The 42,419-nt window shown below is 72.8% G+C and carries 39 protein-coding genes; 16 read left to right on the top strand and 23 right to left on the bottom strand.

Translation table 11 applies throughout. The features are described from left to right. Positions 1-105: 105 nt before the first annotated feature. The 7 genes from ACWD12_RS33445 to ACWD12_RS33415 form a co-directional block, all read right to left on the bottom strand. Positions 106-1,179, bottom strand: a complete 1,074-nt coding sequence (locus ACWD12_RS33445; RefSeq protein ID WP_450102702.1) for a porin PorA family protein — start codon at positions 1,177-1,179, stop codon at positions 106-108. Positions 1,180-1,319: 140 nt separating this feature from the next. Continuing rightward, positions 1,320-1,910 (bottom strand): ankyrin repeat domain-containing protein, encoded by a 591-nt coding sequence (locus tag ACWD12_RS33440; RefSeq protein ID WP_450102781.1) that lies wholly within the window; start codon positions 1,908-1,910, stop codon positions 1,320-1,322. 491 nt (positions 1,911-2,401) lie between these two features. Next, the gene (locus tag ACWD12_RS33435) at positions 2,402-3,460 is read right to left on the bottom strand and encodes a serine hydrolase domain-containing protein (protein WP_450102701.1); all 1,059 of its coding nucleotides are present in this window, start codon (positions 3,458-3,460) and stop codon (positions 2,402-2,404) included. Between the two features lie 179 nt (positions 3,461-3,639). Then, positions 3,640-3,960, bottom strand: coding sequence for a nuclear transport factor 2 family protein (locus ACWD12_RS33430; protein WP_358354451.1), 321 nt, complete (start codon positions 3,958-3,960; stop codon positions 3,640-3,642). 171 nt (positions 3,961-4,131) lie between these two features. Continuing rightward, on the bottom strand, positions 4,132-4,665 hold the full coding sequence (locus tag ACWD12_RS33425) for a GNAT family N-acetyltransferase (RefSeq protein ID WP_450102700.1): 534 nt from the start codon (positions 4,663-4,665) through the stop codon (positions 4,132-4,134). Between the two features lie 67 nt (positions 4,666-4,732). Further along, complete coding sequence (locus tag ACWD12_RS33420; RefSeq protein WP_450102699.1) at positions 4,733-5,239, bottom strand: nucleoside deaminase; 507 nt, start codon at positions 5,237-5,239, stop codon at positions 4,733-4,735. A gap of 59 nt (positions 5,240-5,298) precedes the next feature. Next, positions 5,299-5,931: an AAA family ATPase gene (locus ACWD12_RS33415; RefSeq protein WP_450102698.1), complete on the bottom strand. Its 633-nt coding sequence runs from the start codon at positions 5,929-5,931 to the stop codon at positions 5,299-5,301. Positions 5,932-6,229: 298 nt separating this feature from the next. Between ACWD12_RS33415 and ACWD12_RS33410 the strand changes: the two genes are divergently transcribed. From ACWD12_RS33410 to ACWD12_RS33395, 4 genes are all read left to right on the top strand, one after another. After that, positions 6,230-7,219, top strand: a complete 990-nt coding sequence (locus ACWD12_RS33410; protein WP_450102697.1) for a quinone oxidoreductase family protein — start codon at positions 6,230-6,232, stop codon at positions 7,217-7,219. A 299-nt stretch (positions 7,220-7,518) separates the two neighbouring features. Beyond that, positions 7,519-7,800: a WhiB family transcriptional regulator gene (locus tag ACWD12_RS33405; protein ID WP_450102696.1), complete on the top strand. Its 282-nt coding sequence runs from the start codon at positions 7,519-7,521 to the stop codon at positions 7,798-7,800. 88 nt (positions 7,801-7,888) lie between these two features. Continuing rightward, the gene (locus tag ACWD12_RS33400) at positions 7,889-8,215 is read left to right on the top strand and encodes a plasmid stabilization protein (RefSeq protein ID WP_450102695.1); all 327 of its coding nucleotides are present in this window, start codon (positions 7,889-7,891) and stop codon (positions 8,213-8,215) included. Positions 8,216-8,600: 385 nt separating this feature from the next. Next, positions 8,601-9,104: a winged helix-turn-helix domain-containing protein gene (locus ACWD12_RS33395; protein WP_450102694.1), complete on the top strand. Its 504-nt coding sequence runs from the start codon at positions 8,601-8,603 to the stop codon at positions 9,102-9,104. 32 nt (positions 9,105-9,136) lie between these two features. Here the strand turns inward: ACWD12_RS33395 and ACWD12_RS33390 are convergent, their stop codons facing one another. Next, on the bottom strand, positions 9,137-10,741 hold the full coding sequence (locus ACWD12_RS33390) for a PucR family transcriptional regulator (RefSeq protein ID WP_450102693.1): 1,605 nt from the start codon (positions 10,739-10,741) through the stop codon (positions 9,137-9,139). Between the two features lie 111 nt (positions 10,742-10,852). Between ACWD12_RS33390 and ACWD12_RS33385 the strand changes: the two genes are divergently transcribed. The 4 genes from ACWD12_RS33385 (at position 10,853) to ACWD12_RS33370 (ending at position 16,021) form a co-directional block, all read left to right on the top strand. Further along, positions 10,853-12,343, top strand: a complete 1,491-nt coding sequence (locus ACWD12_RS33385; protein WP_450102692.1) for a purine-cytosine permease family protein — start codon at positions 10,853-10,855, stop codon at positions 12,341-12,343. After that, on the top strand, positions 12,340-13,272 hold the full coding sequence (locus tag ACWD12_RS33380) for a nitrilase-related carbon-nitrogen hydrolase (RefSeq protein ID WP_450102691.1): 933 nt from the start codon (positions 12,340-12,342) through the stop codon (positions 13,270-13,272). The genes ACWD12_RS33385 and ACWD12_RS33380 overlap by 4 nt, the downstream gene beginning before the upstream one ends. 129 nt (positions 13,273-13,401) lie before the next feature. After that, positions 13,402-14,361, top strand: a complete 960-nt coding sequence (gene speB, locus ACWD12_RS33375) for an agmatinase (protein ID WP_450102690.1) — start codon at positions 13,402-13,404, stop codon at positions 14,359-14,361. 259 nt (positions 14,362-14,620) lie between these two features. Beyond that, on the top strand, positions 14,621-16,021 hold the full coding sequence (locus tag ACWD12_RS33370; protein ID WP_450102780.1) for an MFS transporter: 1,401 nt from the start codon (positions 14,621-14,623) through the stop codon (positions 16,019-16,021). 398 nt (positions 16,022-16,419) lie between these two features. Here the strand turns inward: ACWD12_RS33370 and ACWD12_RS33365 are convergent, their stop codons facing one another. Next, positions 16,420-17,661 (bottom strand): IS110 family transposase, encoded by a 1,242-nt coding sequence (locus ACWD12_RS33365; RefSeq protein WP_450102689.1) that lies wholly within the window; start codon positions 17,659-17,661, stop codon positions 16,420-16,422. Positions 17,662-17,949: 288 nt separating this feature from the next. On the opposite strand from ACWD12_RS33365, the gene ACWD12_RS33360 reads away from it, so the two are divergent. The 3 genes from ACWD12_RS33360 to ACWD12_RS33350 all read left to right on the top strand — a co-directional run bounded on the left by ACWD12_RS33360 (position 17,950) and on the right by ACWD12_RS33350 (position 20,653). Next, positions 17,950-18,792 (top strand): alpha/beta fold hydrolase, encoded by an 843-nt coding sequence (locus ACWD12_RS33360; protein ID WP_450102688.1) that lies wholly within the window; start codon positions 17,950-17,952, stop codon positions 18,790-18,792. A 452-nt stretch (positions 18,793-19,244) separates the two neighbouring features. Next, a complete protein-coding gene (locus ACWD12_RS33355) occupies positions 19,245-19,823 on the top strand; it encodes a sigma-70 family RNA polymerase sigma factor (protein WP_450102779.1) in 579 nt (192 codons plus the stop codon). Further along, positions 19,820-20,653 carry an anti-sigma factor family protein gene (locus tag ACWD12_RS33350; RefSeq protein WP_450102687.1) on the top strand — a complete coding sequence of 278 codons (834 nt, stop codon included), beginning with the start codon at positions 19,820-19,822 and terminating at the stop codon, positions 20,651-20,653. The genes ACWD12_RS33355 and ACWD12_RS33350 overlap by 4 nt, the downstream gene beginning before the upstream one ends. A gap of 82 nt (positions 20,654-20,735) precedes the next feature. On the opposite strand, the gene ACWD12_RS33345 is transcribed toward ACWD12_RS33350, so the two are convergent. Further along, the gene (locus ACWD12_RS33345; protein WP_450102686.1) at positions 20,736-21,671 is read right to left on the bottom strand and encodes an MBL fold metallo-hydrolase; all 936 of its coding nucleotides are present in this window, start codon (positions 21,669-21,671) and stop codon (positions 20,736-20,738) included. Between the two features lie 225 nt (positions 21,672-21,896). Here ACWD12_RS33345 and ACWD12_RS33340 point away from each other — a divergent pair, with 225 nt between their 5' ends. Continuing rightward, the gene (locus ACWD12_RS33340) at positions 21,897-23,510 is read left to right on the top strand and encodes a carboxylesterase/lipase family protein (RefSeq protein ID WP_450102685.1); all 1,614 of its coding nucleotides are present in this window, start codon (positions 21,897-21,899) and stop codon (positions 23,508-23,510) included. A 43-nt stretch (positions 23,511-23,553) separates the two neighbouring features. Here the strand turns inward: ACWD12_RS33340 and ACWD12_RS33335 are convergent, their stop codons facing one another. The 9 genes from ACWD12_RS33335 to ACWD12_RS33295 all read right to left on the bottom strand — a co-directional run bounded on the left by ACWD12_RS33335 (position 23,554) and on the right by ACWD12_RS33295 (position 33,352). Further along, a complete protein-coding gene (locus ACWD12_RS33335; protein ID WP_450102684.1) occupies positions 23,554-24,768 on the bottom strand; it encodes an ROK family protein in 1,215 nt (404 codons plus the stop codon). 147 nt (positions 24,769-24,915) lie between these two features. Continuing rightward, entirely contained in the window at positions 24,916-26,142 is a 1,227-nt protein-coding gene (locus ACWD12_RS33330; protein ID WP_450102778.1) for a 4-hydroxybenzoate 3-monooxygenase, read from the bottom strand. Then, a complete protein-coding gene (gene pcaDC, locus ACWD12_RS33325; RefSeq protein ID WP_450102683.1) occupies positions 26,142-27,329 on the bottom strand; it encodes a bifunctional 3-oxoadipate enol-lactonase/4-carboxymuconolactone decarboxylase PcaDC in 1,188 nt (395 codons plus the stop codon). Before pcaDC ends, ACWD12_RS33330 begins: the two co-directional genes overlap by 1 nt. Continuing rightward, positions 27,326-28,864: a 3-carboxy-cis,cis-muconate cycloisomerase gene (pcaB, locus tag ACWD12_RS33320; RefSeq protein ID WP_450102682.1), complete on the bottom strand. Its 1,539-nt coding sequence runs from the start codon at positions 28,862-28,864 to the stop codon at positions 27,326-27,328. Before pcaB ends, pcaDC begins: the two co-directional genes overlap by 4 nt. 55 nt (positions 28,865-28,919) lie before the next feature. Then, positions 28,920-29,522 carry a protocatechuate 3,4-dioxygenase subunit alpha gene (pcaG, locus tag ACWD12_RS33315; RefSeq protein WP_450102777.1) on the bottom strand — a complete coding sequence of 201 codons (603 nt, stop codon included), beginning with the start codon at positions 29,520-29,522 and terminating at the stop codon, positions 28,920-28,922. A 77-nt stretch (positions 29,523-29,599) separates the two neighbouring features. Beyond that, positions 29,600-30,367 (bottom strand): protocatechuate 3,4-dioxygenase subunit beta, encoded by a 768-nt coding sequence (pcaH, locus tag ACWD12_RS33310; protein WP_450102681.1) that lies wholly within the window; start codon positions 30,365-30,367, stop codon positions 29,600-29,602. Between the two features lie 11 nt (positions 30,368-30,378). Next, complete coding sequence (locus tag ACWD12_RS33305; protein WP_450102776.1) at positions 30,379-31,557, bottom strand: thiolase family protein; 1,179 nt, start codon at positions 31,555-31,557, stop codon at positions 30,379-30,381. A gap of 89 nt (positions 31,558-31,646) precedes the next feature. Then, complete coding sequence (locus ACWD12_RS33300; protein ID WP_450102775.1) at positions 31,647-32,387, bottom strand: CoA-transferase subunit beta; 741 nt, start codon at positions 32,385-32,387, stop codon at positions 31,647-31,649. A gap of 149 nt (positions 32,388-32,536) precedes the next feature. After that, positions 32,537-33,352 carry a CoA transferase subunit A gene (locus tag ACWD12_RS33295; protein ID WP_450102680.1) on the bottom strand — a complete coding sequence of 272 codons (816 nt, stop codon included), beginning with the start codon at positions 33,350-33,352 and terminating at the stop codon, positions 32,537-32,539. Between the two features lie 174 nt (positions 33,353-33,526). Here ACWD12_RS33295 and ACWD12_RS33290 point away from each other — a divergent pair, with 174 nt between their 5' ends. After that, positions 33,527-35,254, top strand: a complete 1,728-nt coding sequence (locus tag ACWD12_RS33290) for an IclR family transcriptional regulator domain-containing protein (RefSeq protein ID WP_450102679.1) — start codon at positions 33,527-33,529, stop codon at positions 35,252-35,254. 130 nt (positions 35,255-35,384) lie between these two features. Beyond that, the gene (locus ACWD12_RS33285; protein ID WP_450102678.1) at positions 35,385-36,275 is read left to right on the top strand and encodes an alpha/beta fold hydrolase; all 891 of its coding nucleotides are present in this window, start codon (positions 35,385-35,387) and stop codon (positions 36,273-36,275) included. 32 nt (positions 36,276-36,307) lie between these two features. Here ACWD12_RS33285 and ACWD12_RS33280 read toward each other — a convergent pair whose 3' ends face one another. Both ACWD12_RS33280 and ACWD12_RS33275 read right to left on the bottom strand, forming a co-directional pair. Next, positions 36,308-36,661, bottom strand: a complete 354-nt coding sequence (locus tag ACWD12_RS33280) for a hypothetical protein (RefSeq protein ID WP_450102677.1) — start codon at positions 36,659-36,661, stop codon at positions 36,308-36,310. Between the two features lie 82 nt (positions 36,662-36,743). After that, on the bottom strand, positions 36,744-37,319 hold the full coding sequence (locus ACWD12_RS33275; RefSeq protein WP_450102676.1) for a TetR/AcrR family transcriptional regulator: 576 nt from the start codon (positions 37,317-37,319) through the stop codon (positions 36,744-36,746). A 130-nt stretch (positions 37,320-37,449) separates the two neighbouring features. Between ACWD12_RS33275 and ACWD12_RS33270 the strand changes: the two genes are divergently transcribed. Beyond that, the gene (locus tag ACWD12_RS33270; protein ID WP_358353846.1) at positions 37,450-37,947 is read left to right on the top strand and encodes an FBP domain-containing protein; all 498 of its coding nucleotides are present in this window, start codon (positions 37,450-37,452) and stop codon (positions 37,945-37,947) included. An 82-nt stretch (positions 37,948-38,029) separates the two neighbouring features. Here the strand turns inward: ACWD12_RS33270 and ACWD12_RS33265 are convergent, their stop codons facing one another. Together ACWD12_RS33265 and ACWD12_RS33260 are read right to left on the bottom strand one after the other, a co-directional pair. Continuing rightward, positions 38,030-38,746, bottom strand: a complete 717-nt coding sequence (locus ACWD12_RS33265) for a response regulator (protein WP_358353845.1) — start codon at positions 38,744-38,746, stop codon at positions 38,030-38,032. Beyond that, positions 38,743-40,566, bottom strand: a complete 1,824-nt coding sequence (locus tag ACWD12_RS33260; RefSeq protein WP_450102675.1) for a sensor histidine kinase — start codon at positions 40,564-40,566, stop codon at positions 38,743-38,745. The genes ACWD12_RS33265 and ACWD12_RS33260 overlap by 4 nt, the downstream gene beginning before the upstream one ends. Before the next feature lie 202 nt (positions 40,567-40,768). Here ACWD12_RS33260 and dctA point away from each other — a divergent pair, with 202 nt between their 5' ends. Then, the gene (gene dctA, locus ACWD12_RS33255) at positions 40,769-42,214 is read left to right on the top strand and encodes a C4-dicarboxylate transporter DctA (RefSeq protein ID WP_450102674.1); all 1,446 of its coding nucleotides are present in this window, start codon (positions 40,769-40,771) and stop codon (positions 42,212-42,214) included. Positions 42,215-42,419: the final 205 nt, after the last annotated feature.

The following is a 42,419-nucleotide window of genomic DNA, read 5'->3' as shown; positions in this document are numbered from 1 at the left end:
CGCCTCCCCCCCCCTGTGGGGCACCCCATGGGGGGGCAACGGATAAAGGCCCGGTGGGCCCGGGGCGGGTCGCCCCGGCGCCCACGGCGCATGCACACGCGTCGGTTAAGGGCGTTGCTCCCGGCCGGGCTCCATCGCGTCGACCTCGTGCAACTGCGGCGGCTCGGTGCCCTCCGCCTCGGACTCGCGCTGTTGGGGTACGCCACCGCCCTCGTCGGCCAACGCCAGGCGGCGGCGGTGTCGCATCTCCAGCCAGACCGCGAGCAGCAGAAGAACCAGCGCCAGCGCCCACATTCCGTACGGGCCGGCATCGGACAGGATCCAGAACACGAGCGCGCCGGTGGCCGCCGTGTCGGCAAGGTCGCGTTCCGACGCCTTGGTCGTCGTCAGGGACGCCTTCGCCACCGGGAACACCTCGGCGCTTTGCACGGTCGCCGTGATGCCCTTGCTCGACTCGAGCGCGATCGTCACCCCGGTCTCGGCGTCGACATATCCGGTCATGTTGGTCGTGGACACGTACTCGAGCGGCACGACGTCCGGTTGCGAGCCGAGCGGCGCGGCCGGATTCAGGGCCAGTAGCGCGGTCTTGGGGAGTGCGGGCGGAAGTGCGTCCTTGACCGTCTTGTCGGCGAGCGGCCCCGCGGCGACGATCCGGTAGATGTAGACCTTGCGGCCCTGCCGGTCGGTACTGCCGTCGTACTTGGCGGGGACTGTCGTCTGCGTCTCGGAGTCCCAGAACGGATAGTCGCGCTTCTCCGGCGTGAGCGGGAAGCCCGCGCTGAGCCCGACATGCGGTTCGGCCCGCTCGCCCTTCGGCGTTGGGCGTTCGAGCAGGTTCTCGCGGTGTACGGCGTACCGGTGCTCGCTGACGGACACCACTTGCCCTGTGGGCCCGAACACGTCGGTGCGGTCGTTCAGGACAATCGTGGAACCCGATGTGTGCACGGCCTCGACCTTGCGGTCGGCGGTCACCGGGAGATCGCGGATGACCGCGTTGGCGAAGTCACCCCTCTGCATGGCTTGCGGGTCGAGTGCGGTGATCGTGCCCTGGAACTGCATCTTGCCTTCGGCATCCTCGGGCATCTGGTGGAGTGCCGGGTACACGGCGAACTTGCTTACCGCTCCTGCCGCGACAAGCAGGACCGATACCGAGCTGAGGATCCATGATGCGCGTCGCACGGTGGCCTCCCGTGGTTCTCGTCGGCTGATCGAGATGATCCAGGGGAAGTTCGCGCGTGTACCCGGAATGACGGTTTCCCTACAGACAGCGACATTTCGTGGTAGAGGGATTTTCACGCCACATGGCTGCAAACCAACCTTCAGGAAGCTGCCCGCAACGCGTCGGCGATCACCCGGTATCCACTCCGCTCGGCGTGCCTCAGCGCGGTGACGCCGTCCTTGTCCGCGATGCCGGGGTCGGCGCCCGCGGCGAGCAGCAGGCGCACCACCTCCTGGTGGTCGGCGCCGCCGTCGCCGAGGATGACCGCCTCCAGCAGCGCGGTCCAGCCGAGGTTGTTCACGTGGTTGACGTCGACGCCCGTGTTGGTGGTCACGAAGCGCACGTAGTCGACGTGGCCGTGCTCGCCGGCCGGGATCAGCGAGGTCCCGCCGTACCGGTTCAGCGCGGTGAAGTCCGGGCCGGCGGGCAGCAGCGCGCGGGCCATCTCGACGCTTCCGGTGACGCCGGTCACCAGCCACGCGGTGTCGTTGCGGTAGTCCTTCGCGTCCGGATCGGCTCCTGCCTCGACCAGGACGCGTGCGGCGTCGACACGGTCGTCGATGGCGGCGAGCAGTAGGGGCGTACGCCGGTCTCCGTCGCGCGCCTCGATGTTCGCGCCCCTCGCGAGAGCGGCGCGCACGGCGTCCGCGTCGCCGCGTCGCGCTGCGTCGAGCAGCGCCTTGTCGTCCACGGCCGTACCGCGTGGCGGGGACGTGGCCACGTTGCCTCCGGGCGCCGGGGGTACCCCCGGCGCCGCGGGGGCGGGGCTTGCAGCCTCGGGGGCGGTGCTCGCGCTCGGCGGGGCGGCCGGGCCGGACGGGGTCGCGGGGCCCGGTACCGCACCCGCCGATGCCGAAGCGGCGGCCGACGAGTCGGCGCGCGGCTCGCCGTCGTCCGAGGCGCAGCCGCTGATCAGCACGGCCGCTGCCGCTCCGAGCACCAGCACGGTCGCGGCCGACCGCCACCGGGGCGAACGCGTTCCGTCGCGCTTGGCGACATGGTTGATGCCGCGGCTCGCGATCTGGTCCGCGCCGCAGGCCGGGGCCGGGTTCCTGACGGGCTTGGGGTTCATGGCAGCCGGTCCTTTCTGTCGCGCCGACTGCCTCCATCGTCGCTGCGCGCGGCCCGCCTCCAGGTCCGCGAAGCGGCTGCCGCCGCACGCCCGACCGGTCGACCCGGGGATCAACCGATCGGATGATGCGTGCTGCTGGCCTCCCGGGCATCCTCCAGCTGCCCGAGCAGGCCGAGCACCGTGCGGTCCAGCGAGCGCGCCGTGTTGCTCAGCGCGACGACCGCCACGCCCTTGGCGGGGGTGAATCCGATGAACGAGGCGAACCCGCCGGTTCGGCCGTTGTGGAAGAACTGCCGGTAGTTCTTGCCGCGCGGGCCGACGCTCATCCAGCCCAGGTGGGTCCGCATGAACGGATTGCTGACGTAGTCCACCGCGTGCGAGAGGCGGACCGCGTCGCCGAACGGCCCGCTGCCCGGGTTCAGTTGGGCGCGTACGAAGGTCACCAGGTCGGCGGCCGTGGAGCGCAGGCCGCCCGCGCCGACCAGGTCGGCCATGTGCCACGGCGGCACCGCCTTGCCGCGCTTGTTGTGCCCCTGGGCCATCCGGGCCTCGCGCCGGCTGTCGAGGTCCGCCAGCGTGTCGGCCAACCCGAGCGGCGTGCCGATCTCGCGCTCGACGAGGGCTTCGTAGCCGATGCCGGAGCGTTCCGCGAGGGCGAGTCCGAGCAGCCCGCCGCCGAGGTTCGAGTACCGGAAGCGCTTGCCGGGGATCGCCCCGAGCTTGGTTTCGGCGAGACCGCGCAGCAGCACCTCGGCCGTGCAGTCGACGTACGGGTCGGGCGTGTTGGGGCGCAGGAGCGCGCGTATGAGCATGCCCTTGGGCAGGCGCGGCAGTCCGGAGGTGTGCGTCGCGAGGTGCTCCAGCGTGATGTGCCGCCCGTCGCGCGACGGGACCTGCGACCAGGGCGGGAGCAGGTCGGCGAGCGGCTCGTCCAGGTGCGCGGTCTCCGCGACCGCCAGCCGGGCGAGTAGCAGCGAGGTGAAGACCTTGGTCACCGAGCCGATCTCGAACAGCGTCTCGGCGCCGGGGGCGCTGCCGCCACCGCCCGTCCGGCCCGCCCCGGCGTACGCCACGTCGTCGCCCGAGAGCGCGGCCACCACCACCCCGACGTTCTTCTGGGCCGTGAGCTTGTCGGCGGTGTCCTGGGCAAAGCGGGCGAGATCCGTCATGCGGGAATCCTGGCGGATCCGGCAGTGCCGCCGACTCCCCCACCCCGACGATTTCCTGCGCGTCGCCGGTCCTCCCCCGGCAGGAGAAGGAGTCCGCGACTACTCCCGACGCGTACCGGCGGCGCCTCCGCGTGCCGCGGCTCGGGCTCGGCGCGTGCCGCAGGGGCGCTCGGCGCGGGCTACGCCTGGCCGGTCTCGAAGCGGCTGATCTTGTTGCCTTCGACCGTGAAGCGCCAGGACGTTCGCATGCTGCCCCACGTGTCGTTGCGGTAGTCCGCGACGAACGCGCGTCCCTCGTCCGACTCTTCGACGACGTCGATGTGGCCGCGCGTGGTGAAGATCTCGCGGTCGGTCCACTCCTCGAGGTCGCGCTCGGTGCCGTCGTCGGCCATCGTCGCGTTCGGCGCCAGGACGTCGGCGAACGCCTCCCGGTTGTGGGTGTTCACCGCCTCGACGAACGAACGCACTACGGGGTCGGTGAGGTTCCTCGTCTGCACCATCTGGCCGTGCTCCTTGCGTCTCGCGAATCGCGAATCGTGTGCTGCGTGGGGCTCGGACCGCCCGCCCGCAGGTGCGCGCGGGCGGTCCGCTGACCAGTCGAGCACGTACGCCCGCCGTCGGCGCGCCCAAGTGCGCGGAACGGGTGACCGCAGGTGCCGATGGGTTCCGCGCTACCAGACGTCGCCGCCGCGCCAGTCGCAGGTCAGCGGGCCCGTCGGGTCCAGCGGCACGCCCGCCTCCCAGAAGAGGACACCGCCGTCCTCCTCCGGTGTGGGGACGATGCCCTCGGGGGCGAGCACCGAGGTCGGGCCCTGCCAGAGGCGCCAGCCGCGCGAGAGGTAGGGGCGGGTGCCTTCCTCGCTGGTGCTCAGCGCCCCCAGGTCGTACGCCCGCTCGACGACGCGCTCGCAGGCGGCCATCAGTGCGCCCCCGTGCCCGCGACCGCGGCGGTCCGCGCGTACGCCGACGCCTTCCACGTACCCGCAGCGCAGCGGCCGGTCGCCGAGCAGCATCATGCGCTGCACGACGGACGCGTGCCCGATGAGCGCGTCCCCCTCCCACAGCAGGACGTGCATGCCGCCGATGGTGTGCGCCCAGTCCTCGTCGCCGAAGTCGCCGTCGAAGGCGTCGTTCAGGAGGGCGCGCGAGGCCGCGAGGGTGCTCTCGGACAGTTGTGAGGTGTGCGCAACTTGCGGGTCGGTCATGGGCTCATCGTCACAAAGCCGTGGTCCACACTCCCAACGCTTTTCGCATGCCGCCGCATGCGCACGGTCACTCCCCCGTGTGGAAGCGCCGGTGCAGGGCGTGGATCCGTTCGGTGAGTTCCGGCACCGGGCCCTCGACCGTGATGCCGGGGGCGATGTCGTTGACGGGCAGCGGGCGCACCGGCCCGGCCGGGACGCCCATCTCGTCGAGCCAGGCGGAGAGTTGCTCGGTGGAGGCGACGTACACGATCCGGCCGAGCCCCACCCACGCGTGCGCCGCGGAGCACATCGGGCAGTGCTCGCCCGACGTGTAGACGGTGGCCGTCGCGCGGTGCTCGGGGGACATGTTCGTCGCGGCCCAGCGGGCCAGTTCGAATTCGGGGTGGCGGGTCTGGTCACCACCGGAGACACGGTTGCGGTCCTCGGCGAGGGCGATGCCGTCGGCCGCCGCGAGGACCGAGCCGAACGGCTCGTCGCCCGCGTCGAGGGCTTCGGCCGCCAGTTCGACGCAGCGTCGGAGGTGTTGCAGGTCGGCGTCGCTGAACTGGTGGTTGCCGCGGTTCTCGGCGTTCACGGGGGGCTCCGGGGAAGGGTGGGTGGTCGGGGAAGGGTGGGTGGTCGGCGGTCTGCGGGTCACATCACGCGGAGGTGCTTGGCGCTGGTCCAGGCGCGGCGTGCGACGCCGCCCAGGGCCGTGTCGGTGTTGGGGCGGAGGACGAGCCCCGCCGACCCGGCTACGCGGTCCGCGACCCGCGCGACGGACAGGTCGTCGGTCCAGATGTGCTCCGCGAACGCGTCGTCCGTGAGTCGGTCGAGGCAGGTGTCGAGCTTGGCGACGCCGAACGACTCGCGGCGCAGCGCGGCGCGGTTGCCGGCGAGGAACGACACGGCCCGGCCGACGCCGCGCTCGGCGAGCCGGCGCAGGACCGTCTCGCGGGTGGCCAGAAGGGCGAAGTGGCGTACGTCGTGCCCGTGCTCGCGCAGCCGGCCGACGGTCTCGCCGAAGTACGCGGGCTCGACCACGGTCATGGGTGCGATCACCGGTCCGGCGTGTCGGCGCAGCACCAGGTCGAGCACCTCGAACACGCCTTGCCGCCAGGCCGGGAGGTCCTGGAAGTCACCGCGCAGCGGTCGGGGCGTCATGCGGTGCAGCCCGAATCCGGCGTGCTCGGGGTCGCACACCACACTGCCGGGCAGCCTTCTGCGCAGTTCGTACGCCGTCTGCGTCTTGCCCCCGCCGAACGGCCCGTTGATCCAAACCAGCATCCCCCGAGCCTAGGCCGTCTCCGAGGGCTCTCTCCGGGGCCACGCCGCCCGTGCACCGCTCCGGGGCCTGGCGGCCGTCCCAAGCGCGGCGTTGCAGGCCCCTGCGAGTACGACCGAGTGAGAGCCGCGGGCCCGCGCTTGGGAGGGCCGCCCGTCCCGGGGCGGTGCACGGCGCGCAGGAGGGTTGTCAAAGCCCGGCGCGACTCGGCCTGCCCGCGAAGAGTCCCCTCGGACACGACCCAGGCGTCCCCTGACTCCGGCCTTGTTATTGACCTGGTTAACTACATAGGGTCGCGGGATGCGTTCGATCGTGGTGGAACAGGCGGGCGGGCCCGAGGTGCTGGCGGTGCGCGAGGCCGCACGCCCGGTCCCGCAGGCCGGACAGGTTTTGGTACGGGTCGCGGCGGCGGGGGTCAACTACGCCGATGTGATGATGCGCGGCGGCCGTACCGCGGCCCCGTTCCCGCTCACTCCCGGCGTCGAGGGCGCCGGCACCGTCGTGGAGGTCGGCCCGGGCGTGTCCGGCGTGGCGGCCGGGGACCGCGTCGCGTGGTCGCCCGTCGCGGGCGCGGGCGGCTGGGGGTCGTACGCCGAGTACGCGTGCGTCGCGGCGGCCCAGGTCATGCCCGTCCCCGACGACATCGGCCTGCACACCGCGGCCGCCGTCATCCTCCAAGGGCTCACCGCGCACTATCTCGCCAACGAGCAGTACCCGGTGGGCCCGGGCACCGCGGTCCTCGTGCACGCCGCCGCGGGAGGCACCGGGCAGACCGCGGTGCGCTGGCTCAAGCGCCTCGGCGCGACGGTCATCGGGACCGTCTCCACGGACGAGAAGGCCGGCCTCGCCCGGGCCGCCGGGGCCGACCACGTGATCCGCTACGAGGAGTTCGCCAAGGCGGCCCGCGAACTCACCGACGGCCAGGGGGTGCACTACGTCGTCGACGGTGTCGGCGGCAGCACGTTCCGGGCCGACCTCGACGTGGTCCGGGCGCGCGGCCACATCTGCGTCTTCGGGCAGGCCGGCGGCGTACCCGAGCCCTTCTCCCCGATGGAGCTGATCCCGAAGTCGATCACGGTCGCGGGCGGCTACATGACGAACTTCCTGCGCACCCGGGACGAGGTGCTGGCCAAGGCGCACGCGGTGTGGGCGGGCGTACGCGAGGGCTGGCTCGCCCCCGACCCGGCCACCGCCTTCCCTCTCGACGCGGCAGCCGACGCCCATGCCCGCCTGGAGAGCCGGGCCAGCACAGGGAAACTCGTCCTCGCAATCTCCCCCGAAGCCGGCTGAGTTCCCCGCTGCCGCGGCAGCTACTCGGCGGCGAGACCCCGCGCCTGATCGCCATGGTGGTCGGCAGGCTCGACGTGGACTTCGTGGTGGTCGAGCCGGCCGAACTCCGGGACCACCCGGACAGGTTGGCCGTGCGTTTCACCGAGGCCGCGCGGGCCCGTCCGGTGTGACGTCGGCGAGCGGGTCGGCCCGAGGCGCGAACTCTCCTCAGGTGCAGGGCATTCGGCGTACCGGGCCACGCATTCGGACGCATGCGCCGGGATGTTTCGGGCAACCGCTTGGCCGGAGGTGGGTGACGCATGGGCGACTCGATGCGCTGGATGGTCCTGGCCGCGTGCCGGAGCGCGGAACCGGGGATCTTCGAGGACACGGAGACGAGCGGGCCGCGCGAGCAGCGCGCGGTCGACGCCGCGCTGCGGGTGTGCGGCGCGTGTACGGTGCGGACCCGGTGCCTGGAGTGGGCGCTCGCCACCGAGCAGCCGCAGGGCATCTGGGGCGGGCACACCACTCCGCAGCGCCGGGCCCTGCTGCGGGCCCGCACCCGGCCGCGGATCGCCCGCAGGGTCGTCCGCGCGGCGTGATTGCGTCCCGTCGACGGGGGTAGCCGCGTCCTGCGGAACCCGTCCGGGCGCCCGATGCCCGGCGGCGAAACGGAGAGGAGCGGCCACCATGCCCCGCGGATCCAGCCCCAAGAGGGAACGCCAGTACGAGCACATCAAGGACAGCGCCCTCGACCGCGGCGAGAGCCGCAAGCGCGCCGAGGAGATCGCCGCCCGCACGGTGAACAAGGAGCGCGCCCGGCACGGCGAGTCGAAGACCGCGAGCAAGTCCTCGACCCGTGACATCTCGTCCGGTCGGCGCGGCGGGCTGCGGTCGCACAGCGGGTCCGGCGGTCCGACGAAGGACCAGCTGTACGCCGAGGCCAAGCGGCGCAACGTCAAGGGCCGTTCCAAGATGACCAAGAAGCAGCTCTCGTCCGCACTGGGCCACGGCTGACGTCGCGTGGCCTTGGCACCGGTTTCGTGCCATCTCACGCTTTCTCGTCCCGCCTCGTGCCGCCTCATGGAACGTCGTGGACGGGCGTGCGGCTGCGCGGGACGTCGAGCGTCGGGAGCGCAATCGCCCTCTGGACACCCAAAGTGATGTTTGTTTGACTGGGCGTCACAGACACGGGGGATGTGACGCGATGCTGCGCGAACGGTGCCGAATCGGCTACTTACTGTGGACGCCGCCGGGCCGAATACGCTCCGGCGGCTCCTGTAGTGCTCCCCCGTACCGAACTGCCTCTGCCACCGGGCGCTACGACCAGGAGGCCGGCTCGTCCCGGCGGCCCCGCGTACGCGTTGCGGAGCGCGGGCCTTCCCTAGGGAGACACAGCGCCATGACGCATGCACCCACACGCGCGGCCCTGGCCTCCGTCGCCGAGCGGCGCCTGCGGCCACTCGCCGGCCCGCCCGGCGCAGTCGCGGCGTCGCCGCAGCGTCCGCGCGGTTCGAGCGGGCGACGGGTGACCGAAGGGGAGCTGGTCGACGACGGGTTGCGGGTCAGCCTTGACGAACGGACCGTGGCCGTCGGCTCGTCGACGCTCGAACTGACCTTCCTGGAGTTCGAGTTGCTGGCGCACCTCCTGCTGCACCCGCGCCAGGTCTTCTCGCGCCGCCAGCTCATGGAGACGGTGTGGGGCTACCCCGAGGCCGGCGGCGGACGGACCGTGGACGTCCACATAGCGCGCCTTCGCCGCAAATTGGGCGCACGACACCGCGCCCGCCTCGCAACGGTACGCCGGGTCGGGTACAAGTACGTCCCGCACGACATGATCGTCCTGCCCTCGCGCATCCCGCAGCCTAGGCCCGCATTCGCTGCGAGGTCCGCGTTCAGCTCCTGACATTCGGCCGCCAAACGCCCGGTATGTCCAGGTCACCCGCCCTGGCGCCGGATGCGCAGCGCGAGCCACAGGTCGAACCGGTCGCCGCCGTCGTCGAGGCGGCGGCCGGTGGCGGCCATCGCCTTGTCCACGCGGTTGCGCACGGTGTGCCGGTGGACGGCCAGGCGGCGGCCGGCCTCGTCCCAGGACCCGCCCGCCTCCAGCCAGGCTTCCAGCGTCGCGGTCAACTCGCCGTTGCCGTCGGCGTGTTCGAGCGGGCCGAGGACGGCGTCGGCGAATCCCGTGAGCGCCCGGCGGTCGGCAAGCGAGAGCAACAGGTCGCTCGACGCACCGCGTTCGTTCTCGACCGGACGGCCCGCCCGGCGGCTGAGCGGCACCAGCGCGCGGGCGCCGCGCATCGAGAAAGACGCGTCCTCGGGTGCGGTGAGCGGCCCGATCCCGGCCGCGGCGCCCGGCGCGAACCGTGCGAGGACGTCGAAGACGTCGAGGTCGCCGCCGCACACCGCCTCGACCAGGTTGCCGACGACCCGCACCAGGCCGCCGGGGATGGCAAGGGCGAGGTCGGCCGCGAGGTCGGTGCCCTTGGCCGCCTCGGGCCCCTCCCCACCGACTTCGCCGCCGGCGCCGCTCCCGCCCGACGGCCTCCGCTCCGGGCCCCCTGCGGCCCCGGTGCTTTCGACGGCGAAGCCCCGCACCGTCTCGGCGGCGAGGCCCGCGGCCGCCAGGACGTCCCGGGCCCGTTCCGGCGTGGTGTCCGGGGCGAGCAGCCGGCCGAGCAGCGCGGCGCGGCGGCGGCGTACCGGTTCGTCGGCGAGGTGGCGCCGCTCCAGTTCGAGGGACAAGAGGGACACCAGCCCTGAGGCGAGCAGGCGCGCGTCGGCGTCGATGCGGCCGGCGAGGACCAGGAGACCGCGCAGGCGTTCGGCTCCGAGCGGCAGCACCTCGATGCGTACCGCGGTGCCTTCCGCCGACCCGGCGGTGCTGCTTCCGCTGCCGTGCAGCCCGCGCGCCGCGACCCGCCGCACCAGGTCCTCGGCGTCGCCGAGCAGGCTCTCGGGGTCCCGCGCGGCGTCGGCGATGAGGCGGCCGAGGGGGTCGGTGACGAGCGCGTCCGCCCCGGTCGCGGCGGCCCACGCGCGCAGCGTCGCGGCGAGGCCCTGGCCCGACGCGGCGGCGGTGGTCAGCCTGCGTTGTGCCTCGAAGGCGCGTTCCAGCGCACGTCGGCGCAGGGCCGCACGGGCCTCGAACACCGCTTTGGTGACGGCGATGAAAGGGACCTCGTCGGGGACGGTGAGCAGCGGCATCCCGGCCGCCCGCGCCGCCCGGACCAGCGGGGCGGGCGGGCTCTGGTGGGGCAGCTCGTGCCCGAGGCCGAGGACCAGGCCGCAGGCCCCGGCGCCGTCGGCGGCCGCGTCGCGCACGTACGCCGCGCAGGCCTCGTCGGTCGTCGGGAGCAGCAGCCCGATGGTCATCAGCAGCTCGCCGCCCTGGAGCCACTGGCCGGGGGTCAGCAGCTCGGAGACGTGGGCCGCCTCGACCGGCCGGTCCAGGTTCGCGTCCCCGGCGGCGACGGCGAGGCGCAGTTCCGGGATCGCCACGAGGTCGGCGATGCGCAGCGTGTCGTCCGTGGGGTGCATGGACATATTGTCCATCAGCTTCGCGCAGTTTCGACATTCCATCGATCGTTTACGGTTGAGAAGCGGGCGTACGGTCGCACGGTCCCACCCCGCGCACCCCAGGAGATCTGTATGGATGCCACCGCACGCGCCGCGGACGGGCCGGTGAGAGGCTCCGGCGCCGGACGGGTCGACAGCCTGGTCGAGACCCGGTCGATCGACTACGTGCCCGCCGACGAGCGGCACGGCAAGGTGTGGCACCAGGGCCCGTTCTGGTTCACCGGCAACTTCGTGCTGACCACCATGGTGACCGGCTTCCTGGGCCCGTCGCTCGGGCTCTCGCTGGGCTGGTCGGTGCTCGCGGTGGTGCTCGGCGCCTGCTTCGGCACCTTCTTCATGGCCTTCCACGCCAACCAGGGCCCGCGCATGGGCCTGCCGCAGATGATCCAGTCGCGGGCGCAGTTCGGTCTGCGCGGCGCGATCCTGCCGTTCGCCGCCGTCGTGTTCGTGTACGTCGGCTTCAACGTTTTCAACGTGATCCTCGCGACCGAGGGCCTGCAGACCGTGCTGCCCGGCGGCAAGGTCTTCTGGTACGTGGTCCTCATCGCGGTCGCCGTCGTCCTCGCGATCGTCGGACACGACCTGCTGCATCTGGTGCAGCGCTGGCTGACCTATGTGCTCATCGCGGTCTTCGGCGTGCTGACCGTCGGCGCCGCGGTGAACCTCGACGTGCAGTCCCCGGCGGGCGGGGGCGGCTGGGACTGGACGTCGTTCCTGATCGTGTTCTCGGCGGCCGCGGGCTACCAGATCAGCTATGCCGTGTACGTCTCCGACTACTCCCGCTACCTGCCCGCCGACGTCCCGGCCCGCAAGGTGATCTGGTGGACGTACGCCGGCGCGGCCGGTTCCGCCGCGTGGCTGATGTCGCTCGGCGCGCTCATCGCGTCGGCGCTGCCCGAGCCCGGCGCCATCGCGGCGGTGCGCCAGGTGGGCAACGACATCGTCCCCGGGTTCGGCACGTTCGCCGTGCTGCTGTCGTCGGTGGCGCTGGTGGGGATCATGGCGGTCAACGCGTACGGCGCCATGCTCACCACGACCAGCGCGGTCGACGCGTTCCGCCCGGTGCGGCCGACGGTGCGCGTGCGGATCGCGGGCATCTCGGCCATCGCGGTGGTGGTCTTCGTGACCGCGCTCGCGCTGCCCGACGACTACCTGGGCAACTTCAACGACTTCGTCCTGATGATGCTCTACTTCCTGGTCCCGTGGACGGCGGTGAACCTCACCGACTTCTACTTCGTGCGGCGGGGCCGATACTCCATCACGGCGATCTTCGACCCGAACGGCCCCTACGGGAACTGGTCGTGGCGCGGCATGACGGCGTACGCGGTCGGCTTCGCGGCCATGGTGCCCTTCTTCGCCACCACGTTCTTCACCGGCCCGGTGGCGGAGGAGCTGGGTGGTGCGGACGTGTCATTCGCGGTCGGCCTGGTCGTGTCCGGCGTGTTGTACGTGGTGCTGTGCCGGGGCATGGAGTTGGAGGAGCCGGATGTTCCGGACCCGGTGCCGCACGAGGGCACCCCGGCGGGCGGCGCACGTGCCGACCGCGTGCCGGAACTGACATGAGGGTGGCTGGTTTGGCCGACGACGGGCAGTTCGACGTGGTGGACCCGGTCGCGGACCGGACGATGGACCCGGCGGCTCCTGCGGTTGTCATGGTGGCCTGCGCCCAGATCGCGCCGGTCGTCGGCGAGCCGGAGGCTAACCGGCGTACCACCGTCGACGCGGTCGAGCGGGCCGCGGCGGCGGGTGCCCAGGTCGTCGTGCTCCCCGAACTGGCGAACAGCGGCTACGTGTTGCGCGACGCCGCGGAGGCCACGGCGCTGGCGGAGTCCGCCACGACGGGCCCGACCGCCGACGCCTGGGCGGACGCCGCCCGCCGGCACGGCCTGGTCGTCGTGGGCGGCCTGTGCGAGCGCACGCCCGACGGGACGGTACGCAACTCGGCGGTGGTCGTGGACGCTTCGGGTGTGCGCGCCGTCTACCGCAAGGCCCACCTGTGGGGCCGGGAGGCGGAGATGTTCGTCCCCGGCGACGAGGCTCCCCCGGTCGTCGAGACCGCGTTCGGCCGGATCGGCGTGCTGGTCTGCTACGACGTGGAGTTCCCCGAATGGGTGCGGCTCGTCGCACTCGGCGGCGCGGACCTGCTGTGCGCGCCCGTGAACTGGCCGTACTACCCGCGGCCTGCCGGTGAGCGTCCGGCCGAGGTCGTCCGCGTCCAGGCGGACGCGGCGGTCAACCGCATGTTCGTCGCGGCCTGCGACCGGGTCGGGCCGGAGCGCGGCACGGACTGGGTGGGCGGCTCGGTGATCACCGACGCCGACGGGTTCCCGCTGGCGGGCCCGTACCCCGGCGAGGAGCGCCTGCTGCTCGCCCGGTGCGCCCTGGCGGAGGCCCGCGACAAGCGCATCGGCTCGCTCAACGACGTGTTCGCCGACCGCAGGCCCGAGTTGTACGGCCCGGTCCTCGGAACACCGCCGCCGGCCGCATCCTGACCGGAAACCGCGGGACGACGACCGCAGCACCACAACCGCGGCATCACAACCGCGGCACCGAACGTGCGGCACCGGCTGTTGCCGCAGCGACAACCACGGCACCGACCAAGTACCACGAAAGGCACTCCGATGAGCTCCACGCCCCTCGGCCCGATCGACGCGACCCGTGTGCCGCGCTTCGCCGGGCCCGCCACCTTCGCCCGGCTGCCGCGCGCCGACGAGGTGGACCGTGTGGACGTCGCCGTCGTGGGGGTGCCGTTCGACAGCGGCGTCAGCTACCGGCCGGGCGCCCGCTTCGGGCCGGCGCACGTACGGGCGTCGTCGAAGCTGCTGCGCCCATACAACCCGGCCCTCGACGTCTCCCCGTTCGCCGAGCTCCAGGTGGCCGACGCGGGCGACATCGCGGTCAACCCGTTCGACATCGCCGAGGCGATCGCCGCGGTCGAGAACGCCGCGCGCGTGTTCGCCGCGCAGGGCACCCGGCTGCTGACGATCGGCGGGGACCACACCATCGCGCTGCCGCTGCTGCGCGCCGCGGCGGCCGAGCACGGCCCGATCGGCGTCGTGCACTTCGACGCGCACCTGGACACCTGGGACACGTACTTCGGCCAGCCGTACACCCACGGAACGCCGTTCCGGCGGGCCGCCGAGGAGGGCCTGCTCGATCCGCGGCGCTGCCTGCACGTCGGCATCCGCGGGCCGCTCTACAGTCCGGCGGACCTCACCGACGACGGGGTCCTCGGTTTCCAGGTCGTGCACAGCGACGACTACCAGGACGCCACGGTCGCGTCGGTGGTCGAGCGGATGCGGGCCCGGCTGGGCGACGGCCCGGTGTACGTGTCGGTGGACATCGACGTCCTGGACCCCGCGCACGCTCCCGGCACCGGCACTCCCGAGGCGGGCGGGCTGACCAGCCGCGAGCTCCTGGGCACGCTGCGCGGGCTGGTCGGGCTGGACGTGGTGGGGGCGGACATCGTCGAGGTGGCCCCGGCGTACGACCACGCGGAACTGACCGGCGTGGCCGCCGCGCACACCGCGTACGAGCTGCTCTCGGTGCTCGCCCGCAACCGCCGCGACGCGGCGCGGTGATGCGGGGCGCACCCCGGGCGGGTGTCGCAGCACACCTGTGAGGAGAATTACCTGACGGATCGTCAGATTCTTTGCCGCGGAGCATTGCTGCACTCCCGGACGTTCCCTATGTTCGCTTGCGGGCATGATCGTCCGCCGCGGCCCGCGCCCCGGCGGCGGGGACGGAGCGGTAGTGGACACGAGTCGGCGGACACGGCGGGGCGAGCGGAGCCTCCGTGAGCGGCTGATCGTCCCGGTCCTCGCGTTCGCGGGGGTGCTCATGGCCCTCATGCAGACCGTCGTCGTACCGCTGCTGCCCGACCTGCCCGCGCAGACCGGCTCCTCACCGGCCACCGTCAGCTGGATGCTCACCGCGACCCTGGTGACCGGCGCGGTGCTCAACCCGGTGCTCGGGCGGGCGGGCGACATGTACGGCAAGCGCCGCGTCCTGCTCGGCTCGCTCGCCACCATGACGGCCGGCTCGGCACTCTGCGCGGTGACCAGCGACATCCGCGTGCTGATCGCGGCCCGTGCGCTCCAGGGCACCGCGGCCGTCGTCGTCTCGCTGGCCACCAGCATCCTGCGCGACGAACTGCCGCCGCACCGGGTCGGGTCCGCCGCCGCGCTGATGAGCTCCACGGTCGGGCTCGGCGCGGCCTTCGGCCTGCCGCTGGCCTCGGTGGTCGTCGAGCACGCCGACTGGCACACCATGTTTTGGGTGACCACCGGGCTCGGCCTCGCCGGCTTCGCCGCGGCCTGGCTGGTGGTCCCGGAATCGCCGGTACGCACCCCCGGGCGCTTCGACATCGTCGGCACCGTGCTGCTGGGCGCCGGGCTGGTGGCCATCCTGCTCGCCGCGTCCAAGGGCGGCGAGTGGGGCTGGACGTCCCCCGTCGTGCCCTCACTCGCGGGCGGCGGCGTCCTGGTGCTCCTCGTCTGGGGGTGGCACCAACTGCGCACCCGCGAGCCGGTGGTCGACCTGCGGCTGGCCGCCCGCCGCACGGTGCTGCTGCCGCACATCGCGGCGCTGCTGACCGGCATCGCGTTCTACGCCAACTGGCTCGCGACGGCACAGCTGGTCCAGGCCCCCGAGATCACCGGGTACGGGCTGGGCGAATCGGCGGTGGTCGCGAGCCTGTGCCTGCTGCCGGGCGGCGTGATCATGGTGCTGCTGTCCCCGCTGTCCGCCCGGTTGTCGGACGCGCGCGGCGCGCGGGTGACGCTGGCGCTCGGCACGGCGGTGATCTCCGCGGCGTACCTGTTCCGGGTGTTCACCAGCGAGCAGTTGTGGACGATCACCCTCGGCGCGTCGCTGTGCTCGCTCGGTACGACGCTGGCCTACTCGGCGCTGCCGACGCTCATCATCCAGGCGGTCCCGCAGGAGCAGACGGCCGCGGCGACCGGCCTCAACGTCCTGATGCGCACCATCGGGCAGGCCGTGTCGAGCACGATCGTCGCGGTGGTGCTGACCCAGCTGACGATGACCGCCGGCGGCGTACGCTTCGCCGACCTGGACGCCTACCTGCTGATCTTCGGGATCGCCTGCGCGGTCGCCGCCGGCGCGTCGCTCACCGCGCTCGCGCTGCCCAGGGCTCGGCCGCGGTCGGCGATGGCCGTCCCGGTGGCGCCCTCCGGCGCGAAGCTGCCGGCGGTGTCGGGCGACCGCGGCACGGACGCCTGACGCCGGGGCCGGGGCAGCAGGCGCATCAGGGCGTCGCGCACGGCGCCGCCCGGGCGGACGACGGCTGGACGTACGGCGGCCGGCGCGGCCCCCTCGTCGTCCCCGCACCCCCGCGTCTCGCCACTCGCTGCGGGGGTGGCGACGGGTAAGGACCCCGTCGACCAGACCAACGACTGCACGCGCACCCGGCCGCCCGTCACAACGCACCTCGATCATCCGCCGGTCGTCCGGCGGTCGCGCGCGGGCCTTCAGCCGGTCGCGGACGGTCGCACAGGACGCATTCATCCTCACGATCGGCAGGCGCCGGCGTCCGCTTGACTCCGATCCGCGCGATTGCCCAGGACGGGTGACGGCGCATGGAGTAGTCGTCACCCGGGGGGGTGCCTCTATGTCTTTCGTCAAGCGGGTTGTGGGGTTCGGGTCTGGTAGAGAGTGCCGTCGCGGAGCATGGCGAACAGGACGCTGATGCGTTGTCGTGCGAGGCGGAGGAGGGCTTGGGTGTGGGTTTTGCCGTGGGCTCTGTGCCGGTCGTAGTAGGTGCGCGAGGCGGGGTCGTGGAGTGCGGCGAACGCGGAGAGGAACATGGCCCGTTTCAGCAGGCGGTTGCCCGTCCGTGGGGCGTGTTCGCCGTGGATGGAGGATCCGGAGGACTTGGTCGCCGGCGCGAGGCCGGCGTAGGAGGCCAGATGGGCGGCAGTCGGGAACGAGCTGGCGTCGCCGACGGTGACCAGCAAGGTTGCGGCGGTCCTGACGCCGACGCCGGGCATCGACGTCAGGACCTTGGAAAGAGGGTGGGCCTCCAGGAGTTCGGCGATCTGGGTTTCGACGGCGCGTCGTTGCTCGTGGACGGCGGCGAGGGATCGGGCCAGGGACGGGACGACGGTGTCCAGGGTGGCGGTGCCGGGGACGGTGACGGTTTGTTCGTCGAGGGCGTCGAAGATGTCCTCGACGAGGCGTTCGGCCATGCGCGGGGCTTTGGGGCGTATGAGGTTGACCAGCCTGCGGCGTCCGGCTTTGCGCAGGGCCTGCGGGGAGCCGAAGCGCTCCAGCAGGTGGGTGACGGCGGGGTGGTCGAGGCGGGGGCCGAGGACGCGTTCGAGGGAGGGGTGGAACTGGGTGAGCAGTCCGCGCAGGCGGTTGCTGGTGCGGGTCGCCTCGGCGGCGAGGTCCTGGTCGAACCCGGTCAGCACCGTGAGCTGGGCGGCTGTTTCGTCGGCGAGCTCCAGGGCCCGCAGGGTGTGGGGCATGGTGCGGGCGGCGTCGGCGATGACGCGGGCGTCGCGGGCGTCGGTCTTGGCCTCGCCGGGGTAGAGGTCGGCGATGCGGCGCATCGCCAGGCCGGGCAGGTAGGCGACGTCGCAGCCCGCGTCCCTGGCGACGGCCAGCGGCGGGGCGCCGATCGAGGCGGGCTGGTCCACGATCACCAGGACTCGGCCGAACTTCGCGGTGAGCTTGTCGAAGACGGCCCGCAACCTCGGTTCGCTGTTGGGGAGCCGCTTGTCGTAGACGGTCTTGCCGGCGGTGGTCAGGCCGTGGCCGTGGTGGTCGCCCTTGCCGACGTCCAGGCCGAGGAACACCGCGATCTCACTCGTGTCGAGCACCGCACCCCCGAGGGTGGTCGTGACCGGTCCCGGCCTCATGCCTTCGCACCGCACGCGCGCATCCACGTTACGCAGACCAACCACCCTGTGGCTGCCGGGCGTTGCGCTCGGCCGGGCGACGGTCAGGCCTCTCATCAGCGGTCAGACGGTGCTCCGGGCCCGGTGACACCACCCCCCAGGTCATGCGTACGACAGGGGGGAACAGTCATGCCGGACCCGGAGGCCAGGAGCCCCGTTCCGGGACCACGAAGAAAGTAACGGGGGCGGCCGCACCCCCTCTTTGCGCGCGACCGATGAGTTCGGGCGGCGGATCGGGTCTGCACCGGCATGACCCGAATCAAAGTCAACGGAATCGTCCTGGGCATCGAGTCGTTCGGCGCCGCCGACGCGCCGCTCGTCCTGCTCGTCGGCGGGACGACCATGCTTTCCTGGCCCGACGCGCTCTGCGAACGCCTCGCCGCCGGCGGGCGCCGCGTGGTGCGCTATGACCTGCGCGACAGCGGCGAGTCGACGACCGCGGATCCGCAGGCGCCCGCGTACACCCTGCGCGACCTCGCCGCCGACGCCGCGGCCCTTGCCGACGCACTCGGCGGCGGGCCCGCGCACCTCGCGGGGATCGGCGTCGGCGGGATGGTCGCCCAGGTGGCCGTGCTCGACCATCCGGCCGCGTTCTCGGCGCTCACGCTCGTCGGTACCCGCGCGGTTGCGCCCGGGCCGCCCGACGACGACCTCCCCGACCACGACGAGGCGGCCATGGGCCGACTGTTCGCGAGTCCGATGCCCGACTGGACCGACCGCGAGGCGGTCGCGGACTTCGCCGCCGGCGGCGCGGAGATCCTCGGGGACGACCCCGCCGCCGCGCGCGCAACCGCCGTGCGCATCTGGGACCGTACGCCCGGCACCGCACCCCCGGTCCAGATGGCCAACCAGTTGGGCGTGGTGTTCTCCGCGCTCGACTGCACACCCCGCTGGCGCGAGCGCCTGCCCGAAATCAAGGTCCCCGCGCTCGTGATCCACGGCCGCCGCGACCCGTTCTTCCCCGTCGGCAACGGCGAGGCGATCGCCCGCGAGATCCCCGGCGCGCGGCTGCTCGTCCTCGAGGACGCCGGCACGGCGATCCCCGACACTGCCTTCGGCAAGGTCGCCGAGGCGATGCTCGCTCTCGGATAGCGCAGGGCGCGCGAGTCGATCGGTCACGTAACCGCCTCTGTGGACAAGGGAGTTGGTCGCTGGGAGAACCGGTATGACTTCGGTGGTGGGGGCGTCCGTACGCTCCTTCCGTGCCGTCGCCCGGAAGCAGTCGGGCGGATCGCGGATTCGGCCGCCCGTCGAGGCCCCGGTACTGGGGGTACGCGGAACCTGCCGCGCGCGGTTCACAGCGGGCCGGAATTCTCCTGAATTCCCAGGTTCCGCGCACCGTTTGCCCTGCGGGAAACATGACGGCGCTAGCCTTCCCGCGACAGCCATCCCGTCGGCCGAGGAATCGAGGACCCGGAGTCATGAAGATCTTCTCCGCCCGGGGCGGACGGTCGTGGGGCCGTTCGGCGGGCGGCTTGGCGGCCGTTCCGGCCGACAACGCGAGCGTGCCCGCGGCGCGCGGCGACGAGGACGTCCCGGCGGCCATGCGGTCCGGGGACGGGCGAATACCCGAGGAGCCGGCCGCGGCGCCGTCGGCCGCCGACCGGCCCCCGCGCGGCGACGAGCTCGCCGAAACGTTGTACCGCCGCTACTCGGTGCCGCTGCTGTCGTTCTGCCTCAAGCACACGGGCGGCGACCGACAGTGGGCCGAGGACGTCGTCCAGGAGACCCTGGTGCGCGCGTGGCGCAACGCCGACCGCATCGACCCGAACGACGAAGTTCGGTCGCTCATGCCGTGGTTGGCGACGGTCGCCCGGCGTATCGTCATCGACGACCGTAGAGCCAAAAGTGCGCGCCCCCGGGAAGTGAACCCGGAACCGTTGGAGCACGTACCAGCTGACGACCAGGTCGAACCACTGCTGCGTAGCATGGTCGTGGCCGATGCCTTGCAGTCGTTGTCCCAAGCGCACCGCGAGGTGTTGGTCGAGACGGTGCTGCGCGACCGCAGTGTGAACCAGGCGGCCGAGGCCCTCGGCATCCCGGTGGGCACGGTCAAGTCCCGCGTGTATTACGCGGTGCGGGCCCTGAAGCTCGCACTCGAAGAGAGAGGGGTGAACGCATGAGCGCGCCGGTCGAGCACACCGATGTGGGCGCGTACGCCCTGGGGCTTCTCGAGGACGAAGACCGCGACGCCTTCGAAGCGCACCTGGTCACCTGCGAGCGATGCCAGGCGGAGCTGGACGACCTGGGGGACATGCGCGGCCTGTTCGCGGATGTCGAGGCGGAGGCGTTCACCCCGATGCCCGGGATCGGAAAACCGAGCGGCACGCCGCGGGTCGCCCGGTTTCCTGCCCCCGAGGTCCCGCGCGTCGAGGCGGCGGCGCGGACGGCATCCGCAGGGACGCCGGTAGCGGGGACGCCGGTGGCGGATCCGTCCGGGGCACCGGTCGTCGACCTCGGCGCCCGGCGTTCCGCGCGGGAACGCGCCCGCCGGGTCGGGATCGGCATCGCCGCGGCCGCGGCGGCCGTCGTCCTGCTGGTCGCGGGCATCGGCATCGGCGGCGGATTCGAGTCTTCGTCCTCCGAAGCCAGGCACATGAGTCCGGCGGGCGAGCTGTTGGTGGCCGGCGAACGCCACCCCGCCAAGGGCTTCGTGCAGGGGCCGGACGGTGTGCAGGGTTACCTCGGCGTGGACAGCAAGGGCTGGGGCAGCCACATCGGCCTCGAACTCCGGGGCCTGCGCGGACCGTTGCGCTGCAACCTGATCGCCGTCGGCAAGGACGGCACGTCGGAGGTCATGGGCACGTGGTCCGTGCCGGCGTCCGGCTACGGCGTGCCGGAGAGCGAGAAGCCGCTGGTGTTCCACGGCGGCACCTCGATGGGCAAGGAAGCCATCGACCGCTTCGAGGTCCGGACCGTGGAGGGCAGGATGCTGCTCGCCATTCCGATGTGACGCGATGACGGTCGGCCCCAAAGCGTAGTGGATCGGGCCCCGCGCAACGCGCGCGGGGCCCCTTGGTGTTCCGGTCCGTCGATCAGGCGCGGCAGCTCAGCGGCCTGCCGCCGTTGAACGCGACCATGTCGGCAAGGGCTCCGAAGACGTCGACCACGCCGCCGTCCAGTTCCGCGTAGGCGGAGTGCAGGTTGCCCACGAGCCGTTCACTGTCGGTGAGCGCCTGGTAGTCGCCCAAGTCGGTCTCGTACGCGAGGGCCAGCGGGTCGAGTCCGGCCGCGCGGCCGCGCAGCGCCGTCTCCTTGACGAACGCGGCGTAGCCGGCCGCGACGTCGATCTGCTCGGGGCCGCATACCGGTCCGTGTCCGGGCACCAGCGTCTGCGCGCCGAACTCCCGCAGGCGTTCCAGTGCTTGCAGGTACCCGCTCGGCGAGCCCATGAGCAGGAACGGGGTGCCGCCATTGAAGACCAGGTCGCCGGTGAACATCACGCGCTGATCCGGCAGCCATACCACCGAGTCGTTCGAGGTGTGCGCGGACACCCCGAAGTGCCGTACCTCGGCCCGGGCTTCCCCGGCATGCAGGGTGACCGACTCGGTGAAGGTCAGGAAGGGCGCCACCGCCCGCAGGTCGCCCCAGTCGACGCCGGGCCACACCAATTCCCGTTCGATGATGCCGTACTTGAGGATCTCCGCACGTGTCTTCTCGTGCGCGACGATCGTCGCGGCGGGGAACAGGTAGTTGCCGTGCGTGTGGTCGCCGTGGTGGTGTGTGTTGACGAGAGTCCGCACCGGGGCCCCTCCCGAGACGCGGGCCATCGTCGCCAGGAACGCCCGCGTCCGGGCTTCGGTCGCACAACTGTCGATGGCGATCACGCCACCGTCGCCGATCAGGAAGCCCGTGTTGTTGATCCACCACGTGCCGTCGGGCTGCACGTACGCGAACACCCCGTCGGCGACCTCCTCGACGCGGGCCGGTTCGATCGTGCCGGTTCCGTGTACGTGCTCGGACACGCTCATGCTGGTCTCCCCCTGGCCGTCGGCTGTGCCTGGTACTGGCATACACCGCCCGGCGGTTGCCGCGCCATCACCCGTCCGGGTGTCGCACCTCGGAATCGCCGGGGTGGTGGATTCCTGCATTCCGCTCGGACGCCTGGTGGTCATGAAGGGGCCGGAGGTACTCTCCCCTCGATTACTTCAGAGCTAGAAATAATTGCTTTCCGTCCCCGTTCCTGTGGAGGCGTGATGCACAGACCAGGACAAGTCCATCGCGGCCCGCTCAGGTCCCGGGCCCGGACCGTCGCCGCGGCCGTCGCCCTCGGCGTGCTCGTCGCCCTGACCACCGCGGGCCCGGCGGCCGCCGGAAGGGGCGGGTCGCCGGCTCCTGTCGTCGCCACGAGCAGTGGCACGGTTCGCGGCCAAGTCCACGACGGTGCCGAGGAGTTCCTCGGCATTCCGTACGCCGCCCCGCCGGTGGGCGACCGCCGCTTCCGGGCGCCGCGGCCGCCCGCCCGATGGTCCGGCGTCCGCGAGGCGACCACGCAGGGCCCGGCGTGCGTGCAGTTCGCGGCCTTCGGCATCGACCCCGCGCAGCCCCGCAGCGAGGACTGCCTGAACCTGGACGTCTATCGGCCCCGCGGTACCCGGCCGGGCGCCGTCCTGCCGGTGGTGCTGTGGATCCACGGCGGCGGCTTCGTGCAGGGCACCGGAACGCAGTTCGCGGGCCGCACCATGGCCGACGACCACAACGTCATCGTCGTGAGCATCAACTACCGCCTGGGCGCGCTCGGATACCTGGGCCTGCCCGGCTTCGACGCGGAGACGCCCGAGGGGTCCGGCAACTGGGGCCTGCTCGACCAGATCGCCGCGTTGCGCTGGATCAAGGACAACGCCAAGGCGTTCGGCGGCAACCCGCGCAACGTCACGGTGACCGGCCAGTCCGCGGGCAGCGGTTCGGTCTGCGGCATCCTCGCCTCTCCCCTGGCCTCCGGCCTCGCCGCGAAGGCGGTCCTGCAGAGCGGTCCGTGCACCCTCCTGGCGGCACGGTCCCGCGCGGACGCCCAGGCGCAGGGCACCGCGTTCGCGACCGGCCTGGGCTGCCCCGACCCGGCGACCGCCGCGGCCTGCCTCCGGGCGGTACCGGCGGCCGCGCTGACCGCGGCCGGCATGCAGTTGCCGGTGCCGGGACTGACGTCGGGCGTACCGGCACTGCCCGTCGACCCCGCGGCCGCCATCGGATCCGGGCACTGGAACAAGATGCCGGTCCTGATCGGCAGCACCCGCTCCGAGGGCAGGATGTTCGCGCTCGACCAGGTGGCGATGACCCCGGACCAGTATCCGGCGTACCTGGCACGGCAGTACGGCCCACTTGCTCCGGAAGTGCTGACGCGCTACCCCCTGTCGGCGTACGCCTCCCCCTACCACGCGGTGTCCGCCGTCGTCGGCGACGCGTCGTTCATCTGCCAGACATCCGTCACCGCGGAACTGCTGCGGCGTCAGGTTCCGACCTACCGGTACGAGTTCGACGACCCGGAATCGCCCCCGCTGGTCGGCCTCGACCTGCCGGGGCTGGACATGGGCAACGCGCACAGCGCGGAACTGGCGTACCTGTTCGACTTCACAATGCAGGCGCGGCCGTTCACCGCGCAGCAGGCCGCGATGGCGGGCCGGATGAAGCACGCCTGGGCCGCGTTCGCGTGGACGAGTACGCCCAACGCCTGGGGGCTGACCCTCTGGCCGCCCCTGACAGCGCGCGGTGAGGTGCTCAAGGTCCGCCCCGCCGGGGACATCCGCTTCAGGAGCTTCGACGACGAGCACCACTGCGGATTCTGGAACTCGTCCGCAGCGCCTGGACGCTAGCGCGACAACCGTCCGCGGACCTATGCCTCGCGGGCGGGCGCGCTCAGAATGCGGCCGGGTCGTCCAGGACCAGGTCCGCCGCCAGCGCCGCCGCACCCCACACTGGTGCGGCGGCGCCGCGCGTTCCGGCCCGGGCCTCGACGTCGCGGTACGCGTCGATGCCGCGCAACTCCTCGAGGGCCGCCTCGACACGAGGCAGCACCCATGGCGCGAGAGCGGCGTAGTATCCGCCCAGGACCACCGCCTGTGAGCCGAGCACGGTGACCAGGGTGACGGCCACCTCGCCGAGGCGACCGCCCAGATCGTCCAGGATCCGCAGTACTCCTTTGTGGCCGCGTTCGGCACGTACCACCAACTCCGCCATGGCCGCGCCGAGATCGGCCGGATCCTCGGGCGCCAAGCGGGCGAGGCGGGCGAGTTCCGGCGGCGCGGCCATCGCCTCTAGGCAACCTCGACGCCCGCACCAGCACTTCGGGCCGCGGGGCGCGACCACCAGGTGCCCGGCCTCCCCCGCTCCTCCCGCGGACCCACGGAACAGGCGTCCGTCGACGACGACTCCCGAGCCGACTCCGACGTACCCGCTGACCACCACAAGGTGTCGCGCCGCGGAGTCCGCGGGCAGGGCCCGCAGTTCGGCGATGGCGGTGAGGTTGGCGTCATTGTCCAGCAGGATCGGCAGGCCGGTCCCGAGGGCCTCGCGCAGTGCCTCGGCGAGCGGTACGTGCCGCCATCCCAGGTTCGGCGCGAACGCCACTTCGCCGGACCCGGTGACCACCACCCCGGCCACGGCGATGCCGATGGCGGCTGCCCGCACGCCGGCGGACCCCGCCGCCGCGAGCGCGTCGCCGACCTCGCGCGCGAGGCACGCAATGACGGTATCGACGTCGCCGTGCGCGGCGTTGTGCCCGACGGTGGCCCGGTGCAGCTCCCGGCCTGCCAGGTCCACCGCCAGCGAGCCGACGGTGGATGCGTCGACGTGGGCGGCCACCACGGCGACCGAGGATCCGTCGAACGCCAGCATGCGCCGCGGGCGTCCGGCGCTTCCGGCGACGTGGCGGATGCCGGCTTCGCGGGCCATGCCCGCATCGATCAGGGCCGCCGCAAGGCTCGTCACCGCGCCTGCCGCCAGTCCGGTGCGCGCGGCGATCTCGGTGCGGGACAACTCCCCCTGTTCGCGCAGCAGGCGCGCGACGAGCGCGAGGTTGTGCCTGCGGATCGCGGCGACGTCCTGCGGCGCCGAGGAGGGGGGACTGGACACGGTCACAGCCTACGTCCGGACGGTTGCCGGCCGTCGTAGGGGGCCGCCACGGGAACTCGCCCGTCCACGCAGCCCCCTCGGCCCACCGACACATCAGCCCGGCCCTCACTTCAGCCGACCCGACAAGGCCGCCCCGACACACGTACGTCACCCGACCGGCGCCGCGGGCTCCCTCGTCGGCTCGCCCACCGGCGGTGTGAGCGGCAAGCCGACGTAGTTCTCCGCGAGTTCGGCCGCGGCGTGCGGGGAGTCGGCGATGCGGCCGAGCTGCGCGATCTGCAGGCGGGTCTCGAACGCGCTTTGCGCCGGGTCCGCGTGCAGCGTGGTGGTCATGAAGTACGAGAAGTGCTCGGCCCGCCACACCCGCCGCAGGCAGGTGTCCGAGTAGGCGTCCAGGAGTTCGGTGGAGCCGGTGTCGTGCAGTTCGGCGAACGCGGTGGCCAGCACCGTGACGTCGGCCGCCGCGAGGTTGAGCCCCTTCGCCCCGGTCGGCGGGACGATGTGGGCGGCATCGCCCGCCAGGAACAACCGACCGTGCCTGAGCGGTTCGGTGACGAAGCTGCGCATCGGCAGCACGGACTTGGCGGTGATCGGACCGCGTTCGAGTCGCCAGGGGCCGTCCACCGCGAACCGGGCGTCGAGTTCGTCCCAGATCCGCTCGTCGGACCACTCGGCGACGTCGGTGCCGTTGGGGACCTGGAGGTACAGCCGGCTGACGCTCGGCGAACGCATGCTGTGCAGCGCGAACCCGCGCGGCGAGTGGGCGTAGATGAGTTCGTCGCACGAGGGTGCCACGTCGGCGAGGATGCCGAGCCAGGAGTACGGGTACTCGCGCTCGTACGTCGTGAGCCCGCCCTCGGGCACCGCGCGCCGCGCGACCCCGTGGAACCCGTCGCAGCCGACGACGTAGTCACAGGTCAGCGTGCGGTCGCGGCCCTCGCTGCGGTAGCGGACCGTCGGACGACCGGTGTCGGCGCCCTCGACGGCGAGGACCTCGGCACCGAACAACAGCGGTGGCCCTTCGGCGAGTTGCAGGGCGATGAGGTCCTTCACCACCTCGGTCTGCGCGTAGACGGTGACGCTCGCGCCGTCGGCGAGTGCCGGGAAATCGATGCGGTGCGAGCGGCGGTCGAACCGCAGTTCGATGCCGTGGTGCACGAGCCCTTTGCGGTCGAGGAGGTCCCCCGCGCCGGCGGCACGCAGGACGTCGACGGTGCCCTGCTCCAGGATTCCGGCGCGCTGGCGCTGCTCGACGTACGCGCGGTCCCGGCTCTCCAGTACTACGCAGGCCACGCCGCGCAGGTGCAGCAGGCGGGCGAGTAGCAGCCCGGCGGGCCCGCCTCCGACGATGGCGACTGTGGTGTGCTCGGGGATCACGGGGTGCCTTCCTGGGCTGTGGAGCGGGTGGCCCGCGCGGTCGGGGAATCTATGTCGGCGAGCACCCGGGCGGCCACGGCGAACGCCGAGTTCGCCGCGGGTACCCCGCAGTACACGGCGGTCTGCAGCAGGACTTCGCGGATCTCGTCGCGGGTGAGTCCGTTGCGCAGCGTGGCCCGTACGTGCATTGCCAGTTCGTCGTGGTGGCCGTGCGCGACCAGTGCGGTCAGGGTGATGCAGCTGCGGGTGCGGCGGTCCAGGCCCGGCCTGGTCCAGATCTCGCCCCAGGCGTAGCGCGTGATGAAGTCCTGGAACGGCGCGGTGAATTCGGTGGTGGCGGCGATCGCGCGGTCGACGTGCTCGTCGCCGAGCACTTCGCGGCGCACGGCGGTCCCCCGCGCGCGCGACGGGCCGAGCAGGTGTTCCGCGAGCGCGGTGAGCACGCGGTCGGGCTGCTCGACGTTGGCGAGGTGCGCGGAGCCGGCGATCTCCACGAGCGTGGAGTCGGCGATTCCGTCGGCGAGTTCGCGGGCGTGCGCGGGCGGCGTGGCGGGGTCGTCCCGGCCGGCGACGACGAGGGTCGGCGCGGCTATGCGGGGCAGTTCGGTGCGGAGGTCGTACCCGGCGATGGCGTCGCAGCACGCGGCGTACCCGTGGGGATCGACGCCGCGCATGGCGTCGACGAGGCGCCGGGCCTCGGAGGCGTCGGCGAAGTCCGCGGTGAACCAGCGCTTGGCGGCGCCGTCGGCGACGGGGCCGACACCTTGTGCCCGCACGAGTGCGGCGCGCTCGTGCCAGGGGCCAGGCTCACCGAACCGTGCCGACGAGCACACGACGGCCAGTGCGGTGACGCGTTCGGGGTGGTGTGCGGCCAGCCACGCCCCTACCGCGCCGCCGAGCGAGATCCCGGCGTACGCGAAGCGGTCGAGGCCCAGGGTGTCGGCGAGGGCGAGAATTCCGGCGGCCAGCGCGGCGACCGTCAGCGGCTCTGCGGGGACTTCGCCACCGGGCTGGTACGAGGTCCCGCCGTGGCCGGGCAGGTCCCAGCGGATGACGGTGAAGGCCCTTGCCAAAACCGCGACTTGGGGATCCCAGACATGCAGGGTCGTACCCAGCGAGGGACCCAGGATCAGCGGCGGACCTCCGGCGCCGTCGACACGGTGATGCGGCACGGGGGTGGTCACGGGGTCGTACCTTCCTGATCGTCGGGCGCTTCGGCGGGTCCGCCGGCGCGCGGCTTGGCAGGCGCCGCGGCGGGCGCGCGGTCCGGCACGGCGGCATCCGTGTCGGTGGGTGCCGCGTCGGGCCCGTCGGCGTGGGCGTCGGTGCGGTCGGCCGGGCGGCGCCGTAGGGCGCGGTCGACGAGGCTGCCCGCCGCCCCGGTGTGGTGTGCCGGGTCGGTGAGTTCGACGAGTCGGTCGGCGTCGAAGACGCCCTTGAGGGCGGGTTCGTCGTCGATCGCGCCGATCAGCGTCACCGCGCCGCCTGTCACCCTCGCGGCCACCCGCTCGATCGCCGCGCGAGCCCCGGTTCGGCCGATCACCGGTGCGTACGCCGCCACCAGGCCCTCGGTTGCGACGAGTCCGCCGGTCAGCGCGAGGTTGACCCGCATCCGCTCCGGGTCCACCCGCAGTTCGGACACCAGGACGCGGGCCGCCGAGGCCGCGCCGCCGGTGAGCCGCAGCGCGTCCCGCAGCGGGACCCACTCGGCGTGCCAGGCGCCCGGCGGGCGTTCGTCGGCCGCTACGAGCGATGCCGCCAACACCCCTGCCAGTGCCGGGATCTGCCGCGCCGTGGCGGCGATCAGCGTGGCACCGACCGGGTTCGCCTTGTGCGGCATCGCGGAGGAGCCACCGCCGGTGCCTTCCGCGAGTTCGGCGATCTCGGTGCGGGACAGGGTCAGGACGTCTTCGGCGATCTTGCCGAGTGCCCCGGCCGTGAAGGCGAGTGCGGCGCCGAGGTCGACGACGGGTGTACGCAGAACGTGCCACGGCAACACCGGTTCGGCGAGCCCGAGCGCACGAGCGTACGCCGCCGGCACCAGCATGCCGGTGCCGTCATCAGGCCCCCCGAACGGGTCGTCGTCCGGGCCGTCCGCCTGGCGTCCCGCCGGAGGTTCCGCCGCCCAGGCAGCCAACGTCCCCGCCGCGCCGCCCAGTTGCGCGGGAAGACGGACTCCCGCGAGGCGGTCGCGTGCGTCCAGAACGAGCGCGCGCCAGCCCGCGGCCTTCAGCCCGAACGTGGTCGGCACCGCGTGCTGGGCGAGCGTACGTGCGGCCATGACGGTGTCCCGATGCCGCGCGGCCAGCCGGGCGAGCGCCCCCGCTGTGGCGTCCAGGTCGTCGAGCAGGACGGCGCGGCTGCGTGCGGCCACCAGCATCCAGGCCGTGTCGACGATGTCCTGGCTGGTCGCGCCCCGGTGCACGAACTCGGCCGCTGCCGGGTCGACTTCGCTTACCCGAGCGGCGATGTCCGCGACCAGCGGGATGACCGGGTTGCCGCCGGCCCGGGCCCGCAAGGCGATCGAGCGTGCGTCGAAGCGTCCGGTGTCCGCCGTCACGAGCGCCACGGCGTCGGCGGCGGACGCCGGTGCCCGCCCGGTCTCCGCGAGGGCCCGGACGAGCGCGGCTTCCGCGTCCAGCATCGCCCGCAGGAACGCCGCGTCGCCGGTCGCGGTCTCGGCCGCGGTACCCGCGGAGACCGGGGCGGTCAGGCCCACGTCTCCGGGCCCATGCGAAGTCGAGCCGTGCGAAGGGGGCTCGTACCGAGTCGGCTCATGCGAAGTCAAGGAAGACCGTCTCCTCGTACCGGCCCCCGTCCGCGTCCTCGCCGCCCTGCAACCGGACGTCGAACCGGTGGACGCCGTCACGTTCGCGGACCGTCTCCAGGGTGGCCCGGCGGGCCGGCGGCAGCGACGCCAGCAAGGCGTCCTCGGCGTACCCGGGTTCGCCGGTCAGGTACGCGCGGCTGAACAGGTGGTGCAGCAGACCGCGGGCGAACAGGCAGACCGACAGGTAGGGCACGCCGGCGGGGGCCAACGTCCGCAGTGCGTAGCGCCCGTCGGCGTCGGTGGCCACCCGGGCGAACCCGGTGAAGGTCACTCCGTCGCGCCCGGCGAACCCACCGGAGGTCTCGTCGCGGCGCATCGATCCCGGTGCCCCGAGCCGGGAACCGTCCGGCCCGGCCTGCCAGAACTCCAGGAGAGCGTCGGGTATCGGGGTGCCCGCACCGTCCAGGACCCGGCCGTGCAGGGTTACGGCTCCCGGATGTCCCGGGGGTACGAGGTCGCCGCCGCCCGGGAACGGCAGCGCGTAGCCGAAGAACGGGCCGACCGTCTGCGCCGGAGTGGGCGCGAGTCGCGACGTCGCGGCGGTCACCGCAGTCGCGGCTTTCGCGGCGTTCTCGGACTCCGCGTCGTCGGCGGCGACCGCGTCGACGGCTGTCGTCAGGTCGGTCACGGGGTGTCCTCCGTCCAGGTGGCGACCGGGCCGTCCAGCACGATGTCCCAGCGGTAGCCGAGCGAGAACTCCGGTACCGACAGGCCGTGGTCGTAGCTCGCGACGAGCCGTCCGCGAGCCGCTTCGTCGGTCACCGACTGGAGGATCGGGTCGTACGCGAAGAGCGGGTCGCCGGGGAAGTACATCTGCGTGACCACGCGTTGCGCGAACGCCGTGCCGAACACCGAGAAGTGGATGTGCGCGGGCCGCCACGCGTTGACGTGGTTGCGCCACGGGTACGGCCCGGGCTTGACGGTCGTGAAGGCGTAGCGTCCCTGATCGTCCGTCAGGCAGCGTCCGGCGCCGGTGAAGTTGGGGTCGAGCGGCGCCGGGTGGCGGTCGCGCCGGTGGGCGTACCGGCCGGCGGCGTTTGCCTGCCAGACCTCCACGAGCTGTCCCGCGACGGGTCGGCCGGCCCGGTCCAGGACGCGGCCCTGCACGGTGATGCGCTCCCCCAGGGGCTCGCCGATGTGGTGCGCGGTCAGGTCGGCGTCGAGGGCCGTGACGTCCGCGGCGCCGAACACCGGGCCGCTCAGCTCCATCGCGTCCGGGTCCTGAACCACCGTCAGGGGTTGCCGGGGGTGACGCAGTTCGCTGCTGCGGTACGGCGGGTAGTCGCGGGCCGGATGCTCGCCCGGTGCCGAACCGGCGGCGCGGCGCCCGGCGTACGCGTCGCCCGCGGCGCGCATCTCGCGGTCGATGTCGGCCTGGGTGGGTGCCGTCATGGGTCCGGGTCCTACCTTTCCAGCACGAGGGCGAGGCCCTGTCCGACGCCGATGCACAGTGCGGCGAGTCCGGTTCCGCCGCCCGCCGCCGCGAGTTGGTGCGCGACCGATCCGGCGAGCCGGGCGCCCGAGGCGCCGAGCGGGTGGCCGAGCGCGATCGCCCCGCCGCGCGGGTTGACCACGGCCGGGTCCAGGTCCGGCCATTCGGCGAGGCAGCCGAGGGCCTGGGCGGCGAACGCCTCGTTCAGCTCGAACGTGTGCAGGTCGGCGAACGTGCGCCCGGCCCGTGCCAGGGCGCGGTGGACGGCGTCGACCGGGCCGAGGCCGAACAGGTGCGGTTCGACGCCCACGACCGCGGACGCGCCGATGCGGGCGAGGGGTTCGCGGCCGAGTTCGGCGAGTCCGTCCTCGTCGGTGAGGAGCAGGGCCGCCGCGCCGTCGTTGAGGGGCGAGGAGTTTCCAGCCGTGACGGTGCCGTCGGCCTTGAAGGCGGTCGCGAGCTTGCCGAGCGCCTCCAGGGAGGTGTTGTCGCGTACGCACTCGTCGCGGGTCAGCGCGGTCCGTACGCCCGGCAGGCCGTCGACGGCGGTGACTTCGCCGTCGTACAGCCCCTGTTCCCAGGCCGCGGCGGCCCTGCGGTGGCTCGCGAGCGCGAATGCGTCCTGGGCCTCGCGGGTGATGCCGTGCTTGTCCGCGATGAGTTCGGCGCCTTCGCCGAGTCCGATGGTCCACTGCGGCGGCATTGCAGGGTTGACCAGGCGCCAGCCGAGCGTGGTCGACACCATCTGCTGGTGGCCGGCCGGGAACGCGCGTTCGGGCTTGGGCAGCACCCACGGGGCACGGCTCATCGACTCCACGCCGCCCGCGACCGCCACCGACACGTCGCCGACGGCGATCGCGCGGTACGCCTGGACGACCGCCTCCAGGCCCGACCCGCACAGCCGGTTGACCGTGGTGCCCGGGACGGATGTGGGAAGTCCCGCGAGCAGTACGGCCATTCGCGCGACGTCGCGGTTGTCCTCGCCGGCGCCGTTGGCGTCGCCGAAGAACACGTCGCCGATGCGCGCCGGATCGAGGTCCGGCGTACGGGCGACGAGCACACGCAGCACGTGGGCCGCGAGGTCGTCGGGCCGTACGCCGGACAGCGCGCCACCGTACTTGCCGATGGGCGTGCGGACGGCGTCGACGATGTAGACGTCCTTGAGTCCCGCCGCGCCCCGAAAGCCGGGAGCCGCGCCGGGTGCGGTGCCGTGCGTCGTGGCGGGTGCGTTGCCGGAGGTCACGGAGCGGCCTTCTTCCCAGCGGCCTTGAGGCCGCGCAGCGCGAGGAGTTCGGCGGGCGTTGGGGGTGCGGTGACGGCGGTCTGGGCGGCGACGCGCAGGTTCCAGCCGGTGGCCGCGCGCACCTGGTCGGTGCTCACGCCCGGGTGCAGGTCGGTGAGGACGAGTTCGGCGGTGGCCGGGTCGGGGCGCAGGATGCCGAGGTCGGTGATGACCGCGACGGGTCCGGCGCCGGGCATGCCCAGGCGGGCGCGGTCGTGCGGTCCCGCCCCGTGGCCGAGGGTGGTGACGAAGTCGAGGGCGGGCACGAAGTTGCGGACCGAGTGCCGCAGGACCATGAGCACGCGGCGGCAGTTCGAGGCGATCTCCGGAGCGCCGCCCGCACCGGGGAGGCGGCCTTCCGGGCGGTCGGGGCCGCGGGCGACGACGGTGGTGTTGACGTTGGCGAACCGGTCGATCTGGGCGGCGCCGAGGAAGCCGACGTCGACGCGGCCGCCCTGGAGCCAGTAGTTGAACATCTCGGGGACCGACACCACCGAGTCGGCGGTCTCGGCGAGTTCGCCGTCACCGATGGACAGCGGCAGGCGCGTGGGTTTGGAGCCGATGGTGCCGGATTCGTAGATGAGCACCAGGTCCGGGTTCGCGGTGGCGCGGGCGAGGTTGGCGGCGGTGCTGGGCAGGCCGATGCCGACGAAGCAGGTGCGCGCGCCCGCGAGCGCGCGGGCGGCGTTCACCTCCATGACCTCGTCGGGCGTCGGCGGCGTGTCCGCGGGCACCGTGCCGACGGCAGCCTTGTCGGCAGCGGTCGCGTCCGCGGCAGTCGTGTCCGCGGCAGTCGTGTCCGCGGCAGTCGTGTCCGCGGCAGTCGTGTCCGCGGCAGTCGTGTCGGTCATCCGGCCGACTCCTCTCGCACGTGGGTGTCGAGCCATGCGGTGAAGGCCGCGCGGTCCCGCGAGACCGCGTCCCAGTCCTGGTAGAAGCCGTTGTCGCGGACCGAGTAGCCGGCGGCGTACGACGGGTGGCTGCCGCCCGGCACCGGCACCACGGCGTCGACGACCCAGGTCGGCAGGACCACCGCGCCAGGCGTGGGGGCGAGTTCGTCGACGATCTCCTCGACCGTGACCAGCACGCGTTCGGCGGCGAGCGCGGCCTCCTTCTGCACCCCGAGCAGGCCCCAGAACTGCACGTTGCCTTGGCGGTCGGCGCGCTGCGCGTGGATCACCGTGACGTCGGGCCGCAGGGCCGCGACGGCGGCCAGTTCCTCGCCCGTGAAGGGGCACACGACGGTCGAGACGGTGTCGGTGCGGGTCGGCAGGTCGCTGCCGCGGTAGCCGCGCAGGATCGCGAAGGGGAGGCGGGACGCGCCCGCGACGTACCGGTTCGCCATGCCGGCGTGGCTGTGCTCGTCGAGTTCGAGCGGGCGCGGCCACGCGTTCTCCACCGCGTCGCGGAAGCGGTGCAGCGAGCCCACGCCGGGGTTGCCGCCCCACGAGAAAACCAGCTTGCGGGCGCAGCCGGCGCCGATGAGCTGGTCGTAGACGACGTCGGGGGTCATCCGGACCAGGGTCAGGTCGGTGATGCCCTGCCGGATGATCTCGTGCCCGGCGGCGAACGGGATCAGGTGCGTGAATCCCTCGAGCGCGACGGTGTCGCCGTCGTGCACGAGGTCCGCGACGGCGTCGCGGAGCGTACGTATCTCAGCCATGGCAGTCGAGGAGCCCTCACGGTGCCGAGCGGCGCGGCGCGAGCGCCGCCTTGATTGTGTTCGCCTGGTGAACTATTGTTCACCGTAGTGCGATGGCCCGAGTCTGCGGGGTGCCCCGAAGGGCTGTCAACCGTCGCGTCCCGTCATGCGCGCCACAAAATCCCCGGAGACCCCATGCAGGCCGACACCACCGACGAGCCGCCGACCGAGGCGGTCGGGCCGCTCAGCCGAGGGCTCGCGGTGCTGCGCGCGGTGGCGGCGGCCGACGGCCGGGCGAGCCTCGGCGACCTCGTGCGGGCGACCGGCCTCGCGCGCTCCACCGTCGACCGGGTGGCGGCCACCGTCGCGCGGATCGGGTACGCCCGGCTCGACGGCCGCGACGTCGTGCTGACACCCCGGCTGATGGAGCTGGGCAACGCCTACCTCTCCGCCACCGGCCTGCCCGCCCGGCTGGGCGGCCTTGCCGACGAACTGGCGGACGCGCTCGACGAATCGGTGTCGCTGGCGGTGCCGGACGCCGACGGCGTGCGCTTCGTGCACCAGGCGATCCGCCGCCGCACGATGGCGCTGGCGTTCCGCATCGGAGACCTCGTCCCGGCCGAACGGGCGGCGCCCGGCTCCTTGTTCGCGGCCGAATGGGACGACGCGGCGTGGCGCGCGTGGCGCCGACGGCGCGAGCGCGACCCCGACGACGCGGGATTCCCGGCCGTACCGCCGCCGCGCGGCACCGCGCCCGTCGAGACGTTCGCGGACCGCGCCACGGCCGCCGGGGACGCGGGATGGGCACAGGACGACCAGTTCATCGAGGCCGGGCTCGTCGCGGTCGCCGTCCCGGTGCGGGATGCCGCCGGGCGCACCGTGTGCGCGCTGAGCGTGGTGAGTCACACCAGCAGGCACGACGTGGCGTCGTTGCGCGAGGCGACACTCGACGCGCTTTTGGCGACCGCCGAGGCGATGCGGGCACGGCTCGCCGCGCCGATGCGGGCCCCTGAACCGGCCGGGCCCACCACGTCCACCGCGACCGGCGGTTCCGGTGATCCGGCGCCGGCGGTCGCGGCCGTGCTGCGGGCGTCGAAGCGTGAACTCGGCCCCGAGTTCGTCGAGTCGTTCGCCCGGGGGCTCGCGGTCATCCCGGCGTTCGACCCCGAGGTGAGCGCACGGGCCCGGGACGCCGCCGCGGGCCGTCCGGTGGCCCTGCCGCTGACCGCGGTCGCCGAGGCCACCGGCCTCCCCCGGGCGACGGCCCGCCGGGCCCTGATCACCCTGGAACACCTCGGCTACGCGAGCCACGACAACGGCCTGTTCCGGCTCACCCCCCGCGTTCTCGACCTGGGCTTCGCGCACCTGTCCGGCCTGACCCTGCCCGGCATCACCGAACCGCACCTCGTCGAACTCGTGGGCAAGGTCCACGAGTCCGCATCTATGGCTGTGCTCACCGACGACGACGTGCAGTACATCGCCCGCGTCCCGACGGTCCGCATCATGAGTGTCGCGATCAGCGTCGGCACGCGGTTCCCGGCGTACGCGACCTCCCTGGGCCGGGTATTGCTGGCCGACCTGCCGGAACACGAACGCATCGCGCGCCTGGCCCGCGTCGAGCCGGTCGCGCTGACGCGCCACACGGTGACCTCCCGCACCCGGCTCGCGGCCGTCCTCGTCGACACGGCGGAGCGCGGATTTGCGCTCGTGGACGAGGAGCTGGAGGAGGGACTGCGCTCGATCGCGGTCCCCGTGCGGGACGCCTCCGGCCGGGCGGTGGCCGCCGTCAACGTCTCGATGCACGCGAGCCGCCGCTCCCCCGCCGAGGCCGAGGCGGCCCTGCTGCCTCCGCTCCGCGCCGCCGCGGCCGCCATCGAGGCGGACCTTGTCGCCGCCACGCGCTTCGCCGTCCTCGTGCGCTGACGCGCGGCGTGTGAATCCGACCGGGACGGGCAGCGTCGCAGCCGAGCCTTGATTGATCACCGCGACCACCGAAGCCACCGAGGACCGTGACGGCGGCAATCCGGCCGCGGCCGACCCGGAGGAGGTGCCCGTGACCACCCGCCCTGTCCCCGTCGCGCACCGGACCACGGACGTGGACGGCATCCCGGTCTTCTACCGGGAGGCCGGTCCCGCCGACGCACCCGTGCTTCTGCTGCCGCACGGATATCCCTGCTCGTCCTTCCAGTTCCGCGGCCTGATGCCCGAACTGGGCGACCGGTGGCGGCTGGTCGCGCCGGACTACCCGGGGTTCGGGCGCAGCGGGACGCCGCCGCGCGAGCGATTCGCGTACACGTTCGACGCGTACGCCGAGTTCCTGGTGCGCTTCACCGAGGTGCTAGGCCTGACCCGGTATGCGATCTGGCTGCACGACTACGGCTCGCAGTTCGGCCTGCGGCTCGCCATGCACGCGCCCGAGCGCGTGGCGGCGCTCATCGTCCAGAACGGCGACATCTACCCCGCCGAGCACGGACCGAAGTACGCGTCGCTCAAGGAGTATTGGACCAACCCGACCCCCGAGGGCCGGGAGCGGATCGCGGACGCGGTCGACGAAGAGGGCTTCCGCGGCGAGTTCATCGGCGAGATTCCCGACCATCTGGTGGCGCGCGTCAGCCCCGACCTGTGGACGCTCGCCTGGGCGCAGGTCGCCGGAACTCCCGGCCGCCGCGAGAATCTGGTGAACCTTCTCGCCGACCAGGGCACCACGATGGACTGGTTCGGGCGGCAGCAGGCGTACCTGCGGGAGCACCGGCCGCCCACGTTGATCGTGTGGGGGCCGCGGGACGGCTACATGCCCGAGGCCGCCGGTCGCGCGTACCTGCGGGACCTGCCGGACGCCGAGTTCCACGTCCTGTCCGATGCCGGCCACTGGGCCATGGAGACGCATCTCGCGGAAATCGTGGATCTCACCCGGGATTTCCTCGGGCGCGTGCATCCGAAGTAGCCGCGGTACGCCGCGCCGCGCCCGGCCGCACGTCAGGCGAGACGGCAGGGCACGTCCAGGTCCTCGCTCAGGTAGTAGATGGCGCAGACGCGGTGGTAACCGTCGGCGATCAGCAGCGGTTGGCCCCGGACCAGCAGTACCGGCGAGAGCTTGCGGCCCGCGCTCACCTTGTCGATGTTGTGCGCGACATGCAGGTTGTCCTCGGCCAGCAGCGGGAGGCGGGAGGCGCGCAGTACGTCCTTCGCCTTCTTGACGACGGTCTTGCCGTGCTGGAGCCGGTGCACGATGTTCGCCACCGCGTCGGGCGTGAACAGCAGGTCGAGGAAGTCCTCGGCGGCCGGGAAGTCGTGTTTCTCGGGGTCGGGCTTCCATACCGGAGCGGCCATACGCCCGCCTCCTCGATCACGGCAGCACTGATGTCCTGAACGTACCTATAAGTCGGATTCGGCGTGGCGCCGACACCCCGCGTCACGGGCTCGGCCGCGGCCAGTTCTCCAGCGCGGCGTGCAGCGCGTCGACAGCGGCGGCCCAGGAGGCGCCGGTGGGCCGGGGGCGCTGGAATCCGCCGGCGGACTCCAGCGTGACGAAGCCGTGGAACGTGCCGCGCAGCAGGCGCGCGGCGTCGGTCAGGTCGGGCTCGGCGAGGCCGTAGGCGCGCAGCACCGCGTAGACCAGCTCTCCGCAACGCGTGTCGGCGTCCAGCCCGGTGATGTCCTCCGCGGTGAGCGGCATCTGTGCCGCCGCATACCGCCCGGGGTGGGCGAGAGCGTATTCGCGGTACGCGTCGGCGAATGCGGCGAGCGCGTCGCGTCCGGCCCGGCCGGCGACGGCGGGTTCGAGGCGGTCGGCCAGCTCCGCATTGGCCCGCAGGGCCACCCGTACCCGCAGGTCCCGCAGGTTCCGGATGTGCGAGTACAGGCTCGCGTCCTTCACCCCGAAGCGCCGCGCGAGCGCGGACACCGTGACCCCGTCGACGCCCACTTCGTCGGCGAGCTCCGCCGCGGCACCGACCACCCGCTCCGCCGTCAGCCCGGCACGCACCACGCCGCTCCTCCTCCGTCCGATAGCGCGACTCGCACCCGCCGCACACCCATAGCTCACCCGCTGCTCACCCGAAAACCTACATCAATTATTTATTTGCCTAGGAGTCCTAGGCAAGGTTAGCGTGCGGGACATGAAAGCACTCACCGAGCGCGAGATCCGCGCATCCTTCGTCAACTGCTCCAAGGGCGAGGCGCAGCGCTTGGCGGTCCCCCGCGATCTCGGCGAACGCCCTTGGGAGGAACTGGACTTCCTCGGCTGGCGAGATCCGGGCGCGCCGGACCGCAGCTATCTGGCGGCCGAACACGCGGGCCGCGTCGTCGGTATCGCCATGCGCTTCCCCTCCCAGCAGCGCGGGTTCCTGCACCGCAGCATGTGCAGTATCTGCCTGACGACGCACCCGGGCAGCGGGGTGTCGCTCATGACCGCCCCGCGTGCCGGAAAGGCGGGGCGCGAGGGCAACTCGGTCGGCATCTACCTGTGCACCGACCTCGCCTGCTCGCTCTACGTGCGGGGCATCAGAAAGCCCGAACCGGGCGGCCGGTTCCACGAGTCGCTGACCGTGGACGAGCAGGTCACGCGCACGCGCGAGAAGTTGACGGGGTTCCTGGACAAGGTCCTGGCCGCCTGACGCCGGACCGCGGACCCGCCCGCCCCCGCCGCGCCAGGTCATCCGGTCGCAGCCGCCGGTCACCGGACCCGGGCGGGACGGCTCAGGGGCCCGGCACTCCCAGCGCCTCGTCGTCCGCGCCGCGCCAGCGGTAGATGTACTCGGGGCGGCCCGCTCCGCCGTAGCGCGGTTCCCGGTGGACCAGCCGGCGAGCGGTCAGGTGATCGAGGTAGCGGCGGGCCGTGGGCCGGGACACGCCGACGCCGTCCGCGATGTCGGCAGCGGAGGTCTCGGCCCCGCCGCGCAGGTGCGCGACCACGGCCTCGAACGTCGCGGGGGCGAGGCCCTTGGGCAGCGGCGACGCCTGCGGGGCCCGGTGCAGCGCGGCGAGCGCCAGGTCGACGGCCTCCTGCCCGGTCGCCGGGTCGCCGTCCGTCGCGGTGGTGATGCGGCGGCGGTATTCCGCGTACGCCGACAGCCGTTCGCTGAACGCGGCGAACGAGAACGGCTTGAGCAGGTACTGCACGACGCCGAGGGACACCGCGGAGCGGACCAGGTCCAGGTCGCGCGCCGAGGTCACCACGATCACGTCGGCACGATGCCCGCGCGCCCGCATGTTGCGGCAGAGCTCCAGGCCGTGCACGTCGGGGAGATAGAGGTCGAGCAGAACGAGGTCGACCTCACGGGTGGCCAGCAACCGCAGGGCCTCGGTTCCGAGTTGCGCGGCGCCGGCCACCGTGAAGCCGGGTACCCGCCCGGTGAACGTGGTGTGCGCCTCGGCCAGGACGGGGTCGTCCTCCACCACCAGGGTGCGGATCACCGTTCCTCCTCCCGTGCTTCGCCGGGTCTTCCGGACATTGCGATTTCCGCGGGCCTGCGCGGTTCGGCGGGCGTGGCAAGTTCTGCGGACGTGTCGGGCTCGGCGGACCTACCGGGTACGGGAGGCGTGCCGGGTACGGCGGACGTGACCGGCGGCAGCCGTACCGTGAACTCCGCCCCGCCCAGTTCCGCGTCGCCGAGGGCGATCGTGCCGCCGTGGCGTTCGACGATGCTGCGGACCAACGCCAGACCCAGCCCGCGCCCCTGCGGACCGGGCGCCGGTTTGGTGGTCCAGCCCCGCTCGAACGCGCGTGCCGCGGACGCCTCGTCGAGCCCCGGCCCGCTGTCCGCGATTCGCAGGACGACTCCGCCCGCGGCGGTCGGTTCCACGGTCACCGCGACGCACCGCGCACGCTCCGCCCCGCCCTGTGCGCCCTGCCTGCCGTGCGGCGCCCCGACGGAGGCCGCCGCGTCGATCGCGTTGTCCACCAGGTTGCCCACCACTGTCACCAAGTCCCCCGCGCTCATGGCGGGTTCGAGCTCGGCCGCGGCGTTCGCGGCCACCGTCAGCCGTACGCCGCGCTCCGCCGCCTGTGCGTGCTTGCCGAACAGCAGGGCGGCCAGCGCCGGTTCGCTCACCTCGGCGGTCAGTCGGTCGGCCAGTTCCTGGGACGCTGCGAGTTCCCCGGTGGCGAAGCGCACCGCCTCGTCGGGGCGTCCCATCTCGATGAGCGCGACGACGGTGTGCAGGCGGTTGCCCGACTCGTGCGCAGCTGCGCGCAGCGCCTCCGCGAAGCCGCGCACCTCGTCCAACTCTCCGACAAGCGCTCGAAGTTCGGTGTGGTCACGGAACGTCGCGACGGTACCGAGCACGCGGCCGTCACGCGCGGTGCGGCTGACGTTCACCGCCAGGACGCGGTCCCCGGCGAGGTGGATCTCGTCCGTGACCGTACGCCCGGCGGCCAGGGTCTCGGCGAGCGTGGCGTCCAGACCCAGGTCGCCCACGTGCCGGCCCTCCGCGGCGTCGCCCAGCCCGAGCAGCCGGTGGGCCTCGTCGTTGGCCAGGGCAAGCCGGCCGCCCCCGTCGAGGACGACAAGCCCTTCGCGCACCGCGTGCAGGACGGCGTCATGGTGCTCGTAGACCCGGCGCAGTTCGACCGGGCCGAGGCCGAGCGTCTGGCGGCGCAGCCGGCGGTGCACCGCGGTAGCCGCGGCGGCCGAGAGCGCGAGCGCACCGGTCGCGACGGCGACGACCAGCGGGATGGTGTCCCCGACGATCTCGTCGATGCGGCGCTCGGTCACCCCCACCGAGACGAGCGCGACCGGCGCGTCGGCGGGGCCCGCGTCCGGCCCGGACGGCACTGGGACGACCGCACGGACCGACGGCCCGAGCGAACCGGTGTAGGTCTCGGTGAGCGCGCGGCCGAGCACCGCGTCGTCGATGTGCCCGAGGAACGTCTGCCCGATGAGTGCGGGGTTGGGGTGCGTGAAGCGGATGCCGTCGAGCGTCATGAAGACCACGAAGTCGACGTGGCTCTCCCGGCGGACCGCCTCGGCGACCGGCTGGAGCCGCGCCGTCGGCTCGGCCGACGCAACCGCCTCGGCGACGCCCGGCGAGCGGGCCAGCGTACGCGCCACCTCCAGCGCCCGGTCCCGCGCCGAGTTCCGCGCGGCGTCCTCCGCGGCCTTGACCGCGATCAGCGCCCCGGCGGTGATCAGCAGCACCGCGAGCGTCAGCTGCCACAGCAGCACCTGCGCGGCGATGCTGGGGCGCCTCGGCGCGCGGCGCGGGAGGCCCGGCGCGGTGCCGTCAGTGCGCACGGGACCCGCAGCCCGGGAAAGTCGTTTCGGCCATGGCCGAAGTATTGCCCGACACCCGGGAAGTGCCGCAAGCCCGCCGGAACAGACATTTCACTCGTGCGCGTAATGCGCGTAACGGCGAGCGGTCGGTGTGAGCTGCGCCACTCTACGGGTCAATCGCCGTTCCCCCGGCGTTTCCCTCGACCGACCAAGGAGGCTCGCCGTGGCCCAGGCCATCGCGACGACCGACCCCGGCACGCCGGGCACGCCCGGTGCCGCCGTACCGCCGCCCGAGCGTCGGCGCTGGTACTCCCAGCTGTACGTATGGGTACTCACCGGGATCCTCGCCGGCATCGTGGTGGGCGCCGCGTGGCCGTCCGCCGGCGAGGACCTCAAACCGCTTGGCGACACCTTCGTCAATGCCATCAAGATGATCATCACGCCGATCATCTTCGTGACCGTGGTGACCGGCATCGCGGGCGTCGACAACCTGCGCAGCGCGGGCCGGATCGGCTGGAAGTCGCTGGTCTACTTCGAGATCCTCACGACGATCGCGCTGGTCCTCGGCCTGGTCGTGATGAACGTACTGCGCCCGGGCGACGGCGTGCACGCGGACCTCGGCGCCATCCACGTGACGGGAGCCGCGCAGGAGTACATCGACAAGGGCGAGTCGCAGGGCTGGTGGCACTTCCTCACCGACCTGGTCCCGAGCAGCATCGTCGGCGCATTCGCGGAGGGCGACGTCCTCCAGGTCCTGTTCTTCGCGGTCCTTTTCGGCATCGCGATCAAGCTCGTGGGCCGCCCGGCGCTGGGCGTCGCGGCCGGCATCGAGAAGACCGGGCAGGTGCTGTTCTCGGTGCTGCGTATCGTGATGTACGCGGCCCCCGTCGGTGCCTTCGGCGCGATGGCGTTCACCGTCGGCAAGTACGGCCTGGACACCCTGACCAGCCTCGGCAAGCTCATCGCCGTCTTCTACGGCACGAGCCTGTTCTTCGTGCTGGTCGTGCTGGGTGTCGTCATGGCGATCATCCGGCTGAACATCTTTCAACTGCTGCGCTACATGAAGGACGAGTTGCTGATCGTCCTCGGCACGTCGTCCAGCGAGACGGTGCTGCCGCGTGTGGTGACCAAGATGGAGAACCTCGGGGTGCCGCGCCAGGTCGCCGGGCTGACGGTGCCGACCGGGTACTCCTTCAACCTGGACGGCACCTGCATCTACCTCACCCTCGCCGCGCTGTACGTCGCCCAGGCCACCGACACCGCGCTGTCCTTCGGCCAGCAACTGGGCCTGCTCGGCGTGCTGCTCCTCACCTCGAAGGGCGCGGCGGGCGTCACCGGATCGGGCTTCATCGTGCTGGCGGCGACGCTGTCGACGGTGGGCCACGTGCCGGTCGCGGGGATCATGCTGGTCTTCGGCATCGACAAGTTCATGAGCGAGTGCCGCGCGCTGACCAACGTCTGCGGCAACAGCGTCGCGAGCCTGGTGGTGGCGTCATGGGAGGGCGTCCTCGACCGCGACCGGGCCCGCAAGGTGCTGGCCGGCGAGAAGGTCCCGCCACTGGCCGACCCGGAGTTCCCGACCGCCCCGGCCTCGGGGGCGCCGGACGCCGCCGCGGCGCCCGACGACCACGAGCCCGCCCCGAAGGTCCCGGCGGCGGCGACCGCCTGACGCGTCCGACGCGAAGGCACCCTCGCTCGACGCCTGTGGGCCGACGAGCGGACACCCTCAGAGGGTGTCCGCTCGTTCCGGCCGCTTCTTCGACGAATTCGACGGACAGGTCTAGTAGTGCTTTGTTATGTGGCCTTGGCAAGGGTTGTTTCCGGCGGTTTGCTGTTGGTATGACGCCGGGGGAACTGTCTTTGTTGCGTGGGCG

This window comes from Streptodolium elevatio, from assembly GCF_053592165.1.
The sequence above is the reverse complement of the archived record's forward strand: the minus strand, read 5'-3'. Positions and strand labels throughout refer to the sequence as shown.

What these genes read in the sequence shown, in the direction of transcription:
- ACWD12_RS33415 (WP_450102698.1), bottom strand. Translation starts at nt 5,931, where the DNA reads ATGCTGGTTTGGATCAACGGGCCGTTCGGCGGGGGCAAGACGCAGACG.
- ACWD12_RS33400 (WP_450102695.1), top strand. Translation starts at nt 7,889, where the DNA reads ATGCCCCGCGGATCCAGCCCCAAGAGGGAACGCCAGTACGAGCACATC.
- ACWD12_RS33300 (WP_450102775.1), bottom strand. Translation starts at nt 32,387, where the DNA reads ATGGAGGTGAACGCCGCCCGCGCGCTCGCGGGCGCGCGCACCTGCTTC.
- ACWD12_RS33290 (WP_450102679.1), top strand. Translation starts at nt 33,527, where the DNA reads ATGCAGGCCGACACCACCGACGAGCCGCCGACCGAGGCGGTCGGGCCG.
- ACWD12_RS33360 (WP_450102688.1), top strand. Translation starts at nt 17,950, where the DNA reads ATGACCCGAATCAAAGTCAACGGAATCGTCCTGGGCATCGAGTCGTTC.
- ACWD12_RS33370 (WP_450102780.1), top strand. Translation starts at nt 14,621, where the DNA reads ATGGCCCTCATGCAGACCGTCGTCGTACCGCTGCTGCCCGACCTGCCC.
- ACWD12_RS33295 (WP_450102680.1), bottom strand. Translation starts at nt 33,352, where the DNA reads ATGGCTGAGATACGTACGCTCCGCGACGCCGTCGCGGACCTCGTGCAC.
- ACWD12_RS33425 (WP_450102700.1), bottom strand. Translation starts at nt 4,665, where the DNA reads ATGACCGACCCGCAAGTTGCGCACACCTCACAACTGTCCGAGAGCACC.
- speB (WP_450102690.1), top strand. Translation starts at nt 13,402, where the DNA reads ATGAGCTCCACGCCCCTCGGCCCGATCGACGCGACCCGTGTGCCGCGC.
- ACWD12_RS33405 (WP_450102696.1), top strand. Translation starts at nt 7,519, where the DNA reads ATGGGCGACTCGATGCGCTGGATGGTCCTGGCCGCGTGCCGGAGCGCG.
- ACWD12_RS33410 (WP_450102697.1), top strand. Translation starts at nt 6,230, where the DNA reads ATGCGTTCGATCGTGGTGGAACAGGCGGGCGGGCCCGAGGTGCTGGCG.
- ACWD12_RS33270 (WP_358353846.1), top strand. Translation starts at nt 37,450, where the DNA reads ATGAAAGCACTCACCGAGCGCGAGATCCGCGCATCCTTCGTCAACTGC.
- ACWD12_RS33380 (WP_450102691.1), top strand. Translation starts at nt 12,340, where the DNA reads ATGAGGGTGGCTGGTTTGGCCGACGACGGGCAGTTCGACGTGGTGGAC.
- ACWD12_RS33355 (WP_450102779.1), top strand. Translation starts at nt 19,245, where the DNA reads ATGCGGTCCGGGGACGGGCGAATACCCGAGGAGCCGGCCGCGGCGCCG.
- ACWD12_RS33430 (WP_358354451.1), bottom strand. Translation starts at nt 3,960, where the DNA reads ATGGTGCAGACGAGGAACCTCACCGACCCCGTAGTGCGTTCGTTCGTC.
- pcaH (WP_450102681.1), bottom strand. Translation starts at nt 30,367, where the DNA reads ATGACGGCACCCACCCAGGCCGACATCGACCGCGAGATGCGCGCCGCG.
- ACWD12_RS33390 (WP_450102693.1), bottom strand. Translation starts at nt 10,741, where the DNA reads ATGCACCCCACGGACGACACGCTGCGCATCGCCGACCTCGTGGCGATC.
- ACWD12_RS33365 (WP_450102689.1), bottom strand. Translation starts at nt 17,661, where the DNA reads ATGAGGCCGGGACCGGTCACGACCACCCTCGGGGGTGCGGTGCTCGAC.
- ACWD12_RS33435 (WP_450102701.1), bottom strand. Translation starts at nt 3,460, where the DNA reads ATGACGGATCTCGCCCGCTTTGCCCAGGACACCGCCGACAAGCTCACG.
- ACWD12_RS33345 (WP_450102686.1), bottom strand. Translation starts at nt 21,671, where the DNA reads ATGAGCGTGTCCGAGCACGTACACGGAACCGGCACGATCGAACCGGCC.
- ACWD12_RS33385 (WP_450102692.1), top strand. Translation starts at nt 10,853, where the DNA reads ATGGATGCCACCGCACGCGCCGCGGACGGGCCGGTGAGAGGCTCCGGC.
- ACWD12_RS33350 (WP_450102687.1), top strand. Translation starts at nt 19,820, where the DNA reads ATGAGCGCGCCGGTCGAGCACACCGATGTGGGCGCGTACGCCCTGGGG.
- ACWD12_RS33395 (WP_450102694.1), top strand. Translation starts at nt 8,601, where the DNA reads ATGACGCATGCACCCACACGCGCGGCCCTGGCCTCCGTCGCCGAGCGG.
- ACWD12_RS33340 (WP_450102685.1), top strand. Translation starts at nt 21,897, where the DNA reads ATGCACAGACCAGGACAAGTCCATCGCGGCCCGCTCAGGTCCCGGGCC.
- ACWD12_RS33280 (WP_450102677.1), bottom strand. Translation starts at nt 36,661, where the DNA reads ATGGCCGCTCCGGTATGGAAGCCCGACCCCGAGAAACACGACTTCCCG.